Source organism: Paenibacillus sp. 7523-1 (assembly GCF_002276415.1).
GTDB lineage: Bacteria > Bacillota > Bacilli > Paenibacillales > Paenibacillaceae > Paenibacillus > Paenibacillus illinoisensis_A.
Genome location: NZ_NPBR01000029.1, coordinates 57672 through 115342, shown reverse-complemented (window position 1 = coordinate 115342; position 57671 = coordinate 57672). Strand labels below are relative to the sequence as shown.

Sequence of the window (57671 nt, the reverse complement as noted above, 5' to 3'; positions counted from 1 at the left end):
TCGAAGATGGTAAAATTACAGATGACAAACGTATTCGTGCAACACTGCCAACGATCAACTACTTGATCGAAAAAGGTGCGAAAGTCATTCTTGCGAGCCACATGGGTCGTCCAAATGGCGAAGTTGTGGAATCCTTGCGTTTGACTCCAGCGGCTGAGCGTTTGTCCGAGCTGCTTGGTAAAAAAGTGGTTAAAGCTGACGATTCCATCGGTGAAACCGTTAAAGCGCAAGTTGCTGAACTGAACAATGGTGACGTATTGTTGCTTGAAAACGTTCGTTTCCATGCAGGCGAAGAGAAAAACGATCCAGAACTCGCAAAACAATTTGCTGAACTGGCTGACGTTTTCGTTAACGATGCTTTCGGAGCAGCTCACAGAGCACATGCTTCAACAGAAGGTATCGCTCACTTGCTGCCAGCAGTATCCGGTCTGTTGATGGAGAAAGAACTTGACGTGCTCGGCAAAGCCATTTCCAACCCTGAGCGTCCTTTCACTGCAATCATTGGTGGATCCAAAGTTAAGGACAAAATCGATGTAATCGACAACCTGCTTAACATTGCAGACAACGTAATCATCGGTGGAGGATTGTCCTATACATTCATGAAGGCTCAAGGCCACGAAGTAGGCCAATCCCTGTTGGATGAGTCCAAACTGGATGTAGCTCTGGGCTTCATCGAAAAAGCGAAAAAACTGGGTAAAAACTTCTATCTGCCAGTAGATATCGTCATTTCTGATGATTTCAGCGCTAACGCAAACACAAAAGTGGTTGAAGTTGGCGACATCCCTGCAGATTGGGAAGGTATCGACATCGGTCCTAAAACACGTGAGATCTATGCTGACGTTGTTAAAAACTCCAAACTTGTTGTATGGAACGGACCAATGGGCGTATTCGAAATCGAGCCTTTCTCCCACGGTACTCGTGCAGTGGCGGAAGCTTGTGCAACAACCGATGCTTACACAGTAATTGGTGGTGGCGACTCCGCAGCAGCAGCTGAGAAGTTCAAACTGGCTGATAAAATGGACCACATCTCCACAGGTGGCGGTGCATCGCTGGAATTCATGGAAGGCAAAGTGCTTCCAGGCGTAGTTGCATTGAACGACAAGTAAGTTTTAAGTTATAGCATGAAGGAGTTGAAAACCATGAGAACACCGATTATCGCAGGTAACTGGAAAATGTTCAAAACGGTTTCCGAATCCAATGACTTCATTCAGGAAGTTAAAGGAAAAGCGGAAGTTGAAGGCGTAGAGACTGTAATCTGTGCACCGTTTACGAATCTGCCTACATTGGTAGAAGCTGTGAAAGGCACAAACATCAAAATTGGTGCTCAAAATCTTCACTTTGAAGACAACGGTGCATTCACTGGTGAAATCAGCGGCGTAATGCTGAAAGACCTGGGCGTGGATTATGTAATCATTGGTCACTCGGAGCGCCGTCAATATTTTGCGGAAACCGATGAGACTGTCAATAAAAAATTGCATGCAGCATTCCGTCACGGGTTGACTCCAATCTTCTGTCTTGGTGAGACACTTGAAGAGCGCGAAGCGAACCAAACAAAAGACGTATGCAAAGTGCAAACGGAAGCTGCTTTTGCAGGTTTGTCTGCAGATCAAGCGGCACAAGTGGTTATCGCTTATGAACCAATCTGGGCGATTGGTACAGGTAAATCCTCCACATCCCAAGATGCGAATGAAGTTATTGCTTACATCCGCAGCCTGGTGAAGGATCTGTACGACGAGAAGGTTGCAAGTGCAGTTCGTATTCAATACGGCGGCAGTGTTAAACCAGAGAACGTAACAGAATACCTCGGACAAAGCGACATCGACGGCGCGCTTGTTGGCGGTGCCAGCTTGCAGCCGGCTTCGTTCATCGCGCTTGTTGAGGGGGCGAAGTAATGACAGCTCCAAAACCTGTAGCACTGATCATCATGGATGGCTTTGGTCTTCGTAACACGGTGGAAGGCAACGCGGTAGCGCAAGCCAAAAAGCCGAACTACGATCGCTTCATGAGCCAATTCCCACACACAACTCTCACTGCTTGCGGTGAAGCTGTAGGTTTGCCAGAAGGGCAAATGGGGAACTCCGAGGTAGGTCACCTGAACATTGGTGCCGGCCGGATCGTATACCAGGATTTGACCCGTATCTCCAAATCAATTCGTGACGGAGAGTTCTTCGACAACGAAACACTTGTCAAAGCTGTGCGCGAAGCGAAACAAAACGGCAAAAAGCTTCACCTATACGGATTGTTGTCTGATGGCGGCGTACATAGTCACATCGACCACCTGTTTGCCATGCTGGATCTGGCCAAAAAAGAAGGAATGAATGACGTTTATATTCATGCCTTCCTGGATGGCCGTGACGTTATGCCGGATAGCGGTAAAGACTTCATGAAGAAGCTGATCGCCAAAATTGAGGAAGTCGGTGTAGGACAAATCGCTACGGTTCAAGGTCGCTACTACGCGATGGACCGTGACAAACGTTGGGAACGTGTTGAGAAATCATATCGTGCCATCGTTTATGGTGATGGACCAAAATACAACGACCCACTCAGAGCGGTTGAAGAATCGTATGAGAAGTCCGTATTTGACGAATTCGTTGAGCCAACGGTTATCGTTAAAGCGGATGGTGAGCCGGTAGGTTTGGTGGAAAGCGGCGATTCCGTTATCTTCCTGAACTTCCGTCCTGACCGTGCGATTCAGCTGTCGCAAGTATTCACGAACAAGGATTTCCGTGGTTTCGACCGCGGTCCGAAATTCCCAGAAGGCTTGCACTTTGTCTGCCTGACGTTGTTCAGTGAAACGGTTGAAGGTTATGTGGCTTACTCGCCTAAAAACCTCGACAATACACTGGGTGAAGTTCTGGTTCAGAATAACAAGAAACAGCTGCGTATTGCTGAAACCGAGAAATACCCGCACGTTACCTTCTTCTTCAGCGGTGGACGCGACGTTGAGCTTCCAGGCGAAACTCGCGTGCTGATCAACTCACCAAAAGTTGCAACGTACGATCTGCAACCGGAGATGAGTGCTTACGAAGTAGCGGATGCATGTGTTCGCGAGATTGAAGCGGACAAACATGATGCGATCATTCTGAACTTCGCCAACCCGGATATGGTTGGACACTCCGGCATGCTGGAGCCTACTATTAAGGCGGTTGAAGTGACAGATGAGTGCATGGGACGTGTTGTTGATGCAGTGCTTGCCAAAGGCGGCGTGGTACTCATCACAGCAGACCATGGTAACGCGGATATGGTATTCGATGAGCAAGGACGTCCGTTCACTGCTCATACAACGAACCCGGTTCCATTTATCGTTACAGACGCTAACGTAACCTTGCGTGAAGGTGGAATCCTGGCCGATATCGCGCCAACGATTCTGGACCTGATGCAATTGCCTAAACCGGAAGAAATGACAGGTACTTCTGTCATCGCTACCCGTAAATAATTCGTTTTAATAGGTTGTTGAATAAGACAAAGTGGAACCTGGAACGAAGCAGGCGGAACCAATCTGAAGAAGCAACGCGTTCGCCTTTATCACATGATTCCAACTTATGACGATAAGTTCAAAGGAATCAGGGGATAACAGCGATCGGAAGATGGTACTGCATGCGGAGTGGTCTGGTGAAACTCAATTATTCTGAACGTATTAAAAATAAATTCAAATTAAAAGGAGATTATCACTCATGACTATTATTTCTGACGTGTACGCTCGCGAAGTCCTCGACTCCCGCGGTAACCCTACAGTTGAAGTTGAAGTATACCTGGAGTCCGGCGCAATCGGACGCGCAATCGTTCCATCTGGTGCATCCACTGGTGCCCACGAAGCTGTTGAGCTTCGCGATGGTGACAAATCCCGCTACCTGGGTAAAGGCGTTCTGCAAGCTGTTAAGAACGTAAACGAAACAATCGCTCCAGAAGTAATCGGTATGGACGCTTTGGATCAACTGGGTATCGACAAAATGATGATCGCTTTGGATGGTACGCCAAACAAAGGTAAACTGGGTGCTAACGCAATCCTGGCTGTGTCCATGGCTGTAGCTCGCGCAGCTGCTGACGCTCTGGACCTGCCACTGTATGTTTACCTGGGCGGATTCAACGCTAAAGCACTGCCAGTACCAATGATGAACATCATCAACGGTGGTGAGCATGCTGACAACAACATCGACGTTCAAGAGTTCATGGTTCTTCCTGTTGGAGCACCAACGTTCAAAGAAGCTCTTCGCGTAGGCGCAGAAATCTTCCACAACCTGAAATCCGTACTGAGCTCCAAAGGCCTGAACACAGCTGTGGGTGACGAAGGTGGTTTCGCACCGAACCTTGGTTCGAACGAAGAAGCAATCACTACAATCATCGAAGCGATTGAAAAAGCTGGATACAAACCAGGTGTTGACGTATTCCTGGGTATGGACGTAGCTTCCACTGAGTTCTACAAAGATGGTAAGTACACGCTTGCTGGCGAAGGTAAATCTTACACTTCCGCTGAGTATGTTGACCTTCTGGCTTCATGGGTTGAGAAATACCCAATCATCACAATCGAAGACGGTATGTCCGAAGACGACTGGGATGGCTGGAAATTGCTCACAGAGAAACTGGGAGACAAAGTACAACTCGTTGGTGACGACTTGTTCGTAACGAACACTGAACGTCTGGAAAAAGGTATCAACGAAGGTATTGGTAACTCCATCCTGATCAAAGTTAACCAAATCGGTACACTCACTGAAACATTCGATGCAATCGAAATGGCTAAACGTGCAGGATACACAGCTGTAATCTCCCACCGTTCCGGTGAGTCCGAAGACAGCACAATCGCTGACATCGCGGTTGCAACAAATGCAGGACAAATCAAAACAGGTGCACCTTCCCGTACAGACCGTATCGCGAAGTACAACCAATTGCTCCGCATCGAGGATCAACTGGGCGAACTGGCTCAATACAATGGTCTTAAAGGATTCTACAACCTTAAAAAATAAGCTGTGTTCACAGCTTCTAGGGCAAGCCGGGTAACCGGCTTGTCTTTTTCATTTCTTCATAGCATAGACAGTATCATGGATAAGGTTGTAGATTGGGAATAGCTGTGGTACAATTAAAGTAACTGTTTTTATGGTGAGATGTTATGCCCACATGGGTAGGAGGTGGAAAGAATGGATATTGCTTTGAAATTGCTGCTCGTTGTTTTCTCGATCGGTCTAATCACTGTAGTATTGCTGCAGCACGGGAAAAGCGCTGGTTTGGCGGGTGCCATCTCCGGTGGTGCGGAACATCTTTTCGGTAAAACGAAAGCGCGCGGATTGGATCTTTTCCTGCAACGTGCAACCGTTGTACTGGGTGCAGGATTTATGATCTTGGCTATCGTTGTTACAGTCATTTCCAAGTAAGGAATGCTGCTGTATTGAATGGTAGATCAAGCATATATGAATGAACGACCTAAGATGATGAACCTTCGTTTCGAGAAGAAACGGAGGTTTTTTAATACATTGGCGCATGTCCAAAGATTCCCAACTGCATTTTTTTAACCCATGTAATCTTCGGTTCCCCACTTCCATTTCGTTTTCCTTCCCGTTACTTAGCCCAGTTGCCTATTTAGTGGTTCAATACGAACGACTCTGCTCCATACATTTCATATTTCATCTTTGAACGTAGTTCTTTAAGGAATTTGTTAACTTAAAATCCAATGAAAACGTGTACTCATGAGGTGAAGTGCTGCATTCAGTTGAGGTTTGGATTATTTTGCGGGGTACGGATGCGGTGGATTGAATTCGTGTATACTAGGGTATGAGATAGTGAGGGCATGTGTTACGTGGCATGAAAATTACAAAAATCCCGATACATAAAGACAGGATACAAACCAGATTACACTTTTACGTTTCCCGAGGTGAATATTAATGATAACAGAACAACAATTGCTCGACTTCATGCGGGAAACCGCTTATAAACCGATGACCTATCAGGAGCTGGAACAGCACTTCGAGATTGAAGATGCAGCTGATTTCAAAGCGTTTTTGATCATGCTGAATACACTGGAGGAATCCGGTAAGATTCTGCTTACCCGCAACAACAGGTACGGCATGCCTGAACGCATGAACCTGGTTCGCGGAAGGCTGCAGGCACATGCGAAGGGATTTGCTTTTCTCATCCCTGAGGATAAAGAGCATCCGGATGTCTACATCCATGCCAATGATATGAAGAGTGCGATGAACGGGGACACGGTCCTTGTTAAAGTGACGTCGCAGGGTCCATCCAATGGACGTTTGGAAGGCGAGATCGTCCGCATCGTTACACGTGCAGTTACCCAAGTGGTTGGTGTGTTCCAAAACCATGAGGTTTACGGCTTCGTCATTCCGGACGATAAGCGGATTAACCGTGATATTTTCATTCCGCGCACGAATTCTGCCGGGGCTGTAGATGGACAAAAGGTCGTTGCCAAAATCGTGAGCTACCCGGAAGGTCGCGCTGCAGCAGAAGGCGAAATTATTGAGATTCTTGGACATAAGGATGATCCAGGCATTGATATATTGTCCGTCATTCGCAAGCATCAGCTGCCGGAAGCATTCCCGGATGAAGTGGTGGAAGAAGCAGAACAAGCTCCGGAATCCATTACGGACGAAGAGATTGTGCAGCAAGGCCGCCGTGACTTGCGTGGATTAAACATCGTAACCATCGATGGCGAAGACGCCAAGGATCTGGACGATGCCGTCAATGTGGAGAAGCTGCCGAACGGGAATTACCGTCTGGGTGTTCATATTGCGGATGTCGGCTACTATGTACGCGAGAACTCCAAACTGGATCAGGAAGCATACAACCGCGGATGCAGCGTGTACTTGGTAGACCGTGTCATTCCGATGCTGCCGCATCGTCTATCGAACGGGATCTGCAGTTTGAATCCACAGGTGGATCGCCTTACGCTTTCCTGTGAAATGGAGTTCAACGACCAGATGAAGGTTGTGAACCACGACATCTTCACGAGTGTGATCAAAACCAAAGAGCGTATGACGTATGCCAACGTTCGTAAAATTCTTGAAGGCGAAGAGCCGGAATTGCTGGAGCGTTACAAGGATCTGGTGGATGACTTCTATCTGATGAAAGAAATTGCCCTTAAGCTTCGCGCCATGCGTATGCGCAGGGGTGCGGTTGACTTTGATTTTGAAGAATCCAAAATCATTGTGGATGAAGAAGGCAAACCGGTCGATATCGTGAAACGCGAGCGTTCCATTGCAGAACAAATTATTGAAGAATTCATGCTTGCAGCCAATGAGACCGTGGCAGAGCACTTCCACTGGTTGAAGGTTCCGTTTATCTACCGTGTGCATGAAGATCCCGATCAGGAAAAATTGCAAAACTTCCTCGCTTTTGCAGCGAACTTCGGACACCATGTAAAAGGACGCGGTAACGCGATCCACCCTCGTGCACTTCAATCCCTGCTCGAGGATATCAATGGAACGAAGGAACAGACGGTGATCAGTACAATGATGCTGCGTTCCATGAAGCAGGCGAAGTATGATGCGGAGATGTCAGGACACTTTGGCCTCGCGGCTGAGTTCTACAGTCACTTCACGTCACCGATTCGTCGTTATCCCGATCTGGTCATTCACCGTGTCATTCGGGAAGTGATTGAGAACAAGGGTGCGCTGCCTGAGAATCGTCAGGAATACCTGGCGTCACGCATGTCCGACATTGCACAGCAATCGTCTGAGCGTGAACGTGTGGCGGTTGAAGCGGAGCGGGATACAGAGAAAATGAAGAAAGCTGAGTACATGCTCGATAAGGTCGGCGAAGAATTCGAAGGCATGATCAGCAGTGTAACCAGCTTCGGCATGTTCATTGAACTTGAGAATACGGTAGAAGGCTTGATCCGTCTGAGTGCCCTGACGGACGACTATTACCACTTTGATGATCAGCACATGGCTCTCATTGGTGAACGGACCTCGAAAGTGTTCCGTATCGGAGATGAAGTGAAAATCCGTGTTGCTCGCGTGAGCATGGAAGAGTACACGATTGACTTTGAAATGGTGGATATGAAGCCACGCAGCGAACGGCCAGGCGGTTTTGGTGGCGGCAACCGAGGCGGCAGAGGCGGACGTCCTGCTGGCGGTGGTGGCCGGAGTGGCGCCAAAGGCGGTTCTGGTGGATTCAGTGGCGCGCGCGGAGGCAAAGGCAGCGGCAACGGTAGCCGTGGTGGAAGAGCAACGGAAGAGAGCAGCAAGGGTGGACGTGGCAGCTTCAGTGGAAAAGGTGGCGGTAAACCGAAAGGTGAACGCCGCACTGGAGATGCCAGTGCACCAGCTGCTGCTCGCGGCAAAGGCACAGGAGCAGTAAGCTTTGGTTTTGGATCGGGTAAAGGTGGATACAGCTCTGGGCCGTCTAGTCAGGACAGCGGCACTGGCGGTCAAGGGACTGATCTGAACAACGGTAAAGGTCGTGGCGAAGGCAGCTTCAAATCCGGCAAAGGCGGGGGCAAAGGTGGCGGTGGACGCAAAAAGACGTCACCTAGCGGTATTTTTATCGGCGAAGCAGCTACACCTGGAGGTACGCAAGAAGGCGGAGCTCCGCGCCGTAAACGGAAAAAGAACAAAGGTGTATCCGCTAATGGAACTGCCGCTTTTGTACGGAAGAAGAAAAAGTAATATTCGTTTCGCACACTATGAAATGTGTGTAATGAGAAGGGGCGGCATATGCTGCCTCTTTCTTGATTTTAACAGCGGTCCTTGCTACAATTAAGGTCTGGCATAGGGTACCTGGGCTTCATTGGGTGCGCGGCTATAGAGCAAGGTACCGGCTTATTTTACGGAGAAGGAGTGAGGACATGGGCAAGAATGATGGACAGAGTAAAGTGCTTGCACAGAATAAAAAGGCTTCCCATGACTACTTCATTGAAGATACGTATGAAGCGGGCATGGTGCTTACCGGAACGGAGATCAAATCTCTTCGTAACGGCCGTGCGAATATTGGAGATGCGTTTGCCACCATTCGCAACGGTGAAATTCACATTCATAATATGCATATTAGTCCTTTTGAACAAGGGAACCGTAATAATCCCCTCGATCCAACACGTACGCGAAAATTGCTGATGCATAAAGTGCAGATTCACAAACTGCTCGGGCTGTCGAAGCAGGATGGATACAGCATTGTGCCGCTGAAGATCTATATCCGCAATGGATACGCGAAGTTGCTGCTTGGCTTGGGTAAAGGTAAGAAACAGTATGATAAACGTGAGACTGCGGCTAAGCGGGATGCACAACGCGATATTCAACGGGCAATGCGCGAGAAGCAAAAGATTGCTCGCTGAGTTGAATTATTGTAGTGTTGCGACGCGTAACAAGTTAACACTAGATGCGAATGAACTGAGGATCTCAAGTTTGGCCCAGGATTGGGCGGAGCTTGGGATTTTTATTGAAGTGAGAATTGCTGTTTAAGCATTTGGGGAGAGCCTTGAGAAGGTAAACCTGCAAGCACAGGATGCATAAGATAGAGTTAGGTGTGAAGTTGCTGAGCGAACGGATTCAGTTGATGCATTAAATGTAGCTGCTGTCTGCGTAGTCTGTGCAAATAGTGGGTAAAATAAAGGAGATACAAATGTTCGCGATCTCAAGCTGGTAAACTTTACTTCGTCCGAGGGACGCGGTATAATATGTAGACGATTGAGCCTCAGATGGCGCATTGGTTAATCTTGCACAGATGCTCAGCCTGTTGGTACGACTTCCAGTAATCTGTACTATATCTGCATTCGGTCCTGTGATATGATTATTCATGTAGCAGACAGGAATGCCGAGTTTGAAAGAGCATCTTTTTACCTTGGAGGAAAAAGATGTGCAGCACCTTTGCTCCGTATTCACGGATTAATCCTGGAGCCCTTCTTATATGAGGGGGCGTTTATGGATTCGACGGGGATAGTTCGAGCATGGGTAGCGGGTAGTGGGGACGCGTCCGCTTCATCAACGCTAAAGCCTATTAAACGGCAAACAACAAAACAACTACGCTTTCGCAGCCTAAGAAACTGTGTGCGTGCTTCTAACCTGCATCGCCCATGTGACAGGATTAGGGGCTAACAAGTAGTGGGATACGCTGTCACATCTCCGCCTGGGGTGTGCTGAAGAAGACAATCAGGCTGACCCAACGTATAGCCGGTTACGGGGCGATACTCGGGTGACATCAAAACTGTGACTACACCCGTAGAAGCTTATGTGTCGTTATCTTCGGACAGGGGTTCGACTCCCCTCGCCTCCATTAGTAGTCTTAGTAAGACCGCCTGAAAAGGCGGTTTTTTTGCATTATATGGTTTATAGTCAGAATGCATTTCTGTGACTGAGTCTGAACGGTGTGTAATATTGCATCGGGGAAATTGGGGCTATATTTCAATGCACTTAGTTTGTTGGAGTAGGTAAGCATGATTTTATATGTTGAAGTGTTGGATATGTAGGGTTTTGAATCAGCAGATCTTACATTCGTTAATGTGTAAGTTTAAGGTTCGAGATAACGAAGAATTTATATACATTAGAAAGACAGACAGTATAAGAGAAAAATGCCTGTGGGTTTTCAACTTAGATCTAGACTAAAAGAAATCTGCCCGTATTGATCTAACTATGCATGAGAAAAATATTATGTAATAATATAATAGGATCCAGAATATTTTCAAGAGTGCTTGCTAATACTGGATCCTATGTAGAGGAGTGAAAAAAGTGATTTTTCATAAATCTGATTTTGAAGTACTGAATGTCTCAAACTTACCTTCAAGTGAAGAAAGAATGAGACTTCTAATCGATTTGTTCGGTGAACAATACTACTCAAATGATGAACTGGTAGAACATGAATTTAATAATATATTTGATTACTCAAAAGAAACATTTAGGAAAATGATTAATCATAGTTCAATGGTAGGAATACTTGATAGAAGTAATAATGTATATCGCTTATCTTCTACCTCACAAAGTTTTTTTTATGATCGAATTGACTTTGCTGATTTTATGTATGAGCTGATTCTTAGAAATCCGGATATGCATAAGACCATGAATATAATTCTTTATTTGCTGAAAATTTTTAATCCATCCTTAAAACTGAAGACTTTGTATACGATATTTTCTCTGGTTGGAAAGAAACGTATTGATTCGAGTGCTCAATCTTCAGTAGGTAGAAATCTAAGAGCTTATTTCTCAATCCTTATTATGTTGGGACTAGTAAAAAGAGAAAAAGACGAACTTGTTCTAAATGAATCACCATTTCTTACTCATTTTGTAACCAAAGATATTGTTGGAATAGAAGAATTATTTAGTAGTGAAGTAATCAATATAAAAAACGTCACAAAATACTTGTGGAATTTTTTTGATAAACCTACTGCTGATGACATCCTAAGTTGCGTAGCATCTTATGAAATAGATAGATATATCTGGACAAAAAGTAGTTTATATAAAAATCAAGGAGAAATAGAAAATCTGTATGGTGAGTATATCATGACGCTTATTATTAAGAGAGGAAGATTTAAATGAGTGAAAATGAAAATGTGATTGACACCTTAAAAAGGGCATTAAATCGCACAGTACCAATCGCTGACCCAAGCTATATTATAGGAGAAGATTATTCGATAGATGAATTTAATTCTTGGGTAGATAATATACAGAGCTTTGAAAATGGAATTATTGGTGCGGTAGTCTTAGGACAAGTGGGAAATGGTAAAACGCACTTTCTTAGGTATATGAGACGAGAGTATATTGAAAAATTCGTAGGTATTTATGTGCCGGATATGTTTGTTGGAGGTCCTCTAGTTAATGCTTTAAATAGTATTTATAGATCGTTATTTTTAGGTTCAGGAAATGAGTCGTTGAAGGACTACCTTATTTATTGGAAAGCGTACATCGATAATGCCGAAACAAAAATTCCTGAAGAAATTCCGAATGAGTTAATTAGGTACCTATTGGCATGTAATAACCTAGAAGAAATGGAATTGGTATTAGATTACTTCTCTAATAAGAATTTATTTCCTGATCAACTAAAGTATTTAAGAACAAAATTTGGTGCCAAGAAAAACTTTATCAATAATGAGAATGATTTTTCTCAATATATTGGAGATGCACTAGAGTTTATTCAGCTCATTACAAATAAATCAATTTTGTTATTCTTTGATGAGGTTGATAAGGTATATTCTTCTGAGACAAATACTGTAACAATAACAAGAGTAGGAACAAAGATTTTGTCCGCATATCGTAGTTTGTTTGACAGTTTGAATCGAAGGGGAATATCTGGTGTTATCACTGTTGGTGCAACTCCAGAAGCGTGGGATGTTTTATCTAATCAAACAGCATTTGAACGAAGGTTTAAGGATCGTACGATTGTTTTAAAGGTTCCAAAAACAAGAGAAGACAGCACTCGTTTTTGTATAAGCCGTCTTGAGGAAATAAATTATAAGCTTCAACCTGGTGATCAAGCATTAATAGAGTCGTTAATTAATCAGATTGAGGAGAACAAATTAAAAACATGGGCCGATGTTATCTCCAATGTAAAGTCATCGAATGGAGTAAAGGATCATGTTGAAAACGAGTCGGATCCATCTCAGATGATTATAAGTGTATTGAAGAGCTCTATTTCCCCTATGACTTGGCATGAAATACTTGAAGAAAATGATAATTTAAAAGATATTTATCCCAAAACAGCACCTATATCATTACTATTTAGACTTGAAAAAGAAGGTGAAATAAAAATAAATGCTACTAAGCCAAGATCTTACGAAATACCTTCTATAAAGAGAGTAGAAAATAATGGATAATAATTTAACTGAGCCTAACTATTATGGTTCACAAGCAATTAGAGCTAAAATCGCAAGGAGAATCGGTGATCAATCAATTGAAGAATGTGTTGGTGAGAAGTATGCGAGGGATGTTAAAGAATGCCTAGATATTTTGGATATTGATTATCCAGTCACTGCAGTTGGTATTTTAGGAAGAGCATTAGAGAATTGTACTAAAGAGTATTGTTTGAAGAAAATCAATAGTATAAGAAAATTGTCAGTCAATAATGCTAATTTGTCTATCGCCACAATTAGAAAATGGTTATATGAAACTAATCAAAAGGATAGATTAAGCTTTCTTAATCAAAGAGAAATTACTAAAAACGGGAATAAACTGAAGTTAAAAAAGAAGGATATCACTGATGCTGTCTACACATATCTTATGGATATCAAGGATTTGAGAAATGATGCTTTCCATGGCTGTGATGATGATGAGAAATACTTAGAATTGGAGACTAAATCATATATTCTCATTGAACTTGGTTTTGTTTATCTAGTATCTTTAGTCAAAGAAATGAATAATAGGTAGTTTTCTTAGTATTGTCTGCTATGTCTCTAGCGTATCAAGAATGATATCAAAACAGTGACTACACCCTTCGCAGAAACTTATATGTCGTTATCTTCGACAAGGATCCCTTCGCCTCCGTTAGTAACACCAGTGAAAACACCCATCAGGGTGTTTTTTAATCTATACAAGTTTGTTTGCTAGCTTTGCTAATAATAAAGGTGAGTTTATATTAAGATAGAAATTCATTTATAGTTATGTATTCTTGGCAGAGTTATCGTCAGATTCTAAAAAGAACCTTTTTTTAATGTGATTAGAGTATTAGTTAATTTGATTATATCACTGGGACCTTAGCATGAATATGTTATAATCATAGTGTATGTTTCATTGATTTTGTAAGTTCATAAGAACTGGTGGCTAAAAGTTATATAAAATCTTCCAGTTGATTTAGGTTAATATTTTTTGAAGAGGAGAAGGAAAATAATGAATGGAATCGAACGAATACAACCGAATGATTTTTCTAAAGCTATTGGAGCGTATTCTCATGGGATTAAATTACCCTTACCCGGTGTTGATTTGATTTTTTTAACAGGTCAGATTGCAATGGACTCAGAAGGTAATGCAATAGCTTCGGATAGCCCGAAACACCAGACAGAATTTATATTTGAAAATATAAAGAAGTTATTACGGGAGGCTGATGCGGAGATTGCCAATGTTATCAAGGTAACGATATATGTTACTGATATGAATTACTTTTCACAGGTATCAGAAGTTAGAAATAAATTTTTAAGTGAGTGTAAACCTGTAAGTACACTAGTGGAAGTCAATAGACTTGCAAAAGATGGTTGTGATGTTGAAATTGAGGTTATTGCAGCTGTTACTAAATAACTCAATTTTATAGCTTATTAAATATCCACACAAACCTTCTTTATATAGCTGTATAACCAGAAAAATGTCCATGGAGTTGACAAAAAAACAGGATTTATTCTTTTGCCTTAGCATTTCTAAAAAATGATAAGGTGCTGTTTGGAGGCTCCTAATCCTCAATCTGATATGCAAAAAGGTTACTTTTCGACGCTTGCACGAAAATAGATTGGTTTAACCGGAGGCAGTATGATGTGATACGCATCAGCTAAGCGTGATCGTAATGTAGTCTTTGAAGAATTTATTTGTGAAATAATCAAGTGCATGCACTAAATAGGAGAAATGATTCATTATAATGTGGGAATTGAGGGTTTAACCGGATAAGAAATCGCCAATACACCAAGATTGGTTTTAATACGAAACAAAAGTTAAACAATCTATGTGTACCTGCGTCCTTGAGGAATTTTCAAAACGAACTGTAGTAAAAAGTTCAGTGAAAGAGACTGTGAGCTATAGGGTCACATTCATGTATGCTTAAGTTAAATTTTTTCCTGCCCTAGCAATTCAAGCGAAACGTTTAGATTGCAAATTTAGTGAATTGTATTTATTAAAATATTTTATTATCTATGGGGTTTGAAATGCTTAATACAATTATAAAATTAGTTAATAATTTTTTTGCTAGATTATTTGGCGTTGTAACAATACTCTTTACTATACTTACTATCTTTAAAGAATTTAATGTTTTAAAACTAGAACGGTTCGGAATTTACGGTATTTTATCCTTAATCTTGATTTCAGTAGTTATTGCTGTATTAACTATCCCTTTTAAAATAAACTCTGAACGCGGGAAACGAACTCAAGCAGCTATTGAGATGAAAAAGAAGATTAATCAACGAGTAGGTACTCTTTTTAGTAGTAGAACTGATAATCATGAGGTAATTGACAAGACTCACCATTTTTATGAAGTGTACCGTCAAGACTTATTAGATTATAGTCAGAGAGATTACCATTCCATTAGGGTACTTAAAGGTTTTAATAAATCTAAAGAATTAAGTGACGGATTAATATACTCTGAATCTACAGAGTATAAAGTTGCTTTTAATCAGATTGAGATAAAAGCGATTGATTTAAAAACTAATAATGAACTGGTTGTGGAATGCCTTGATGATGAGGGGAAAAAATTAAATACTCATGTATTTAAAATTAATTTTAGGCATTCTATCAAGCCGGCTGAAGAGTTTGAAATTGGATATTATATTAAATTTCCTGAAGAATTAGGGATACTAAATGACTCTAGTGAAATAATGAGCATATCATTATCTAGAATTACTAGAGGAGTAGATGTTCTGAATTTTAATCTTTGTTTGAACTTTAAGCCAAGATCAGTTAAGTTGTATTCTTTTGATATTAATAAGGGGGCGGCTCTAATAAATAGTGAATGTACAGTAGAGGAATACATAGCTAGATCTAGAATAGAAGAAATGTTTGAGATCAAATGGAGCAGTAAGCCATATGTTATTAACATGCATTATAAGAAACCGGACAGGCAAGTATATATAATTGAATATCTAAAATAATTGATAGGAGTTTTACTATGAGTAAAAAGCTTGCGTTAGTTACAGGAGGTTCGACCGGTATAGGATTAGGCATAATGAAAAAATTTCTTTCATCTGGTGAATGGAATGTTGTTTCAATTTCACGGAGTGGAAAGAAAATTGAATATGCTAAAGAAGAATTAAAGGATTTTGATGAAAATTACGAATTTATTACAGGGGATATTCTTAACGAAAGTTCACTTCAAGAAATCTTAAATGTACTATCTAATAAATATTATAGTATTGATTCGTTAGTCAATTGTGCAGGAATTATATATCCTGGTGGAATTGAAGGTCTATCTTTAGATGATTGGAAAAAGTCAATAGATGTAAATTTAACAGGGGCTTTTTCGACTACCCAAATCTTTTTGGAAATGTTAAAGGCTTCAAATATTCCGTCAGTAATCAATATTTCGTCTATTTCATCAACACTTGGAGGGAGTTCAATTGCATACTCTGTTAGTAAAGCAGGAATGGATATGCTAACAAAAACTCTAGCTAAGGAACTTTCAGAGTATAAGATAAGGGTCAATTCTGTGAATCCAGGGGTTGTAAAAAGTGGGTTCCAAGTTGCAAATGGGATTGTAAAAAGTGAAGATTATGAAGATTTTTTGGAGAGTGCTAGTAAATCGTACCCCTTTGGTGTTGGTCGGACAGAAGATATTGCAAATATGGTATTTTATTTAGCAAGTGAGGAAGCGGAATGGATAACAGGAAGCATCTTCACTGTGGACGGTGGAAGATCAATAAATATATAATCTAAGTTAAGGAATGGTTGGGTGAAAACTGTGACTACACCCGTAGAAGCTTAATGTGTCGTTATCTTCGGACAGGGGATCGACTCCTCTCGCCGCCATTAGAGCGAAACAACAAGAAAGCCATCAACCAGAGACTCTGGTTGGTGACTTTTCGGTTTTTTATGAAGCATTAGTTGATATCGGACTAATGATGAGCTGTCAATTTCCTCATAGTTCCTTGATAACCTCTACATATCGATCAAACTCGGTTTGACTCATTTGGTCACTCATCTGCAAAAGGATATTATCTTGGGCATAGGCATGCGAATTAGGCATTAGCGTTGATTTTCCGGGTTCCTCGTAAAAATCCTTCAGTTTCTCAAGATCCGTTTTATTCTCAAACAAAAATAGATAACCACCCTCACCTTCACCCAAGGCCGGAACTAGAAAGGGTTGCTCGTCTATAAGCCCTAGGTTAGCCAATACATGATCTTCACTGAAAGACCCCGTTGGAGCTTCAATCTCAAGTCCAGCCTCTCGGAACTTGGTGACAATATCATCAAGACTAATCGCAGACTCACTCTCACTCGAAGAACAAGCTGCAGTTATACATAGAATTAGGCCCAATAAGAAAACCAGACCAATATATTTCCTCAAGTCATTCACCCTCCTGTAAAAATATGAAGTAAGTATAGTCTACCATAATTGGATTTTATTATTTAGAAAATGCATTGCATATGTCCATATCTACTCTGGATTCTTAACTCCAACAAACTAGCATACCTTTTATAACGTGCCTCTTTTCTTGAATTTTGCTTCGTACCAGAGAGTCATTTATAATGAAAAGCTAAACTAGACTGCGTCAGGAGGAAACAATGGATTTTATCAAAAGACAACTAGACGGAACGGGCATGAGTGAACAAACCATTGGCATTCTTTCAAACATCATCATGGTTATTTTTATTGCGGTGGTCTCCATCCTGGCAAATTATATTGCCAAAAAAATCGTGCTGAAGACGGTTCATCATATCGTCAATAACAATCGGTACAAATGGGGCCATATCATTGTGGAGAAAAAGCTGTTCCACAAGCTGTCGCATCTCGTGCCAGCCATTATTATCTATTATTCTGCTTATGTCTTTCCATCCTATCAGGCCCTGATCGAAAAGGCTGCAATGACCTACATGATTGTCATCATGATTACGGTCTTCAATGCCTTACTTAATGTATTTGATGACATCTATCGCACGTATGAAGTCTCCAAGATCAGGCCGATCAAAGGATATATCCAGGTCGCCAAGATTATTCTTTTCATCATCGGGGGCATTATCGTCATCTCAAGCCTTATTGGTCAGAATCCGTTGATCATTCTCAGTGGACTTGGTGCGTTATCGGCTGTGCTGATGCTGGTCTTCAAGGACTCCATACTGGGCCTCGTGGCAGGCGTTCAATTGTCATCGAATGACATGGTGCGTGTTGGCGACTGGATTGAAATGCCTAAGTATAATGCTGACGGTGATGTCATTGACATTACACTCAATACAGTTAAGGTAAGAAATTTTGATAAAACGATCACGATGATTCCAAGCTATGCCCTGATATCGGACTCGTTCAGAAACTGGCGAGGCATGCAGGTATCGGGCGGCAGAAGGATTAAGCGAAGCGTCTATATTGATACAAGCAGTATCACCTTTTGCACCGAAGACATGATTGAGGAATTCCGGAAGATCCACTATCTTACCGATTATATCGCTACGCGAATCAATGAAATTAACGAGTACAATATGGAGCATCAGATTAATACGGAGAGCAAAGTAAACGGCAGACAGCTCACGAATGTGGGGGTATTCCGGGAATATATCCATCAGTATCTGAAAAATCATCCGAAGATTCATCAGGATATGACGTTGATCGTGAGACAGCTAGCACCGGGAGACAACGGACTTCCGCTCGAGATCTATGCATTCAGCAATGATATCACCTGGGGAGTGTATGAATCGGTGCAGGCCGATATCTTTGACCACATCTTTGCTGTGGCGCCGACGTTTGGTCTTCGTGCTTTCCAAAACCCAACGGGTCACGATATCGTTCAGCTTAAGGAAAGCCCGCAATTTTCGCGTGGCTACTAAAATATAAATACCAAAGGATACTGAGTTCAGCTCATATGCATTAATGAAGGCCTGCACCGTCTGGAAAGAATTGATTCAATCGTGCATGGAGGGGTAGAATAAACGAGAGGGACTAACTAATTTTCCATTCGTTTCGTATACCTTTTTAGCAAAGGAGAGTCTTCAGATGAATCATCAAATTCCGGAATATACGTTGAATGATGGCTTGAAAGTACCGGCAATTGGGTTTGGTACCTATAGCTTAAAGGGTGCAGAGGGCGTTAAATCCATCGTATCTGCGCTGGATGTGGGTTACCGATTGATTGATACGGCCTATAACTATGAGAATGAGGCGACGGTCGGAAAGGCCATCAAGCAGAGCTCGATTGCGAGAGAAGAACTGCTGATCTCTTCCAAACTGCCTGGGCGTTATCATGATTATAATAAGGCAATCGTAGCCATCGAGGAATCCTTATACAGAGCAGATCTAGATTACTATGACCTATATCTGATTCACTGGCCGAATCCGAAGCAGGGTAAGTATGTAGAAGCCTGGCAGGCACTCATTGAGGCGAAGAAACGTGGATATATCCGCTCTATCGGAGTTAGTAACTTCCTGCCTGAACATAATGAGCGTCTGATTAAGGAGACTGGGGTAGCCCCAAGTCTGAACCAGATCGAGCTGCATCCGTTTTTTGACCAGGCTGAGCAGCGGAAGAAGGATTCGGAGCATGGCATTGTCAATGAATCCTGGAGTCCTATTGGCCGCGGTAATGACGCCGTGCAGGATGTGGTGAAGGATGAGAAGATCCTCCGCATAGCAGAAGCTCATGGCAAAACGGGAACACAGGTCATTTTGCGCTGGCATACCCAGCTGGGTTCCATTCCAATTCCGAAAGCAGGCTCCCTTCAACACCAGAAGGAAAATATCGATATCTTCGATTTTGAGCTGAGCGAGCAGGAGATGGAAGTGATCTCGTCGTTCAATCGTCAAGATGGACGGTTATGGGGACAGGACCCGAGCGAATACGAAGAATTTTAAAAAGTTATAACGAAGACGCGCTTCTTCCCGTAAGGTGAAGTGAACGTGTTTGTAGGCATATTGCCTCCTATTCTGCAGAAATGCAGATAGGAGGCTTTTTGGTGTGTACTGATGTATTTGTTGATCCGACTAAAGTATCCCCTTTCAGGAAAGTGGGCCGTTCATATTTCGGTTTGCCATCAATGCTGGAATATGATCTTGATCTTTTGCCTGCATGTGCAAATCCTGCTCTGGATAAGGGATTATCAAATTTTGGATATCTCGGCAAGAATGGAGGATAGCCATAATAGCGGTCAGGCAGTACCTTTATGAAGAGAGCTCCACATCAAGGGTCAGACATCTTACACGAACACACATGGGGGGACGTGAAGCGATGAAACGGTCATGGAGAAAGCGGCTAGCGGTTGGAATCTGTCTGATGATGGGATTAACTGTCCTTGCAGGCTGCGCAGGAGACAATGGAAACGCTGGCGGGGCAGAGGGAGATGGCCCTACACCAATATCGATCTGGATGTCGATGAACACGAATGCTTCCATTACGCTCAAGAGTATGAATGAAATTACGGCGATTAAGGAATGGGAGAAGAAGACCAACACCAAAATCGAATTCCAGCACCCTGCGGTGGGTGCCGAGACCGAACAGTTCAATGTCATGATTGCCTCGAATCAGCTGCCTGATGCCATGTTTGTAAATGGAGATTACGCCAAGCTGTTCAATGATGGTACCATCATTCGTCTTAACGAGCTCATTGATGAATACGCTCCCAATTTGAAAAAGATTTTGGATGAGAATCCCGAAGTCGCTAAACAGTTAAAAGCAGACAACGGCGATATCTATGCCATTCCGCATCTACGCTTGGGGGAATACAAAACCTTCGGCGGTACTTTCATCCGTCAGGATTGGCTCGATGAGCTAAAGCTGGAGAAACCGGAAACGCTGGAAGAATGGGAAACCGTACTTAAAGCGTTCAAAGAGAGAAAAGGCGTGTCCGCGCCTCTGTTGTTCGGTGCACCGCCTAAAATGACAACGATGGGGCCCGCAGCACCGACCTATCTGGAAGCCTATGGGATAACCAACAATGTATTTATGAGAGATGGCAAAGTAGTCTACGGACCAATTGAGCCGGAATACAAGGAATTCCTGACGATGTTCCATCGCTGGTATCAGGAAGGGCTGATCGATCCCGACTTTGCCACCAATGATCAAAAAACATATGACGCCAAAATTTTGAGTAGTCAGGCAGGTGCCTTTTTCACCTTCATCGGTGGAGGTGTAGGCCGCTATCTGCCCGCTCTGCAGGAAACCGACCCGAACGCCAATCTGACAGCCGTGCAATATCCGGTGCAGAATAAGGGCGATGAACCGATGTTTACCGGACGTTCCTGGGAGTGGAGCAGCAGCGGCATCGTAATCACCAATAGCAACAAACATCCGGAGGAAACGGTCAAAGCGCTGGATTACTTCTTCAGTGAAGAAGGGCATATGCTGAAAAATTTTGGTGTGGAGGGCCTGACGTATACGATGAAGGACGGTTACCCGACCTATACCGATGAGATTTTGAAAAATCCGGATGGATTGTCGGTTGCCCAAGCGATGGCGAAACATTTTATAGCCAACTATCCCTTCGTGGGTGAAGATGATGACCGGTACAATGAGCAGTACTATCAGCTCCAGCAGCAGAAGGATGCCGCGATTCTCTTCTCCAAATACAGCGAGAATACACTGAAGGTGGGCCTTCCTCCAACCAGTCTGACAACAGAAGAATCCACGGAATACAGCAAAATCATGAGCGATATTGGAACGTATCGGGATGAAATGTTCGTCAAGTTTGTCATTGGGGTCGAGCCGATCGAGAACTTTGACAAGTACATCGATCAGATCAACAAGTTTAACGTCGAGCGGGCCATTGAAATTCAGCAGGCTGCGCTGGACCGCTATAACGCCAGATAACGAAGAAGCTGTCTGTGGGGAAGCCCCTTTTTACCTCACGGATGCTCTCCTTCGAATTTATAAGGAAGGGGATGGAAAGGTGTCGCACAAGCTCTCCTTGTTATGGCTCAATTACAAAAAGAATAAAGCGATCTATTGGATGGCTCTACCCGTCGTTTTGTATTTTCTCATCTTCAAATATCTGCCGATGTATGGAGCAATCATTGCATTCAAGGATTACTCGGTGGGCAAGGGCATATGGGGCAGTGATTGGGTGGGACTGCAGCACTTCCGCGATTTCTTTCAGAGTTACTATTTCTGGCGGATTTTGAAAAATACCCTGGTGCTGAGCTTCTATCAACTATTGTTCGGATTCCCAGCACCGATTCTTCTTGCCCTTCTTCTCAATGAGCTTCGCAATGAAATATTTAAGCGCACCGTGCAGACGGTCTCATACATTCCGCACTTTATTTCCATCGTGGTCATCTGCGGCATGATTGTGGATTTCTCATCCCGGGATGGGCTGTTTAACACCATTATTGAATACTTTGGCGGCCAGAGCAGTGCTCTTCTCAGTGATCCGGCCAATTTCCGCACCATTTATACCGCTTCATCCATCTGGCAGGAGCTTGGCTTCTCCAGCATCATTTATCTGGCTGCACTCAGTGGAATCAATCCCGAACTCTATGATGCTGCGAATGTCGATGGGGCAAGTCGCCTTCGCCAAGTCTGGCATATTACGTTGCCCGGCATCATTCCGATGATTCTTATTCTGCTGATTCTCCGTATTGGTGGATTGATGGAGATCGGTTTCGAAAAAATCATTCTGCTATACAACCCGAACGTCTATGACACGGCGGATGTCATCTCGACATTTGTGTACCGTAAAGGGATTAGCGAAAGTGCCGAATTCAGCTATACAACCGCGGTAGGCTTATTCCAATCGGTCATTAACTTTACATTGCTCATTGGTGCCAATCGCCTGTCCAAGGCGATATCCAATACCAAGCTATTCTAGTCAGGAATGAGGTGAAGGAGGGGAGTTCAGATGAGAATAAAACGATCACTCGGGGAGCGGCTGTTTGGTGGTGCCAACGCCATCCTGATGACGGGCCTGATTATTGTTACCTTGTATCCGCTGCTGCATGTGCTGAACGCATCGTTCAGTGATTCCGGTCAGCTAATGGCCCACAGAGGTCTGCTGCTCTTTCCGAAAGGACTGACACTGGAGAGCTACAAGCTGGTTCTCAGCAACCCGAACATTCTGTCCGGGTACCGAAACACCATATTCATCGTCGTGGTGGGTACGGCACTGAATCTGTTATTCACCATTCTGGGAGCGTATACCTTGTCTCGCAAAAGCTTCATGCTTCGCAACCCGATCATGCTGGCGATCGTGTTTACGATGTTTTTTAACGGGGGAATCATTCCATCGTATCTATTGATCAACAACACGCTTCATATGGGGAACAGCCTGTGGGCACTGATTATACCTGGGCTGATCAGCAGTTATAATCTCATTATTATGCGGACTTCGTTTCAGGAAATCTCGGAAAGCCTGCTGGAATCGGCACGTATGGACGGGGCGGGAGAGATGTTAATCCTCTGGCGGATCGTAGTGCCGTTATCCATGCCTGTGATTGCAGTGATGATTCTCTTTTATGGAGTTAGCCATTGGAATTCTTGGTTCGGTGCCATCCTGTACATCCGGGATCGAAATCTGTTTCCGCTTCAGCTGGTCCTGCGCGAAATCCTCATCCAGAACAGCACGGACTCCATGACGACTGGGGCATCAGCCGTGGACAAAGAGGCGATCGGGGAAAGTGTAAAATATGCAACGGTCATGGTTGCCACGCTTCCGATTTTGTTTATCTATCCTTTTCTGCAGAAATACTTTGTCAAAGGTGTTATGATCGGAGCAATCAAGGAATAAATCAGTCGTAGGCCATGCCAAACCACCAAGTGAGGAGGAGACTCATGAAGAAGAAAAGCATCCTGTTGTCCTGGAGCATTTCTTACATGGTCATTCTGCTCATCCCGATTGTGATCGGTGCTGCTGTATTTGCCGAGTCCCGCATCTTGCTTGAGGAAGAAGTGAATCGCTCCAACATGGTGCTGCTCTCCCAGGTGCAGGAGACGATCGATAACCAGATTGGGGATATTGGCAGCATCAGCAATCAACTCATGGCCGACTCTCAGTTAACGAGCTTCATTAATCATGCGTCTGAACAGGATGGCCGGTGGCGATTAATGGGACTTGAGCTAATCAAAAATCTGAAGTCTACACGCGTCGGAAACGGCCTAATTAGCGAACTATATATTTATATTAAAGACGCCGATGTTGCCTTGTCCTCTTCTTCTCTTATTCAGAAGACCTATCTGTATGACATGTTCTACAAAGGCACGGATGTATCCGAGGAGGCGTGGACCGGACTTATGCACGATACCGGCACCAGCAGGTTCAGGAAAATGGCGGTTCGGAGTGAAGATCGGCGCATTGAAGACACGCTTGTTTACCTGCAGCCGTTCCCCATCCAGAGTGCTGCGGACAGTCCTGCAACCTTTGTGGTGAATCTTGACCCGAATCGGTTTCAACAGGCGATTGATAATGTCCGTTTGGAAAAAGAGAGCACGGTATTCATCCTGGACGATGAGGGGAACACGTTGTTTTCTACAGGAGGTTCTGAAACCCCTTACAAAATAAATGGAGATCTGAATTACGGGCAAGATTCGGGAGTCAGAACCGAGACGATCGAGTGGAATGGTGAATCCGTCACCATGTCCCAGATCTCTTCCAAGGTCCAGGATTGGAATTATGTATCGATTATACCTACCCGGATCTATGCCAAGAAACTAACGGTCATTCGCAATATCACGATGGGAGGCGTGGCAGCTGGACTTCTGCTGGGCGGGGTAGCGGCCTGGTGGTTCACCAGGAGGAACTATCGTCCGCTGGGACGGATCATGAACATTATCTCCGATAAGGTCAAATGGAAACTGGAGCAGCCGGACGATGAATATGGCATTCTGCAATCGGTGTTGGTCCGTGCATGGGAAGAGCAGGATCAATTCGCGAGCAGGCTCAAGGACCAGCAAAACGTTGTAAGGAGCAATGTGCTTGCCAAGCTGATGAAGGGCAGGGTTCAGGCAGGTGAAGAATTTGCCTCAACGCTGGAACGGCTTGGTATTCACTTCGAGACTCCATCGTTTGCCGTACTGCTCCTTCACATTGAGAATGTGGATGGGTTGTTCCGGACAAAAGTACGCGAGCAGGACCAGGAGGAGAAAGAACAATTTGTGCAGCTCATTCTGACCAATGTGCTTGAGGAAATGATAGGCCCCATTGGCCAAGTGTTCTCGGCAGATATTGATGGAAGGATTGCATTTCTCATCAACATTCGGGCAGATGAGGAGAATACCGGAAACCGGCTGATCAGCGCCATTGAGGAAGCCCAGCGTTTTATCGGATCACGGTTTTGTGTGTACTTTTCGGTGGGGGTAAGCGATGTTCATCACGGCATTGCAGCGATTGGAGACAGCTTTCAGGAATCGGAAGAGGCACTGGAATATCGGCTGATATTGGGGATCGGACAAATCATTGACCAAAACCGGATTCGCAGGCCGAAGGAGGAATTATATTATCCTCTCGATCTGGAGAGACAGCTCATTAATTATATCGCGACAGGCAATTATGCCCGTTCAACCGAAGTGATGAACGAAATTCTCATGACCAATTTTACAGGAGAGCCCTTGTCTGTTGAACTGGCACGCTGCCTGATGTTTGAGTTAATCGGTACCATTCTGAAAGCCACGGAACAGATCAAGTCAGATGACCAGAACGAGATGACGCATCGTAATGATCTGATTCGGCAATTGCTTGCATGCGAGACGTTTGAGGAGATTGAAGCCGAGCTGCTGCGAATTCTGGAGACCGTCTGTCAGATGGTGAATGAACGCAAGCGCTCCCGCAACGAAGAGCTGAAAGACCAGCTGATCGAATTCATTGTAGAGAACTATGCAGACGTTAATCTGGGTTTGACCCATTTGTCGGAACGCTTTCGCTTCCATCCAACCTATGTCTCCAAGTACTTTAAGGAGCAGACTGGAATCAACGTGATCGATTACATCAACCAATATCGCATCGAACAATCCAAGAAAATTCTGCAGGCAGAGGAAGGGACCATTCAGGACGTATCCGAGCGCGTAGGGTTTCTCAACAGCAATTCATTCATTCGTGTCTTTAAAAAGTATGAGGGCATTACGCCTGGTCAATATAAGCAAAATAGCAGACTTGTCCAACATGAAGGATGAATAAAATAGATTCATAGAGGAGGACTTGTTCCATGTGGAAAAATGCCATTGAAGATGCACTCCAAGTCACGAGAAGCAACATTGACCGATTTGGGGGGCGATTTCCCCATGTAAGTAACGGGGATGAGCATTATGTGCTGAATGATAATACGGAGTGGACGGCTGGTTTCTGGTCAGGCATCCTTTGGTTATGCTCGGAATACACGCAGGACCCGCTGTATCGCGAGGCAGCTGTTAAGACCGTTGATAACTTTCGGGGGCGGATGGAACGGAAAAGCATTTTTGACCATCATGACATAGGTTTTCTCTACTCGTTGTCCTCCAAGGCCCAATGGATCGTGGAACGTGACCCTGCTGCACGTGACCTCACGCTGGAGGCTGCAGATATGTTGATGAAGCGCTGGCGTGAAGAGTCAGGGCTGATCCAGGCTTGGGGACGCAAGGGCGATGTGAACAACGGAGGTCGTATTATTATCGATTGCCTGCTTAATCTTCCATTATTGTTATGGGCGTATGAACAGACCCATAACGAAGAATATCGGCGCGTCGCCAAGCTCCATGCGGAGAAAAGCCGGCGTTTTCTGGTTCGTGGAGACGATTCCAGCTATCATACCTTTTATTTTGATCAGGCTACTGGCGGAGCCATTCGTGGAGGGACCCATCAGGGCTATAATGATGGCTCAACATGGACCCGCGGTCAGGCATGGGGGATATATGGCTTTGCGTTATGCAGCCGATATCTGCAAAATGCAGAGATGTTCGAGACAGCGAGGCGTCTAGCCCGTTACTTTATTACTCATGTGCCTGAGGATCATGTAGCCTATTGGGATTTCGATGCACCACAGACCTCCGAAACCAAGCGTGACAGCTCTGCATCCGCTATTGCTGCGTGCGGGATTCTGGAGATCGCCGAGAGATTGGATCCAACAGATCCGGAGCGTCAGTTCTTCCTGGACGCGGTGCAGAATTCAATGGCGTCCCTGGTACAGAATTACTCCACTAACGGGTCCGAAACCGAAGAAGGCTTACTCAAGCATGGTTCCTACTCCGTAAGAGGTGGGGATTCACCGGATGACTATGTCATCTGGGGCGATTATTTCTATCTCGAGGCATTGATGCGTTTGGAACGAGGCATTCCTGGATATTGGTATGACCGGAGATCGAATGGTAGGCAATAATGCAGCAGGGTGTACAAAAGAAAAAGCAGCGATTCTTCCCGACGGGGGAGAGTCGCTGCTTTATTTTGCTTCAATAGTGGAATTCGTTTTGGATACGTTCGGTTACATTTGCGTTTTTGGAGCAAGCTCAATTGCCGAGCGAATGGCTGCCAGCATGCTTTTGTCATCGGCGATGTTTTTACCAGCGATATCGAAGGCGGTACCGTGGTCAACGGAAGTGCGGATGATGCCGCCTTTCAAGCCAACGGTGATATTCACGCCTTCTTCGATGCCCATAACTTTAATCGGAGCATGTCCCTGATCGTGGTAGCAAGCAACTACGATATCGAAGTCACCGCGGCCTGCACGGAAGAACAATGTATCCGCAGGGAGAGGACCAACCACGTTAATGCCTTCCTGCTGCGCACGCTCGATACCTGGCTGCAGTTTTTCTTCTTCTTCACCATTACCGAACAATCCGTTCTCACCTGCGTGTGGGTTAATACCGCATACCGCTACACGTGGATTCTCGAAGCCTGCTTTTTTGAGTGTATCGTGAGCAAGCTTAACTACCGTGTAGGTTCTTTCGGGATTGATGCTGGCAATCGCATCGATCAAGCCCATGTGTGTTGTCAGGTGAATAACCCGCAGGTTAGGCGTCGTAAGCATCATGGAGAAATCCTGTGTCTCCGTCAGATCGGCCAGAATTTCGGTATGTCCCGGATACAGGTGTCCACCTTGGTGCAAGGCCTCCTTGTTCAGTGGGGCAGTGCAGATCGAGTTGATCTGCTGTTTTTTGGCTAGGTCAATGGACTTGGCCAGGAATTGAAAGGCTGCATCTCCCGCTATAGGAGACACCTTTCCATATTCGAGATCGGCAGGGATTAGATCCAGATCAATGACATCCACGGTGCCGAATTCATATTTGGCTTCTGAAGGCTCCTGAATGGCATTGACGTTCAAGCTTGATCCAATAACGGGCAGAACGCGTTTCAATATTTTTGCATCACCAATAACGAGTGGGTTGCAGTTGTCGTAGACCTCCTGATGGCCTAGTGCCTTCATAATAATCTCGGGTCCGATACCTGCTGCATCGCCCATTGTAATTCCAACTGTGGGTTTCATACTGGAATCCCTCCTTTTAATTTTTCAATCGCATGGATGAAGACTTCTGGTGTGCCGAAGCCTCCTGCTTTGGTAATGACATGTAAGTCTTCTATTCCGATAAACTTGGATATTGGAACACCAATCTCAAGTTCGTCCAGCAGCTCGAAGCCGCTAATATTCCACTTCATGCAAATTTGCTTGGCGGTGTCCCCACCGGTCATGGATACACCCTTGAAATTGCCCTCTTCAAGCAATCTGGCACAAATCTCGCCCATGGCCCGCACGATTTCGTTGCTGACCTCGGTATGATCCAGACCGCGGGCTTCACCCGTTGCACGTGCCAGTTCAATGTCAACCTGCTCTGCCGTGGAATACAAGACAACGTCATTGCCTGCAAGAGACTTGGCTTTTACTTCTTTATACACACGCTCCATTTCCTCTGTCCGATCTGCTGCGGCGGATACGGCTTTGAAGGAGTGGAATGCAACGGAAGAAACGCTGGTCTGTCCCAGCAATTTCTTCAACTGAGCACGTGAGTTTTTGTTTACACTGCCTACGACAGTTAGAATAGGTCCAGAATTTCCCGGTATAGTCAACTCCGTTGATTTACCCTCCAAACTGAAATGTCCGGGAAGATAGTTGGCAATTCCTGCAGAGCCTGCCCATGCAAAGGTATATTCCATTGTACTGGTCATTTGCAGGATTTGCTCCAGATGCAGTTCCTCCGTCGAATCCACAAGTACGTATGGAATGCCATTTTCTTTAAACTGGGTTAACTTCTTCTGGATATGCTCCTTGCCTGCTTCCAGATCCGATACGCTGATCTCACCTACTTCATACTTCGTCTGAAGCTTCAGCAGTTCCGGAAGATACGAAACAGTCACAGGTGTTTTGGGATCGTTCGCGATCTCGGTGTCAGCCAGTGGAATTCCGTTCAGGTAATGTACCCCGCTCAGGATCGTACGATTATTCTTCGGATAACCTGGTGCAATCATCATGAAATCCGGTTTAATCACGTCATACAGCGCATCAATCTCAATTCCAATGTTACCACGCATGGTGGAATCCATTTTTTTGAAAATGGTATCGAATCCATTTCTCGTCAGAAACTCGGCTGCATTACGAACGCGCTGGTAAGCTTCATCCGAGGCAATGGAACGGCTGTCCGTGTCGAAAACAACAGCATCGTAATGACGAATATTATTCTCGTCCATGTTAAATAATACACTGGTTTTCAAGCCATGACGGGCAAGCTGAACCCCGCTGTCATTGGCACCAGTCAGATCATCTGCAATAATGGCTAATTTCATGCTGTTCTCGCCTCCTTGAGAAAAAAGTGAATTCATGTCCGCTCAGGATAAGTTCGTTGCTTTATGTGGTCGGTCTTTGATTGTATTTCTCGACGCCGCCTGATTTCTCCAGCCTTTTGGATAGGAAACCGATGAAGATCGGCAATAGAATAGCGGTGGTTACGACACTTGCCGCAATTTGTACGGTAGCAATTTCAGCAATAGGGGCAAAGGAAGCATTGGCCGCTACGATAGCAGCAGGTGTACCTACAGCGTTACCCGCTGTGGAACCTTCCGAAGCTCCGACAATAGGGTTCCAGCCGATGGCTTTGAAGAGCAGGTAGCCAACGCCGCCAGTGATCAATACTGTAATTACACCCAGCATGATGCCGCTTAGTCCACCTTGAATGATAGACGAGAAGTTGATTCCCATACCGAGTGAAAAGGCGAAGAATGGAACGAGCTTGTCACTGCCTTTATGCAGCCATTCAGCCAAGTTGCGATCCAGATTACCAATAACCACACCGACGATCAGTGGAAGCAGTACCGCTACAAAAGCCATCGGGGAGAACATGCCATTGGCGAAGCCCATCGCACCGAAAATAGAGAGTGCAACCATGGTAAGAAAAGGTCCGTCGCTCAGTGCGAGGAATGGATAAGCTGCCTTGTCATCCTCTTTGCCGTATTGTCCGGCCAGGGCGATGTACAGTCCGCCGTTGGAATTCGTCATCGCAGCAATAATGGCAAGCGGTGCCAGACCAAGGAATAATCCATTGGAATCTGCGAAGAAAATGGCGATCAAACCTAATATTGCACCAACAGCCCACTTGAACACAAGCAGTGTAACACCTTTACCGACAGATGAACCGGCTGTCTTGAACGTGATTTGTGTTCCGGCAATCAAGAGGAACAGGGCGATCAGCGTGCTTGAACTGTTAACGAACAGGGCTTCGGTAAATCCACCAATCCGCAAGGCATTGGGGAAGAATGTGTTAATCGTTGCACCAAGTAACAGCGGGACAACCATCATACCGCCAGGAATACGATCTAATGTCGCTTTAATGTTCATAGTAGTAGCTCCTTATTTAAGTAATCGTTTTTATGAAGCGCTTGCAGGGACTATCTTAACGCAGATTGTTTATTTTAGCAACAATAATTTGCTGTAAATTTTAAGTAATCACTCAAGTGTTTAATAATGCAACACATCGAGCAGTAAAAAAAGCACAAACTTAAAGATTATTCTTTAAGTTTGCGCCAAAGTGTGGCCCGGTTAATCCCCAGGCGATCTGCAGCCTTGGATTGATTATTGTTTTCTTCCTGCAGAACGTGTTGAATAATTTCCTTCTCGATCTCTTTCAGCGTACCGTTCAACCTCATCGTGTTTGTTGCGGAATGCTGATTAAGCAGGCGGGACAACGTATCTGTTGAGATCACATAATCCTGCTCATTCAGGGCAGCCTGTTTGATAAGATGCTTCAGCTGGCTGACTGTCATCTGTGGAACCTGCTCCTGGATTAACTGTAGAGCATCCTCTTTGATCTTCACCGCAGCGGTTCCATACTTATGATAATAGTCGGTAAGGAACTGCTGGATCAGTGGTGCCAGATCCTCCAGCCTGTCCGCAAGACTTGGCATCATCATGGTACTCAGCTCGATATCAAGCGTCCAATACGGATTCAAGGGTTCTTCTCCCAGAATGAATACACCAATCTGCCTGCTTAGACAGGTTTGAATAAATGAGGTCACCTCTTCATCATGGAGCCGTTGTTCGATATGATTCAGCTCCACGTTGCGGACTTTGGAGAGCGGTATTTTATGCAAATGACCGGCAGGTACCTGCGATAGGTTTATTTGCAGCAAAAGTCCACCGCCTGAGTACATCTGATGCATGTGTTTTACGAGAAATGATTTGCCTGAATCTGCATGTCCGAGCAGATAGATGGGTTCGTGATTTTCATATAAAGCCCGAATGTTCTTCAACATCACCTGCATGGCTGGTGATTCGGCAACAATGGGCTCGATGGTTATATCCGTGTAGGTGGTTATGCCGAATTGTGCAAACTGGTAGGGCTGTCCTTTTTCAAGCGTGTAGACTTTATAACCCTTATTATTCAGCGTTGTTTCATGGGCCGTTACCGTCAGCTGATAATCGTCGACCATGAACATATGTTGAACCTGGGATTGCTCAAACTCCAGATTGGTATTTATCAAATGAATAAAATTTTCCGTCAGTGGGTTCTGCTCGAAATCGGTCAGGTTTTCAAATACAATATCGTTCCGTTCATCTAAAATAAGCAGATTGGGGTGCTCTTGTGTGACCAGGTTGTTCAAAATGACGGAGATGGCTTGATTCTTGCTCAGATAGCGAAACACCAGCTGGGCATCTTCAAGCGCGCGCATAATGGCTTCCTTGCCAGACTGGATCAATAACCCTTCGAGCCCATAGGTTCTGGCGGTATCTACGGTGATAACATCCCCGACAATCTGACGGTACCCGGATGCTTTCAGCTCCAGCAGCAGCCTGGCGACATCTTCGGAACTGCGAATCGTGTATACCTTGAGGGGCAGGTCCATCAGATCAATAATGGACTGTGCACCTGATGTGATATTGGAAAAGCCAACGATGGCCGTTTTGCCGTTAAACTGGCTGGCCAGAGTCAAGGAACGAATCATGTCATATCCCGAGAGCTGCACATCAATGACGGGAATGGTGACGGCTTCCTTGATCAACTGTGCAGTACCCCCACGGCTAATAATAATTTCGGCCCCGTTTCGTTCGGCTTGTGAGGCCAGTTCGGCCCCCTTTGCCAAGTCTCCCACATCGCATTGAATTGATAATTGAGGAAACCGGGGAATGCACTCTTGTATAATGGTAGTCATGGATTCGTAAGGAGCAATGATATGAACTCGTGTACGCATAATGTTCCTGCCTTTTATAGAAATCTCATTTAATGGTTCCCTTATTATAGCCAACTTACGAGAGATTGGCATCTTTGGCGTAGGACAGCTTCAGAGTGCAGGAGGGTAGAGAAGGATTGCCATGCTGTTTGCTAGCAATGCGACCTGTGATAATTATCACGGAAGATCGGAATCCATTTTTTCAAAATGAATACATAAGCATCAACGATGGCAAGGGAAGAAAGGAGCGTCATGCGATGTCAGCATTTCGTGAAGCGGTAGAGCCGGATCATATCATTCAATGCGTGGTTAATGAGTTTACGTGCAGAGTGCTCTGGAGCGAAGGTCGTCCATGTCTGGAGTATCAGCATGAAGAGGATCTGAAGCATATTACGGCATATGTTGAGGCAAACTTTGGTGTAGAACTGCTGGATGTATTCTTTACCACGGTAGAGAGTCTTCCCGCCTGATCCGGATAGCCATACCATTAAAAATGGATAGTGCAGCGTAAGAGCAACCATCAGCAGGAGCTGATGGTTTTTCATTTGGGAAATGCCGGCCAATCCAGGGAAATGAAACCTCGTTCTTGGAATTCATGTATTATAGGGTATATGTAAACTTTTCGGAGGAGGAACACAGGAATGGGAATCTTATCGAGGTTTAGGGACGTGATGAAGGCCAATGTGAACAGCTTGCTGGCTCGGGCGGAAGATCCGGAGAAGACCGTGAATGAATATATGCGGAGTCTGAGCAGTGATCTGGGACAGGTGAAAGCGGAGACGGCGGCCGTTCTGTCGGAGGAGAGCAGGGCGAAGCGGGCTTTGGATGAATGCAGCGCCGAGATGAAGAAATTGCAGCGGTATGCAGAGAAGTCGGCAGAATCAGGCGATGAAGATAAGGCTCGGAGTTTTCTGGAGAAGAAAGTGAAGCAGACGGAGAAATGGAACGAATTACAGGCAGCGTATGAGCGTGCCTCCGCAAAAGCCAAAATGATGAAGCATATGAATGATAAATTGGTAGCAGATCTGGGACAATTGGAAGCCAGACATACCGAGCTGAAAGGCAGAATGGCAGAGGCGAAGGCCCAGCAGCAGGCCAATGAACGGAATGCTTCAGTAGGGAAAGCAAATGCGGCTTTTCAGGCGATGGAAGAGAAGGCCAATCTGGCTTTGAATGAAGCAGAGGCACTTGCTGAGCTCCGGGCAGGGAAGCAGGAAGATGATCTGGATGAACTTATTGCGCAGCTGGAGAAAGAAATGAACGCGAAAGCGGGTAATAGTGACAATACAGTTCCCAGTGCGGAGGAAGAACTCGCAGCAATTCAGGAGAAGCTGAAGAATAATTAGGATGGATACGTTTATATTTCGTTAATATTGAGGTGAGCAGATGCCAGTTATTGAATACAAGTGTCCCAACTGTGGCAGTGGTATGGTTTTTGACAGCGCGACAGGTTCATTATCCTGCCCGAGCTGTGGGAGACAGGACAACATTGAGCAAATCCCTGATCCGCTCAAGAAACAGGTGTTCACGGAAAATGAAGTGAAGCAATATCACTGTAACAGCTGCGGCGCGGATATCGTCACGGAACCGGAGACAAGTGCAACCACTTGCAGCTTCTGCGGGGCAGCTGTTGTGCTGAGCGATCGGCTGACGGGTGATCTGGCACCCGGCATGGTTATTCCCTTTTCCATCAGCAAGGAGCAGGCGAAGCAGGCATTCAAAAAGTGGTGCCGGAACGGCCTGCTGACCCCGAGCGGATTCATGAGCGCAGACCGGATTCAGAATATTACGGGGATGTATGTGCCGTTCTGGTTATATGAGTTACATAACAAAATCGAAGTTCACGGCCGCGGAACCAAGGTGAGAACCTACACGCAAGGCGACTACCATTATACGGAAACACAGCATTTTGATATCTACCGGAAAATCCGGCTCAACTATGTGAATCTGCCCATTGATGCTTCGGAGAAAATGAAGGATGAGCTGATGGATAAGCTGGAGCCGTTTCCCTATAACCAGCTGAAGGAGTTCAAGACCCCGTATCTTGCGGGATACATTGCAGAGAAATACAGCTATACCGATGAAGAGTTATATCCGCGGGCCAAGGAGAAGACCCGATCTTATATTGATTCATATATCGCTTCAACTGTATCCGGTTATAACAGTGTAAGTTACACGGACAAACAAATTGATACGACACTTAAAAATGCAGACTATGTGCTGCTTCCCGTATGGATGGTCTATTATGACTTCAATCGTGCCCAATATACCTTTGCCATGAATGGCCAAACGGGAAAAGTGGTCGGCAAACCGCCCATTAGCAAAGCCAAAGTGGCCGGATGGTTCGCTGGCGTTTCCGCCGTGTCCTTATTATCCTTGAAACTGATCTCCTGGATGATGGGAGGTGGGTTCCTTTGAAACAGGTCAAACAGCTTGCAATGGCGACCACCCTGGTAATGATGGCATTTGGTCTGGTCTTCTCCTTTTTGACTGTTCAGACCGCCTCGGCAGCAGAGAGTAAAAATCTCATCTATGATGAGGCCAATCTGCTGAGTGAGCAGGAGAAAAGTGAATTGAACGCACTGGCGAATGAGTATGGAGCCGAGAGGCAGACGGATTTTATTATTTTTACTTCCAATAATGAAGTGCACAAGAGTGAAGAATTGTTAACGGAGGATTTCTACGACGAGCGAGCGCCCGGTTACGATAAGGCTCACGGAAACACGGTCATTTTGACACTCGATATGTACAATCGACAAATGTATTTGGCTGGTTTTTACAAAGGAGAAGAGTATATCGACAACGGGAGGGCTGATAAAATTACAGCCAAAATAGCCCCGGATGTAACCGATGGGAATTATAGACTGGCTTTTGAGAAGTATCTGGACATGTCCTATGAATACATGGGAATTAAACCGGGTGTGAACCCGGATAACATTCTATTCAAAACCTGGTTTCAGCTCGCTGCATCCGTGGCGATCGGAGGAATCGTAGTTGGGGTGATGGCCTACCGTTCAGGAGGAAGAGTCACCGTCAATCGAGCAACATATGAGGATTCCAGTTCCTCCAGTGTAATTGATCGTCAGGATCGGTATATCCGCACAACGGTCACCAAACAAAAAATAGAAAGAAACAATAACAACGGCGGCGGAGGCGGCGGTGGTGGAGGTACCACCCGAGGCGGCCACTCACATAGCGGAAGCAGCAGATCGTTTTAACATTTGTTTTAGTACCACATAGAAGGGATGGGAACGAGTATGGGATTTTTCAAAAATCAATTTTCGAATGTAGTGGAATGGGAAGAATTCAGAGATGATATGATTTTCTGGAAGTGGAGCAACCGGGAGATCAAGAAGGGCAGTAAGCTGATTATCCGTTCGGGTCAGGATGCGATCTTTTTGAACAACGGCAAGGTTGAGGGAATCTTTGAAGATGAGGGCTCATTTAATATCGATTCTGAGATCATTCCGTTTCTGTCTACATTAAAAGGGTTTAAATTCGGGTTCAACAGCGGCATGCGGGTCGAAGTGCTGTTTGTGAATACAAAGGAATTTACCGTTCGGTGGGGAACGCAAAGTCCTGTACTGATTCCCACACCGCAGCTCCCCGGCGGGATGCCGATTCGGGCTAACGGTACGTTCAACTTCAAGGTGAGTGACTACGTCACGCTCATTGATAAAATTGCTGGCATCAAACAGAGCTATCTGGTCGAGGATGTCAAAATCCGCATGACTTCTGTACTGGATCAGCTGCTTATGAAGTGGATCAGCCGTGAAGGCAAGGATATGTTCAACCTGCAGGCGAACGCGTCGGAGATTGCAAAAGGTATACAAGAAGACCTGGATATGCAAATGATGGACATCGGAATCGGCATTACCGGATTCCAGGTGATGAGTTTCAATTACCCGCAGGAGATTCAGGATATGATCACGAAGACTGCTTCGCATGAGATGATCGGTAACCTACAGAAATACCAGCAGGTTAGCATGACGGATGGCATCGCATCAGGCAAGGTGAAAGGCGGCGGCGCCGCATCGGATATGGCGGGCATGATGATGGGCATGAATATGGCTAACGAAATGATGAAGAACATGAACCAGAATCAAGGCCAGAATCAAAATAACAATAACAACAGTTCAGGCCAAAATACGGATCAACCATCCGCGCCCAAGGAAGGATCTTCTTCCGAGGGGGCCAAGAAGCCGAACTTCTGTCCGAACTGTGGTGCCAAAAATGAAGGTGCCAACTTCTGTCCGAACTGTGGTCAAAAGCTGGTTTAACATAGCGGAATTGAAGAAGGGCTCACATCGGAGTGGAAACTCCGTATGGAGCCTTTTTTTCTTTTACTATTTAATTTTGATAAAAGTGTTGACAATACCCCAAAAATAACTTATCTTTAATTTAAGATATTTAATTCAAAGGAAAATGACACCAAAGAATAATATCTGAATCCAATTACAAGGAGAGAGATCAAGATGATGATTCCAACATTGACCAGAATAAATGAACTTTCCAGAAAAGCTAAAGAGGCAGAACTGACAGAGATGGAGAAAGCGGAACAAATTCGTCTGCGCCAGGAATACCTGCAAATCTTTCGCGGTTCGATCAATGATATTCTGCTGAATGTCACCATCTATGATCCGAACGGCGATGACGTTACTCCGGACAAATTGAAACAGGAGCAAGCAAGCCAAAACAACAACTAAATTCAATCGGTCATATATCTTAAAATAAAGATAATACAAATTACAATAAATAAAAAAACTAAAACCAACATATCCAAGGAGGAATTTATAATGACACTTCAAACTGCAGGTATCCACCATATTACGGCTTTTGCGGGAGATCCACAGGCCAATGTCGACTTTTACGCTGGGGTTTTGGGACTTCGTCTCGTAAAAAAAACAATCAACTTCGATGCACCAGACGTGTACCATCTGTACTTCGGGGATGAAAAAGGCAGCCCGGGCACCATTATTACCTTCTTCCCATCTGCCGGATCACCTCGAGGCAAAATTGGCGGCGGCCAAGTCGGCATTACCTCTTATGTCATTCCTCCTGGGACTATTGGCTTCTGGCAGGATCGGCTGGAACGGTATAACATTGAGGTAACGAAAACAAGTCGCTTCAATGAAGAGCTTCTTCAATTCGAAGACAGCGAAGGCTTGCGGCTTGAGCTTGTTGAACGGGAAGAGGGTGCTGCCAGCACATGGGAGCATGAAGGAATTCCGGCAAACAAAGCGATCAAAGGCTTTGGCGGTGCTGTATTGTTCAGTGTGAATCCACAGAGAACAATGGATGCACTGGAGAACATTCTGGGATTCGTCAGAGTGGATGAAAATGAAGAGTATGCCCGTTTCCGTTCCAGCGGAGATATCGGTAACGTCGTGGACGTTCCGGTTACCCGCATACCTCTGGGTGTAGGCGGCTCAGGAACAGTACACCACATTGCGTGGCGTGCCAAAGATTTTGAAGAGCATGAGGCATGGAGAGGGGCCGTATACCAATATGGCTACCAACCAACCCCGGTCCGCGACCGCCAATATTTCAATGCCATCTACTTCAGAGAAGCAGGCGGAATCCTGTTTGAAATTGCAACAGATCCACCGGGATTTGCCAAAGATGAACCTGCTGATGCACTCGGAGAAAAATTGATGCTGCCAGAGTGGTTCGAACAATACCGTGAACAGATCGAAGGCAATTTGCAGCCGATTGTGGTAAGAACGTTGGAACCTGCCGCAACAGCTGCTAAGTAATGGACAATATAAACCATAGCGGCCAGAACGATGTTCCGGCCGCGAATGGATTAACTTTTACATAAGACAAATGAAGACTTGAACCCAAAGGAGCATCGAAGGATGATGGAGAAAAAGGTTACCTGGCTGGAGCTGTTTTACGATCTGCTCTTCGTCGCAGCCGTATCCAAAGCAGGACATGTCCTGCTGCATGCCGAACACGGCGTTATTACGTTTGAATATCTAATGAAATTTGTATTGATCTTCATCCCCGTCTGGTGGGCATGGGTGGGACAGACCCTATTCATTAATCGATACGGTCAGGATGTCCTCAGCCATCGCATCTTTCTCATCCTTCAGCTTCTGTCGGTTCTCGTGATGACGGCAAGTCTTTCGACCCATTTTGATCAGTATTACCTGTCATTCTTCGTAGGGTATATCGGTTCGAGGGCGTTTACCGCGATTCAGTATCTTACGGTTCACAAGTCCAAAAGCCCACATCAACAACAGGCGGCCCGCTATCTGGGGATCTGCTTTATCATCGGTATTCTAATCTCCTCCGGTTCCCTGTTCTTCGATTCATGGGTGCGCTACGTCGTGCTGTATGCGGGGATTGCGGTAGATATCGTGCTTCCGCTGATTGGACGCAAAAATCTGGTAAAGGTACCGATTCAGACGCATCACCTGCTCGAGCGCTTTGCACTCTTTACACTCATCCTGCTCGGTGAGTCGGTAGTTAGTATTATTGCTGTACTGCAGGCCGATCACTGGGATCTGAGATCCATCCTGTTTGCTGCCTTTACTTCCATATTCGTCATTGCGATGTGGTGGCAGTATTTCGATAACGTGGAGAAAAAGGTCAGCAAGGAAATTCAGACGGCCGGGCAAGCGATCATCTATGGCCATCTGTTCATCTACATTTCAATGAGCATGATCGCTGCTTCAATTCAGCTGCTGTACCTGAATGAGCTTAATTATGTATTCATGCTGGGATTTGGCTTCGGATCTGTACTGCTCTACTTCTTGTCGACCTCGCTCGTATTTCATCGTTACCGACATGCACACTCAAGACTTCGTCCGTTTCATCTGGTAACGATGGTTGGCGTGCTGGCTGCATTTGTCATTGTGGATCTGATCTATCAGGTTCCGAACTACGTTATCGTGGGTGAAGATATGTTATTCTTCCTTCTATATGCGAAGCTGACGACTTGAATAGCAATTTGAAACGAATTTATAAGTCACGGACGGATTGCGTTCGTGGCTTTTTGGTTTAATTTTTCTAAAATGTCATGTCGACAATGTGAAAAAGCGGTTTCGTGAGTTATTTTCTTCTATAGAATCTGTTAATATGGGACTATGTACAAGTGAATCTACCAAATCACTGAATAGGGATAGCGATTCATGGATTATGGGGAGAACAATCAGGAGGGAAATCATTGAGTACACATCAAATCGGGGTTCCATTGGAAGGGTTTGCAGAATTTAGCCGCACGGTTGCCGCAGAAGGCGCGGTACTATTGAGAAACGAAGGTCAGGTACTTCCTCTTCGTGACAACGAAAACGTTTCAGTTTTTGGCCGGATTCAAGTTAACTACTATCGCAGCGGCACAGGTTCAGGCGGAAGCGTGCATGTAGCATATACAACGAACCTGCTGGATGGGCTTCGCAGCAAGAAGAACATCACCGTTAATGAAGAACTGGCAGCAGTCTATGAAAAGTGGATTGAGGAAAATCCATTTGATGATGGCGGTAAAGTATGGGCTGCTGAACCTTGGAACCAGAAGGAAATGCCTCTGACAGATGAATTGGTTGCACAGGCAAGAAGCAAGTCTGGCAAAGCCATCGTGGTAATTGGACGTACTGCTGGGGAAGATCAGGATAATGCTGATGCACCAGGCAGCTACCAGCTGACCGAAGATGAGAAAGCCATGCTGAAGCAGGTTACAGCGCATTTTGAACATACCATTGTGGTGCTGAATGTCTCCAATATTATTGATATGAGCTGGTTGAACGAAACGTATGTACATCCGATTCAGGGCGTCATCTACTCCTGGCATGGTGGTATGGAGGGTGGTAACGCGATTGCCGATGTACTGGCGGGTGACGTTACACCGAGCGGTAAACTGACGGATACGATTGCGTATTCCATCGAAGATTATCCTTCAACAAGCAACTATGGCAACGAGTTCAAGAACCTGTATCAGGAAGATATTTATGTGGGTTATCGTTATTTCGAAACGTTTCGACCTGAAAAGGTGCAATTTGAATTCGGTTACGGCCTGTCTTATACGACGTTTGCCATTCAACCGCAAGATGCTCGCACGATTTCCAGAGAAGGCCAAACCTTCATTGAAGTCCGTGTAAACGTGACCAACTCGGGTACAACATATGCGGGCAAAGAGGTTGTACAGGTGTACTACGAAGCACCACAAGGCAAGCTCGGACAACCTGTGAAAGCTCTGGCTGCCTTCGGCAAAACAGGACTGCTCCAGCCTGGAGAATCGGAATTGCTGACGGTAAGCTTCCCGGTACATACTATGGCATCCTACGATGATGCAGGCGTCACAGGATATGCATCTGCTTACGTTCTCGAAGAAGGCACGTATCGTTTGCACGTTGGTACCAGTGTAAAACAAGCAGACCACATCGAAATTGACGGTCAGGATGGGTACATCGTAGAAACGATTCAATTGGTGGAACAGCTGCAAGAGGCGATGGCCCCAACCGAAGATTTCACGCGGATGAAGCCAGGTGTTCGCAAGGCAGATGGGTCATACGAACTTATCTATGTGGACGTGCCGAAGCGTCAGGTTTCCATGGCAGACCGGATTGAGAAGAATCTGCCACAAACGCTGGAGCAAACGGGTAACCAAGGTTACAAATTGAGCGATGTCAAAAACGGAAAAGTCAGTCTGGAAGCCTTCATCGCCCAATTGAGCGATCAGGATCTGGCTGCGATCGTACGAGGCGAGGGTATGAGCAGTCCGCTTGTTACCTCGGGTACAGCATCCGCATTCGGTGGTGTCAGCGACAGCCTGTTTAACTACGGCATTCCTGTAGCCTGCACAGCGGATGGCCCATCCGGCATTCGTATGGATAGTGGGGAGAAAGCTACACAAGTTTCGATCGGTACGCTGCTGGCAGCGACATGGAACACGGATCTCGTTGAAGAGCTGTACGTCATGGAGGGCCAGGAGCTGTTAAGAAATCAGGTGGATACCCTGCTCGGACCTGGACTCAATATTCGCCGCAGCCCGCTCAACGGTCGTAACTTCGAGTACTTCTCCGAAGACCCGCTGATCTCGGGTGTGTTTGCGGCAGCATGCACCAAAGGTATTATGAAGGGCGGATCCAACGCGACCCTGAAGCACTTTGCCTGCAACAATCAGGAGAAACACCGCAGCAAGGTCGATGCCGTAGTCTCGGAGCGTGCGCTGCGTGAGATTTACCTGAAAGGGTTCGAAATTGCCGTGAAACAAGGTGGCGCCAATTCTATCATGACCTCTTACAACCCGATTAACGGACACTGGGCTGCATCCAACTACGATCTGAACACAACGATTCTGCGTGGAGAATGGGATTTCGACGGGATCGTTATGACAGACTGGTGGGCCATTATGAACGATGTGGTCGAAGGCGGAGAGGCTGACCGCAAATATACAAACTGGATGATCCGTGCGCAGAACGATCTGTACATGGTTGTGCCGAACTATGGCGCAGAGATCAACGGCTGGGATGATAACACGATTGAGTCCTTGGCAAATGGAACCCTTACACGCGGAGAGCTCCAGCGCTCGGCGATCAATATTTGCAAGTTCATCATGAATGCACCGGTTTCCTCGAGAAAACACGAAATCGTGGAGAACGTGGCTTCCTTCCAGGCCAATGCATCCCTTGCTGCAGACCAGGCCCAGGCTCTGGCTGAGAATGCACAGGTGAAGCCTGCTGTAAGCGAGCCAGTCTATATGAAAGTGGATGAGGCAGGCCAATATCGGATTATCGTACAGATCATGTCCCCTGAGCCGGAACTGGCCCAAAGCGCATGTAATGTGCTTTTGAATGACCAGTTGATGACGACCATTCAGACCAATGGTACCGAAGGCAAATGGATCAGACAGAAGCTTGTAAAAGTAGAGCTGGAAGCAGGGCTGTATGAGTTGAAGCTGGACTTCACCAAACCGGGTCTGCAGATCGACTGGATTGAATTCAAACAGGTCTAGTACAGGCATACAGGCATCCTGTGATGGGCATGTTGTTACTGGACAGGCTGACTGTTATGATGTTGTTAGGAGATCCTGAAATTCTGAACAATCTGGTCAGGAGTGTTGCGAAGGATGAGAAGGTATAATTTTTGGAGTCCAATCCTGCTGATTGCAGTGGCATTGATTGTAAGAAGCCTGGTAACCAACCTGGGTATGCTGTTCGGCATGTCGCAGGAATCAGCAAGTAGTATCGCCATGATTGCCATGGTGATTGCCGCACTTATTATGTTTAATCGAATGACGAAGGCTCGTCGCAAAAAATAAAAAAAGCCAAGATGGCCGAAAAGGAAATCAAGGCAAGATAGACACCCTCCGGGGTGTCTTTTTTTATATTGACGCGCTGAACCTAACGTTTTAGACTAAACCTAAATCATAATAACGATATTTAAATAACGAAAATAACAAAACAAGTAATGGATTAAATTTGCACAATGACATGGGAACGCAAAGGACAGAAAAAAACTGAAGAGGCGTAAAGCTCCCCCTACCTGGGATGTTAACCTTCAAAGAGTGAGGAATAAGGACCGCAAATGCACAAGTGATGAGGCTTTGACGGTCCTTATGTCATGGGACGTGGACGGAACTGGTTCGGTGAGAGTCCGGTACCCCGTCTGAATTGCCTCGAGAAGTGGCTGACAGAGTGATAGCCAAGTTCATCTGCGATATCCTCAATGGTCTTATTGGTACTGACGAGCAGTTGTTTGGCATGGTTAAGCTTCTTCTCCGTGACATATTGCCGCGGGGAGATGCCGTATATTTCTTTGAATATTTTGGTGCACTGGCTACGGCTCAGGTTCAGCTCTTCGGCCATCTGTGTGATGGAACCTTCACTCGAAATGATATTCTGCAGCTGCTCTTCGATGCGATGTGCAGTATCAGCCTTATGCATGGTTACCTCCGGTATGACGTCCGGGATATAATCAGCTTCTCCGGATTGCAGCAGGATGATCTCCTGAATGATCAGGAGGATGTAGGCTTGCAGTGCCATTTTCTGAACCGAAGTCAGGGTGATTCTGGTTTCTGAGCCATTTGGAGCTGATAGGGAAGTGGAGGACAGACTGTGCTTCATCTCCCGTTCAATCTTGGCTACATAGGCAGGCAGTTCAGTGGCAGCTGCCTTGCTGTGGGGAATCAGGCGATATTCCTGCTGGCTCAGCGTTCTTCGCAGTTCGGAATCATCAATGTCGAAGTGAATATTAAAAAAGTCAAAGCGTGAATGATGGATCGGTTCCATGTCGCCTGTGGGCTCGTTGGAATGGGCGTTCTCCATCTGGTGTCTGGCACCTGCACGGATGAAGAACCAGTCTCCTGGTCCAAGCAGAATTTCATCCGCACCGATCAGCATTCTGCCTTCTCCAGATTGGCAGTACAGAACTTCATATAAATGATGATGGTGCTTTGGATAGACCCAGCCGGGTGATTTCCTGCCAAAATGACATCCCGTAACCTGCAGTGTGCTTGTCATATTGGGAAAGATCACATCCGTATCCATGGAATCACCGCCTTGAACTTGTTGTCACAGATTATACCACTCGGCAAGTAGGCACAAAAGGTCAAAAAACCGGACGCTTTGTGAATGGTGAGAAGCCTCCAGGACTTATATATTGGAAGGAACGAAGGGAGTCATCCAATGAAGAGACAGCCCATACTGGAAGTGATTGCAGTAGATGCAGCAGACGCCAGGGCAGCCGAGCAGGGTGGAGCAGATCGAATTGAACTGGTCTCTGCCATGTCTGAAGGAGGCCTTACCCCCAGCGTTGGCATTATCGAGCAAGTGGTGTCCCAAGTTACCATTCCGGTATATGTCATGATTCGTCCGCATAGCCGCTCGTTCTGCTATAGCGCCGAGGACATCCGTGTTATGACTCAGGAGGTACGCATGGCTAGAGAACTTGGAGCATCTGGCATTGTGGTCGGTGCCTTGTCGGAAGGCGGAGAGGTTGATCTTGCAGCCATGGCGTCATGTCTATCCGAAGCACAGGAACTTGGTGTTACATTTCATCGAGCCATAGATGTGAGCGCAAGTCTGTCAGGAACACTCCATTCCATCAGCACGCTGGGACAGGTAGAACGTGTACTGACATCTGGAGGAAAACGGGCAGCACCTGAAGCCATTTCTGAATTGAAACAGCTCCATGAACTGAGTCAGGCGTTGGATATAACGGTAATGGCTGGCTCAGGGGTAACCTTGGACAGGATTAGGGATTTGGTAAGGCAAACGGGTATCACGGAATTACATATGGGTTCAGGTGTCCGATACGAAGGCAGTTTTCATAAGCCCATTCATCCGCAGATGGTTGAAGAAGCCAAACGACATCTGTTAAGTGCATTCCAATCCACGAATGACGGGAGTGATACACGATGAGTCATAGACTGCAAGCAACCGATTGGGTCAAGGCAGCAGCACAAGTCAGGCCTTCCAAGCGCCAGCTGGAGTGGCAGGAGATGGAGTTCTACGCCTTTATTCATTTTACGGTAAATACATTCACGGATCGCGAATGGGGGACTGGCGAAGAAAGCCCAGCAATCTTCAATCCTTCGGAACTCAACGCAGAGCAATGGGTAGAGACGTGTAAGGCGGCAGGTATGAAGGGATTGATCCTGACATGCAAGCATCATGACGGGTTTTGTCTGTGGCCAAGTCAGTTTACCGAGCATACAGTCGCAGCTAGTCCGTGGAGAAGCGGCACAGGTGATCTGGTAAAAGAAGTGGCCGATGCCTGCCGTGAGGGCGGATTGAAATTTGGCATTTATTTGTCCCCTTGGGATCGTCATGAGGCATCATACGGGGATTCAGAGAGGTATAACCAGTTTTTCCTCCATCAGCTGCGCGAGCTGCTCACCAAATATGGCGATATCTTCTGTGTGTGGTTTGACGGAGCATGCGGCGAAGGTGCGAATGGCAAAAGGCAGGTCTACGACTGGGACGCATACTATGCGCTTATTCGGGAACTCCAGCCGGAAGCTGTGATCTCGGTATGCGGCCCGGATGTCCGCTGGTGCGGCAACGAGGCTGGTCATACACGAGATTCGGAATGGAGTGTTGTGCCGGCACATATGCAGGATAATGAGAAGATTCAGGAGCAATCCCAGCAGGTGGATGATGGGGAGTTTGCCAGAAGGATCAATACGCAGGACAGTGATTTGGGAAGCAGAGAGGTCATACGTGACCTGGGTGACCAACTGATCTGGTACCCTGCCGAGGTGAATACATCCATTCGTCCAGGTTGGTTCTATCATGCAAGCGAGGATCGTCAAGTCAAAACGCTGGAGGAGCTGCTGACCGTCTACTACGGCGCAGTAGGGGGCAATGCCAGTTTTCTGCTCAACCTGCCGCCGGATACGCGTGGCCTTATTCACGAACGGGATGTGGAACGGCTGCAGGAGTTGGGAAATGTCCTGCGTACCACGTTTCAGGAAAACCTGGCATTGCATGCAAAGGCTGAAGCATCGGAGACGATGGATGAACAACATGAAGTCTCGCAAGTGCTGAGTGAACAGCTGGATACGTATTGGTGTCCGCGCGAAGGAACGGAGCAGGCGTGGGTTGAGGTGGATTTGCTAACGGAGACAGCGTTTGACCGGGTTGTGCTGATGGAACATATCCAGATAGGTCAACGGATTGAGCATTTTACACTGGAGGTTAGCAGGCCAGACGGTACCTGGGATGAGATATATACCGGAACGGTTGTAGGGTACAAGCGAATTTGTCGCTTTCCGAGAGTCAGATCGAGAAGGGTTCGACTAACCATTCATCAATCCAGGTGGTACCCGACGTTGTCCAGGCTGGGTGTATATCTGAGCGAGGGGGGAGAGGTGTAGCATGGCGGTTTTGACCTATCAAGGTTCACAATTCATGTATGATAACAAGCCTGTTCAAATTTGTTCTGGAGCCATCCATTATTTCAGGGTAGTGCCCGAATATTGGGAAGATCGACTATTGAAGCTGAAAGCTTGCGGATTTAATACCGTGGAGACATACGTGCCGTGGAATTTCCATGAACCACAGCCGGGACAGTATCGTTTTGAAGGCATGGCGGATCTGGAGCGATTTATTCAAATTGCAGGAGATGTGGGTCTGTATGTGATTGTCCGTCCGAGTCCTTATATATGTGCCGAATGGGAATTCGGGGGATTGCCTTCCTGGCTGCTGGCTGATGATGCTATCCGTCTTCGATGTAATGATGAGCAGTTTCTGGCGAATGTGGATCGGTATTATGATGTGCTTTTGCCCAAATTGCAACCGTTCCTCAGCACCCGAGGCGGACCAATCATCGCGATGCAGATTGAAAACGAATACGGCAGCTTCGGAAATGATGCGAGTTATCTGAAATATTTGCGTGATGGCATGGTACGGCGTGGTATCGATGTACTGCTCTTTACCTCGGACGGACCGACGGACCACATGCTGCAGGCTGGATCAGTGCCGGGGCACCTGGCTACAGTCAATTTTGGCTCAGGGACGCAAGGGGCTTTTGCCAAGCTGCGCACTTATCAAGCCGAAGAACCATTGATGTGTATGGAATACTGGAACGGTTGGTTTGATCATTGGGGAGAGTCACATCATACTCGTGATGCAGAAGATGTAGCTGGTGTATTCGAAGAGATGCTGCGAGAAGGAGCCTCAGTTAACTTTTATATGTTCCATGGCGGAACAAACTTCGGATTCTACAACGGGGCGAACTGTCAGCAAAAGAATCAATATGAGCCTACCATTACAAGTTATGATTACGATTCTCTGCTCAGTGAATCAGGGGAGCCGACAGCAAAATTCCATGCAGTACGTGATCTTATTGCCCGGTACAGCGGCCGCGATATGGGAGATCTTGTGCTGCCTGAATCAAAGGGTACCTTTGCCTACGGGCAAGTGAAGTTGACGGAACAGGCCGAACTGTTGAGACAGGTGGACCGGATCTCGGTCCCGGTTCAGCGAACCAATCCGGAACCGATGGAAAAGCTCGGTCAGGATTATGGATTTATTTTGTACCAAACCCGAATTTCCGGGCCCAGAGAGCGGCAAGAGCTGGTGGTTCAAGAGGTGCATGACCGTGCGCTGGTGTTTGTGGATGGTCAATTCCAGGGCGTGCTGGAACGCGGGAACGATGCTTTGTCAGTATCCTTTGAAGTGCCAGAAGAGGGTGCAGACATTACGATCCTTGTTGAAAACATGGGGCGAATCAACTATGGACCTTACCTGAGAGATCCCAAGGGCATTACAGAGGGAGTGCGTCATGGCTTTCAATTTTTATTCGATTGGACAATTTATTGTCTGCCGCTGACGGAGCTATCAGGATTGCAATTCGGCGAATTCTCTTCTGATATTGAGGGTCCGGCATTTTACCGGGGGAACTTTCAAGTCAACGAAGCGCAGGATACCTTTCTGCGACTGGACCATTGGACCAAGGGCGTCGTTTATGTAAACGGCTTCAATCTGGGGCGATATTGGGATAAGGGGCCGCAAAAAACCTTGTACGTCCCTGCGCCGCTGCTGCGCCAAGGTGTTAATGAAATCATCGTGTTTGAGCTGCATAAGACGACCGATCCGGCAGTAACTTTTGTTAATAAGGCAGATTTGGGCTAGGAAAAGGAAAAAAGCATAGCAAACGATTATTGGGAATTGTCGAGCCATCCGGAAAAAGGTATACGTTGGGTATGGTCATCGACTACAAGAGAGGATGAGGTGAAGTATGAAAGTTGGACTCAGTACCTACAGTCTGCAACAGGCACTTGATCGCAAGGAATTGACTGTGCCGGGTGCCATCCGATTTATTGCCGAGCAGGGCGGCGAGCATGTGGAGATTGTACCGATGGGATTCAGTCTGATCGACAATCCGGAGTTGATTGATGAAATTAAACAGACTGCAGAAGAGGTCGGAATCGACATTTCCAATTATGCGATTGGTGCAAACTTCGCTGTACAGGAGGACGGCGATGCACTGGAGCAAGAGATACAGAATGTGATGAGGCATGTGGATGTCGCTGCTGCACTGGGTGTTAAGCTTATGCGTCATGATGTAGCTTTTCGTCCAGCCGAAGAAGGGACTGTAGCGCAGTTTGAGAAGGACCTGCCGATACTGGTGCAGGCCTGTCAGCGAATCGCCGATTATGCGGCAGGCTTCGGAATTACAACGAGTGTAGAGAATCACGGTTATTATGTGCAGTCCAGCGAGCGGATTCAGCGACTGCTGCATGAAACGGCACGGGAAAATTTCAAGACCACGCTGGATGTCGGCAATTTCCTCTGTGTGGATGAAGATCCGGTGAGTGCCGTGAAAAATAACATTCCATACGCGTCAATTGTGCACGCCAAGGACTTCTACTGGAGATCTTCGTACCGCAATCCCGGTGAAGGATGGTTCCAAACCTCGCACGGCAATTACCTGCGCGGTGCCATTGTAGGCCATGGCGATATCGACATGCCTGAGGTGTTTCGTGTATTGAAGCAATCCGGGTATGACGGATATATTTCGGTTGAATTCGAAGGCATGGAAAATTGCCAAACCGCCTCACGCATTGCGATGGATAACGTTCGCCGCCTATGGGAAGAGGCATAGGGCTGAGTACTTGTTTTAAATAAAAGTATAAATAGTTACGTATGGATCTAACGGAAAGTTAGTTCAGTTAGGAAAAGTAGTGGAGGGGGCGAAATCGATTCTGTAGAAGCGTAGCGTGCGCCTTTATCACCGGATTTCCCCTTTGCAAAAAGGGAATTGAAGAAATCTGGGGATAAGAGCGATCGGAAGAACGATTCGTAACCGTAACGTCTACTCCGCTGGACGTCAATTATTTTATTTATGGAGGGTCAGCACTATGTCCAAATTGAAAGTCGCCGTCATCGGTGCCGGGTCAATATCCGATTGCCACCTGCAAGCCTATGCCAGTAATCCAGACGTTGAAATATACGCCATATGCGACCTGAATGAAGCACGTGCCGCAGACATGGCGAAGAAATATGATGCAACTCATGTATTTACCGATTACAAGGAACTGCTGGCCTTGCCCGAGATTCATTCCGTCAGCATCTGTACATGGAACGATTCACACGCAGAGATCAGCATTGCCGCACTGGACGCGGGTAAAAACGTGCTGTGTGAGAAGCCGCTATGCCAAACCGTAGAAGATGCACTCGAAGTAGAGAAAGCCGTTCATCGCAGCGGCAAGCTGCTGCAGGTCGGTTTTGTACGCCGCTATAGCGACAATGCACAGATTCTGAAGAAGTTCATCGATGCGGGTGAGCTGGGCGAGATCTATTATGCCAAAGCATCCAGCTTGCGTCGCCTCGGTAACCCGGGCGGCTGGTTCTCGGATATTAATCGCTCCGGCGGCGGTCCGCTGATTGATATTGGTGTGCATGTCATCGATATTTGTTGGTACCTGATGGGCAGACCAAAGGTGAAATCCGTTTCTGCCAACGTGTCCAATCGACTCGGCAATCGTGCCCATATCAAGAATCTGTCCTTTTACAAAGCAGCAGACTATGACGCTGAGCAGAACACTGTCGAGGATATGGCGAATGCCCTGATTCGTTTCGAAAATGGGGCAAGTCTGCTTGTGGATGTCAGCTTCACACTTCATGCCAAAGCGGATGAAACCTCGGTCAAACTGTACGGCGACAAGGGTGGTGCAGAACTGGAGCCGGAAATCTCGATCATTGGCGAGAAATTCAATACCATTTTGAACATGACCCCGCAGGTCGATTTCAAATCCTTCGATTTTATGGGCTCGTTCCGTAATGAAATCAATCATTTTATCGACAGCACACAGGGCCGGAAGGAAACGCTTAGTCCGGTAGAGGACGGCGTGGAAGTGATGAAAATGCTCTGTGCCATTTACGAGTCAGCACGCGAGGGACGCGAAATTTCACTGTAATAATGCCCTTATTTGTTGAACTGAACGTTTAAGCCAAAACGGAGAGGGCAGAACCAATCTGGAGAAGCGAAGCGTTCGCGTTTATCCCCGGATTTTCCCTTTGGGAAAAGGGAATCCAAAAAATCCGGGGATGACAGCGATCGAAAGATGGTTCTGACCGCGCAGTGGCCCAGGGTAAAGCTATTTATTCAGCTTATGACATCTAATCCAAAGGAGATGAACGGGATGAGCGAAACCAAAGACGCGGTGCTGGAACAGGAAGAACAGGTCGTTGAAGCCGGGGTACACCATTTTAGCAAAGAGGAAGAATGGGTCAAACCGGAAGATCCGCTGCTGCTTGAACGGCTGGAGTGGTTCAAGGACCAGAAGCTGGGGCTGATGATGCACTGGGGTCCCTATTCCCAGCTTGGACTCGTGGAGTCCTGGGCACTGAGCGATGAGGATGGCGATTGGTCGCGCGATGACATCGACTGGACGGACGACATGGAGCATTTCAAGCGAGAGTATTTCGATCTGAACAAAACCTTTAATCCGATCCGCTTCCAACCCGAAGAATGGGCACAGATGGCAGCAGACAATGGCTTCAAATATTTCCTGTTCACGACGAAGCACCACGACGGTTTCTGCATGTGGGACACCCATACGACCGATTATCGGATCACGGGCAAGGATACTCCTTTTCATACTCATAAATATGCGGACATCTGTAGAGTACTCTTTGACGCATTCCGGGCCAAAGGGCTGGGGATCTCGGCGTATTTCTCCAAAGCGGACTGGCATACCCCGTATTATTGGGCACCGGGAATGGAGCGCGGAAGCCACATGTGGCGCGGACCATCGTACGATCCCCACAAGTATCCGTGGCTGTGGGAGAAATTCGTGGAGTTCACACATGAACAGATCATGGAGCTGTTGACGAATTACGGGCGGATCGAATGTCTGTGGCTGGATGCCGGTTGGGTGCGAGAGGGTCGCTACGGCCAGGATATCCGGCTGGGAGAAGTTGTGGAGCGGGCTCGTCAGACAACCCAGCCATGGCTTCTATCAGCAGACCGCACGGTGGGTGGACCATATGAGAATATTGTTACCCCTGAGCAGACCATCCCGGAACACCCGATGAATATCCCTTGGGAGAGCTGCATTACGGTAGGTAATTCCTTCGCCTTCGGATTTGATGACCAGTATAAATCGGGGAGACAGCTGGCGCATATTTTGCTGGAAGTAGTGTCCAAGGGCGGGAACCTGGCGCTGAATGTTGGACCGCAGCCGGATGGTCGTCTTCCCAAAGGGGCAGTGAGGGGCATCAAGGCACTTGGTGAATGGCTCAACACCCACGGTGAAGGAATCTATGGAACCCGGATCTGCGGACCTTATTTTACGAAGGATTGGGCCTTTACGCAGAAGCAAGAGATCAACACGGTGTACGCCTTCCGTTTATACAGAAACGAGAACGAAGCAGTAGAAGCACAAGTCATCATCCCTTATATGGAGAAAGTAGAGCGAGTCGAACTCATTGGCACCAATGACGCAATTTCGTATCAACAGACGGAAAATGGACTTGTTGTTGATCTGCCACCATCGGCTGTTTCTGGGGCAGCACCGATCACGCATACGTTCAAATTGTTAACACGTGGGTAGATGGCATGTGAATTCCGGGGGAGCAATCAGGGCCTCCGGGATTTTTGTATTTAAGCATATGGAGGTGGAATTCCTGATAATAAAGGCGCAAAAATGCTTGTGCCGCAAGGGTTTATGGAATATGGAGAGGTGGGAGAAAATTACGAATTGATCAAAAAACAAGGTTCCATGTACTATCGAATTAAGAAAGCGCTACCTGATACTATTACTAACACAGTTAGCGCAAAAACATCAAATGGATCGAAAAATAGGATGTTTAAGTGAAATGAATGTAATGTATTATTACACTTGAGGTGTAGAAGGAGTGACGCAAATGAGTCGAGCTACGGAAAGCATACCCGCCAGCCTGGAACTCCAGCAAAGGAATCAGGTGGAGCCCAAAAGGCAGCATCCATTCATCAAAAGCCTCAAGAAGCATTGGGAGCTCTATCTGCTCGTTCTGCCTCCCGTGTTGTATCTGTTGATCTTCAAGTACATCCCCATGGTTGGGGTCCAGATCGCCTTTAAGGATTTTAGTGTAGTCAAAGGAATCTGGGGAAGCCCTTGGGTCGGATTCAAACACTTCGAAGCATTCTTTGAATCCCCCAACTTCTGGCTCCTGATCAAAAATACGATCGGCATCAGCTTCTACTCCCTGATCGCCGGATTCCCCATTCCGATCCTGCTTGCGCTGGCGCTGAATGAAATCCGAACGGGTTACTTTAAGAAGACCGTCCAGATGGTCACTTACGCTCCGCATTTTATCTCCACGGTTGTGATGGTATCCATTATTATTCTGATGCTGTCCCCGCATGTGGGCGTGGTAGACAAGCTGTTCACGCTGCTCGGCTTCCCGATGACCAACTTCATGGGCATTCCGGAATACTTCAAATCGATCTATGTCTGGTCCGGTGTATGGCAGGGTATGGGATATTCATCCATCATATACATCGCCGCTCTTGCTGGTGTTGATCCATCGCTGTATGAGGCAGCAAAGATGGACGGGGCTTCAAGGCTTCGAAAAATATGGCATATCGACCTTCCAACACTCGTTCCAGTCACCGTTATCATGCTGATTCTGAGTTTGGGCAGCATTATGGGTGTCGGCTTTGAAAAAATATATCTGATGCAGAATCCGCTCAACACAAGCGCATCGGAGGTCATCTCCACGTATGTGTACAAGGTTGGTCTGATCGGTGCAAATTTCAGCTTCTCCTCGGCAGTAGGGTTGTTCAACTCCATTATCAATCTGATCCTGCTGATCATCGTCAACGGCATTTCCCGCAAAGTATCCCAGAACAGCTTGTGGTAAAGGAGGAGCTCATCCATGTTCAACCTGTTTAATCGCAACCGGATCAAGGATCCGCTCGGTGACCGCATCTTCATGGCACTCAACTATATCTTTCTGTTTGCCATACTGTTAACGGTATTTTACCCCCTCTTGTATATCATCAGTTCTTCATTCAGCTCTTCACGAGCCGTTACATCTGGTCAGGTGTGGCTGTTCCCGGTGGACTTTAACATCAAGGCGTACATCTCCATTTTTAAAAGCCAGCAGCTCATGCTCGGTTTCTACAACACGATCATCTACACCGTGGTCGGCACATTCATTAACGTGGCCCTGACCGTCATGCTGGCTTATCCCTTGTCACGCAAGTCGTTCTATGGACGAGGAGCGATTATCATTTTCATGATGATTACGATGTTCTTCGATGGCGGTTTGATTCCAACCTACCTCCTGATGAAGGATCTGCACCTGCTCGATACACGCTGGGCGATGTGGCTGCCAGGGGCGCTCGCGGTGTTCCAGGTCATCGTAGCGAGAACCTTCTTCCAGTCTTCCATCCCGGAAGAGCTCGGAGAGGCGGCGGAAATGGACGGCTGCCGAGATATCCGGTATCTGATCAGTGTCGTTCTTCCGTTGTCGAAGCCCATCCTGGCTGTTATGACACTCATGTATGCCGTAGGTCACTGGAATGCGTATTTTGATGCTCTGATCTATCTGCGTTCCGAAAAGCTGTTCCCGCTGCAATACGTTCTGCGCAATCTGCTCATCCTGAATGCTGCTGATCCGGCGATGCTCGCCAATACCAGTCAACAGATGCGGGATCAGGGCTTCGAGCAGGTATTGAAATATGCACTTATCGTTGTCGCAAGTATTCCAATTTTGATCATGTATCCGTTTGTACAGAAGCATTTTGTCAAAGGGGTCATGGTTGGTTCCCTCAAGGGATAGTTCACAGAAATGATGCCCGGCTGGCCTCTTGAAAGGAGGTGGAAGGAACACGCCGGCTTCCGGGATCGGTTTTATACAAGTGCAGTAAACGAGTTGTATGCCGTTTTGAACAAAAAGGAGGAGTCAGATTGAGAAAATCTTGGATTTCGATGTTGTTTCTGGTCTTTGCTTCAATGGCTTTGTTGTCCGCATGCGGTTCATCCGAAGAATCGGGTGCAAGTAGCGACGGTAGCGGCGAGAGCGGTGGCCCTGTAACGATGACTTTCTTTGCCCCGCAAGGCAAAGCGTCCATGGAAGAGAATGAGTTCACCCAATTTATCGAAGACAAGTTCGACGTTACCCTGAAATGGGATCTGGCCCCGACAGACGCATTGCAGGACCGCAGACAATTGCTGCTCGCCAGTGGTGATTATCCCGAAGTGTTCCTTCACGGCAAGTTCACCACCTCAGATCTTCAGAACTATGGAAAACAAGGCGTGTTCCTTCCACTGCAGGATCTGATTAAGGAATATGGCCCGAATCTGACCAAGATCATGGAAGAGAAGCCATATTTCAAAGAGGCCATTACAGCTCCGGACGGCAACATCTATGCCCTGCCGATTTTCAACGAATGTTACCACTGTACGTACGCACAGAAATACTGGATCAACACGGAATGGCTCGATAACCTAGGCCTGAAAATGCCAACAACGACGGATGAACTGTACACGGTGTTGAAGGCGTTCAAGGAGCAGGACCCCAACGGTAACGGCAAGGCTGATGAGATTCCTCTCACTGGCGCGCCGAACAAGTACGTATGGAACGGCAACATTGATGCCTACCTGATGAACAGCTTTATTTACAACGATAACGATAAGTACCTGATCGTGAACGATGGCAAGGTTGATTTTGCAGCAAACAAGGATGAGTGGAGAAAAGGGCTGGAGTACATGAACAAGCTGTATGCGGAAGGCCTGATTGATCCGGCTTCCTTCACGCAAAACGATCAGGCGATCGGACAGCTGGGGAATAAGGAAGGCGACGAAGTGGTCGGCTCCATTACGACAGCACTGGTCAGCTATCTCGTGAACACCTATGACAAAGATATTACACGTCACCAGCATTGGGAGATCGTTCCCCCATTGAAAGGACCGGATGGCGTACAGACAACAGGTGCTACACAGAGCGTAGGGGAGTTTGAGTTTGCCATCACGAATAAAGCAACAGAAGCACAGCAGATTGCGGCGATCAAAATTGTGGATTACATGTTCAGTGAAGAAGGTGCCCTGTACGCGGAATATGGCCCGACCGAAGGCAAAGGGTGGAAGAAGGCTGATGCAGATGAGAAAAACATTAATGGTGAGCCTGCCAAGTACAGCTACTACAACCTGCCTGAACGTGACCCGAACGTTGTCGTTAATGAAAGCTGGTCGCAGATCGGAGCACATGACTTGTCCAATACGTTCCGTAACCTGTTTGCCGAAGGTCAAAATCCATTAGAGGCAGAAGGCTATGGTACAAGACTGGCTCAAGCGACCAATGTGTATGAACCATATGCACCAAAAGAAGTATATCCGGCAAATGTATTTATTCGTCCGGAGGATACCGAATCGGCAGCACAACTTACCACGGCCATCAAGGATTATGTGCAGACCAATATGGCACAGTTCATTATCGGCAGCAAAAGCATCGATAAGGAATGGGATTCATATGTCAAAGGCTTCGATGGACTGGGACTCAGCAATTACCTTGAGATCTACCAGCGTGCAATTGAGAAGGATCAATAATAGTTGAGGAATTCAAAATCGAGACTGTCCCGAAGTCACCCGTGACCGGGACAGTTTTATCCTTTGACAACCCCACTTCCTCCGATATAATACGGATTATTTATAGGTAGTTAACGACCAGAGCGAGTGGTTGTCGTCACATGTATAAACAGTGGTGGGGGGACCTTGGGGATGAACAACAATTGGTTTAGACGTTTGCTGCTTTCGTATCTGCCTGTGTTCTTTATTGTGACTACGATTCTATTTATTATCTTCTTCCAGATTTTCAATGAACAGAACCGCAAGGAAGCGCTAAAGGCCAATGAATTTCTGGCTTCACAAGTGACGCAGTATTTGGATAATTCCCTGCGCTCGATCGATTTCAAGGTGCTGCGCGAGATTTTGACCAATCCGAATCTGAAAAATTATTACGCGGTAACCGGAAGTGATGATGTCTATGCCGGCATTCAGGCAGTTCAGGTTATCGACGAATTGAAAATAGAATATCCGCTGATCGACTCTATTTATATGGTCCGTTACAGGGATGACAAGGTATTCAGCAATGGCAAGCCCGTGCCCATCGAGGAGTTCCCGGATGCGGCATTTATAGAAGACAGCCGGGCTGCAGAAACGCAGAAATGGGTCGGCGGAAGAACCTTCAGGGCCTTTCCCACAGAGGAAGGGAAACAGGTCATTACACTGATCCGCGGAGTCGGCAATGGGAGTGGCCTGATTGTGGTGAATGTTGATCTGCAGACGCTGCAGAAGTCCATTATGCAGATGTATGATCCGGAGTTCACCTTCGTCAACATATTCAACCGGTCGGGCGGCAATCTGTGGGACAGCGGTGTGACAGAGGAGCATGCAGCCAAAGCCTCTTCCGGCGAAGTTTTCTCTGAGTTTACTTCAAGCTATAGCGGTTGGAAGGTACAAACGGGACTGAACAACGGCAAAGTCATCAAATTTGCCCTGAAATTCTACAATATTTGGTTTGTGTTTGCCGTGGCTGTTGTTCTGATTGGTGTGGTGTGGGTGATCTATGTAACTCGCAGGAATTACAAGCCGATTCAGCAGATCGTCACGTTAATTGAGACGGTTGCTTCACAGAAACAGCCAGGCATGGGCCATTCCAAGGAGAACGAATTCCGATTTATCCAGGCCACGCTGGAACAAATGATTGACCAGACGAAGCAGTATCAGGAGGAGTATGAAGAGAATCTGATCTTGAAGAAGAAATACTTCTTTCAGGAACTGCTGGAGGGAACGAAGGAGTTTACCGCCGATGAACTCTCTGCTGAGATGAACAGGTTTAGCCTGCCGCAATTGGATGACAGATGGACCGTAATGGTCGTTGAGATCGACCGCTATTCCCGCTTTATTGAAGAATATCACGTGCAGGACCAGTCCCTTCTGAAATTTGTATTGTCCAGCATTCTGCAGGAGAGCGCCCGCAAGGAAGATACGGAGGTATGGGCTGAGTGGATCTCGGACCATCGCCTGTATGCCATCTTATGGTTGCCGGACACACCGCAGCCGGAAGAGAGTGAACGCAGACTGTTGGAAGGCTATCTGGATCAGGTCGAGCAGTATCTGAACTTCACGGTAACCATTGGAATTGGACGGGTGGCTGTTGATCTGCGTGGTCTCAGAGCATCCTTCAAGGAAGCGGTCCATGCGCTCGATTACAAAGCGGTACTGGGTGTGAACCGGATTATTCCGTATGGTGATGTACCAGGCTCAACCAATGATGTGTATGAGTTCTTGAAGACCATATCGCTGTTGGTGCAGGCCATGCGGCTGTCTGATGACGATTGGGGTAAGCATTTTGACAAACTGTTTAAGCAGATTCATGCCTCGATGCTATCCCGTCAGGAAATTATGAACACGATCCAGCTGCTGTT

Annotated in this window: 47 protein-coding genes and 1 other RNA gene (2 of these 48 cut by a window edge); 41 read left to right on the top strand and 7 right to left on the bottom strand. The window is 46.4% G+C overall.

Going from position 1 to position 57671, the window contains the following annotated elements; translation table 11 throughout:
- The 7 genes from CHH60_RS27135 to smpB all read left to right on the top strand — a co-directional run.
- Window positions 1–1106, top strand: the 3' portion of a protein-coding gene (locus tag CHH60_RS27135) for a phosphoglycerate kinase (protein WP_095362034.1). Its footprint begins 76 nt before the window's first position; the window shows 1106 of its 1182 coding nt (coding positions 77–1182); the start codon falls outside the window, past its left edge; it ends in the stop codon at window positions 1104–1106.
- Between the two features lie 33 nt (window positions 1107–1139).
- Window positions 1140–1892 (top strand): triose-phosphate isomerase, encoded by a 753-nt coding sequence (gene tpiA / locus CHH60_RS27130; protein ID WP_095293028.1) that lies wholly within the window; start codon window positions 1140–1142, stop codon window positions 1890–1892.
- Entirely contained in the window at window positions 1892–3436 is a 1545-nt protein-coding gene (gene gpmI / locus CHH60_RS27125; RefSeq protein ID WP_095362033.1) for a 2,3-bisphosphoglycerate-independent phosphoglycerate mutase, read from the top strand. The genes tpiA and gpmI overlap by 1 nt, the downstream gene beginning before the upstream one ends.
- A gap of 238 nt (window positions 3437–3674) precedes the next feature.
- A complete protein-coding gene (gene eno, locus CHH60_RS27120) occupies window positions 3675–4961 on the top strand; it encodes a phosphopyruvate hydratase (protein WP_095293032.1) in 1287 nt (428 codons plus the stop codon).
- A gap of 171 nt (window positions 4962–5132) precedes the next feature.
- Window positions 5133–5366, top strand: a complete 234-nt coding sequence (gene secG, locus CHH60_RS27115; RefSeq protein WP_095362032.1) for a preprotein translocase subunit SecG — start codon at window positions 5133–5135, stop codon at window positions 5364–5366.
- A 507-nt stretch (window positions 5367–5873) separates the two neighbouring features.
- The gene (gene rnr, locus CHH60_RS27110) at window positions 5874–8612 is read left to right on the top strand and encodes a ribonuclease R (protein WP_095362031.1); all 2739 of its coding nucleotides are present in this window, start codon (window positions 5874–5876) and stop codon (window positions 8610–8612) included.
- A 179-nt stretch (window positions 8613–8791) separates the two neighbouring features.
- A complete protein-coding gene (gene smpB, locus CHH60_RS27105; protein ID WP_095362030.1) occupies window positions 8792–9274 on the top strand; it encodes an SsrA-binding protein SmpB in 483 nt (160 codons plus the stop codon).
- Window positions 9275–9500: 226 nt separating this feature from the next.
- Here smpB and CHH60_RS30135 read toward each other — a convergent pair whose 3' ends face one another.
- Window positions 9501–9737: a hypothetical protein gene (locus CHH60_RS30135; RefSeq protein ID WP_217990010.1), complete on the bottom strand. Its 237-nt coding sequence runs from the start codon at window positions 9735–9737 to the stop codon at window positions 9501–9503.
- 113 nt (window positions 9738–9850) lie between these two features.
- On the opposite strand from CHH60_RS30135, the gene ssrA reads away from it, so the two are divergent.
- The 7 genes from ssrA to CHH60_RS27070 all read left to right on the top strand — a co-directional run bounded on the left by ssrA (window position 9851) and on the right by CHH60_RS27070 (window position 16485).
- Window positions 9851–10215, top strand: a transfer-messenger RNA (tmRNA) gene (gene ssrA, locus CHH60_RS27100).
- A gap of 449 nt (window positions 10216–10664) precedes the next feature.
- On the top strand, window positions 10665–11468 hold the full coding sequence (locus tag CHH60_RS27095; RefSeq protein ID WP_095362029.1) for a hypothetical protein: 804 nt from the start codon (window positions 10665–10667) through the stop codon (window positions 11466–11468).
- On the top strand, window positions 11465–12742 hold the full coding sequence (locus CHH60_RS27090) for a hypothetical protein (protein WP_095362028.1): 1278 nt from the start codon (window positions 11465–11467) through the stop codon (window positions 12740–12742). The genes CHH60_RS27095 and CHH60_RS27090 overlap by 4 nt, the downstream gene beginning before the upstream one ends.
- Window positions 12735–13292 carry a hypothetical protein gene (locus tag CHH60_RS27085; RefSeq protein ID WP_095362027.1) on the top strand — a complete coding sequence of 186 codons (558 nt, stop codon included), beginning with the start codon at window positions 12735–12737 and terminating at the stop codon, window positions 13290–13292. The genes CHH60_RS27090 and CHH60_RS27085 overlap by 8 nt, the downstream gene beginning before the upstream one ends.
- A gap of 459 nt (window positions 13293–13751) precedes the next feature.
- A complete protein-coding gene (locus CHH60_RS27080) occupies window positions 13752–14156 on the top strand; it encodes a RidA family protein (protein WP_095362026.1) in 405 nt (134 codons plus the stop codon).
- A 602-nt stretch (window positions 14157–14758) separates the two neighbouring features.
- Window positions 14759–15709, top strand: coding sequence for a hypothetical protein (locus CHH60_RS27075; protein ID WP_176476230.1), 951 nt, complete (start codon window positions 14759–14761; stop codon window positions 15707–15709).
- Between the two features lie 17 nt (window positions 15710–15726).
- Window positions 15727–16485, top strand: a complete 759-nt coding sequence (locus CHH60_RS27070) for an SDR family NAD(P)-dependent oxidoreductase (protein ID WP_095362024.1) — start codon at window positions 15727–15729, stop codon at window positions 16483–16485.
- A 207-nt stretch (window positions 16486–16692) separates the two neighbouring features.
- On the opposite strand, the gene CHH60_RS27065 is transcribed toward CHH60_RS27070, so the two are convergent.
- Complete coding sequence (locus tag CHH60_RS27065; protein ID WP_095362023.1) at window positions 16693–17121, bottom strand: stress protein; 429 nt, start codon at window positions 17119–17121, stop codon at window positions 16693–16695.
- A gap of 218 nt (window positions 17122–17339) precedes the next feature.
- On the opposite strand from CHH60_RS27065, the gene CHH60_RS27060 reads away from it, so the two are divergent.
- The 7 genes from CHH60_RS27060 (at window position 17340) to CHH60_RS27025 (ending at window position 27033) form a co-directional block, all read left to right on the top strand.
- The gene (locus CHH60_RS27060) at window positions 17340–18593 is read left to right on the top strand and encodes a mechanosensitive ion channel family protein (protein WP_095362022.1); all 1254 of its coding nucleotides are present in this window, start codon (window positions 17340–17342) and stop codon (window positions 18591–18593) included.
- Window positions 18594–18759: 166 nt separating this feature from the next.
- A complete protein-coding gene (locus CHH60_RS27055; RefSeq protein WP_095362021.1) occupies window positions 18760–19614 on the top strand; it encodes an aldo/keto reductase in 855 nt (284 codons plus the stop codon).
- A gap of 373 nt (window positions 19615–19987) precedes the next feature.
- On the top strand, window positions 19988–21565 hold the full coding sequence (locus CHH60_RS27045; RefSeq protein ID WP_176476229.1) for an extracellular solute-binding protein: 1578 nt from the start codon (window positions 19988–19990) through the stop codon (window positions 21563–21565).
- A gap of 139 nt (window positions 21566–21704) precedes the next feature.
- The gene (locus tag CHH60_RS27040; RefSeq protein WP_095362071.1) at window positions 21705–22562 is read left to right on the top strand and encodes an ABC transporter permease; all 858 of its coding nucleotides are present in this window, start codon (window positions 21705–21707) and stop codon (window positions 22560–22562) included.
- A 30-nt stretch (window positions 22563–22592) separates the two neighbouring features.
- A complete protein-coding gene (locus tag CHH60_RS27035; RefSeq protein WP_095362018.1) occupies window positions 22593–23477 on the top strand; it encodes a carbohydrate ABC transporter permease in 885 nt (294 codons plus the stop codon).
- A gap of 44 nt (window positions 23478–23521) precedes the next feature.
- Window positions 23522–25855, top strand: coding sequence for a helix-turn-helix domain-containing protein (locus CHH60_RS27030; protein WP_176476228.1), 2334 nt, complete (start codon window positions 23522–23524; stop codon window positions 25853–25855).
- Between the two features lie 32 nt (window positions 25856–25887).
- On the top strand, window positions 25888–27033 hold the full coding sequence (locus CHH60_RS27025) for a glycoside hydrolase family 88 protein (protein WP_095362016.1): 1146 nt from the start codon (window positions 25888–25890) through the stop codon (window positions 27031–27033).
- 102 nt (window positions 27034–27135) lie between these two features.
- Here CHH60_RS27025 and pdxA read toward each other — a convergent pair whose 3' ends face one another.
- From pdxA to CHH60_RS27005, 4 genes are all read right to left on the bottom strand, one after another.
- Entirely contained in the window at window positions 27136–28137 is a 1002-nt protein-coding gene (pdxA, locus tag CHH60_RS27020; protein WP_095362015.1) for a 4-hydroxythreonine-4-phosphate dehydrogenase PdxA, read from the bottom strand.
- Window positions 28134–29429, bottom strand: coding sequence for a four-carbon acid sugar kinase family protein (locus CHH60_RS27015; protein WP_095362014.1), 1296 nt, complete (start codon window positions 29427–29429; stop codon window positions 28134–28136). The genes pdxA and CHH60_RS27015 overlap by 4 nt, the downstream gene beginning before the upstream one ends.
- A gap of 61 nt (window positions 29430–29490) precedes the next feature.
- The gene (locus CHH60_RS27010) at window positions 29491–30477 is read right to left on the bottom strand and encodes a 2-keto-3-deoxygluconate permease (RefSeq protein ID WP_095362013.1); all 987 of its coding nucleotides are present in this window, start codon (window positions 30475–30477) and stop codon (window positions 29491–29493) included.
- Window positions 30478–30644: 167 nt separating this feature from the next.
- Entirely contained in the window at window positions 30645–32288 is a 1644-nt protein-coding gene (locus tag CHH60_RS27005; RefSeq protein WP_255248104.1) for a sigma-54-dependent Fis family transcriptional regulator, read from the bottom strand.
- A 275-nt stretch (window positions 32289–32563) separates the two neighbouring features.
- Between CHH60_RS27005 and CHH60_RS27000 the strand changes: the two genes are divergently transcribed.
- The 10 genes from CHH60_RS27000 (at window position 32564) to CHH60_RS26955 (ending at window position 42567) form a co-directional block, all read left to right on the top strand.
- Window positions 32564–32776, top strand: a complete 213-nt coding sequence (locus tag CHH60_RS27000) for a hypothetical protein (RefSeq protein ID WP_095362070.1) — start codon at window positions 32564–32566, stop codon at window positions 32774–32776.
- Between the two features lie 171 nt (window positions 32777–32947).
- Window positions 32948–33652 (top strand): PspA/IM30 family protein, encoded by a 705-nt coding sequence (locus CHH60_RS26995; protein ID WP_095362011.1) that lies wholly within the window; start codon window positions 32948–32950, stop codon window positions 33650–33652.
- Between the two features lie 40 nt (window positions 33653–33692).
- The gene (locus CHH60_RS26990) at window positions 33693–34724 is read left to right on the top strand and encodes a TFIIB-type zinc ribbon-containing protein (RefSeq protein ID WP_095362010.1); all 1032 of its coding nucleotides are present in this window, start codon (window positions 33693–33695) and stop codon (window positions 34722–34724) included.
- Between the two features lie 38 nt (window positions 34725–34762).
- Window positions 34763–35524, top strand: coding sequence for a TPM domain-containing protein (locus tag CHH60_RS26985; RefSeq protein ID WP_095362069.1), 762 nt, complete (start codon window positions 34763–34765; stop codon window positions 35522–35524).
- Window positions 35525–35563: 39 nt separating this feature from the next.
- Entirely contained in the window at window positions 35564–36586 is a 1023-nt protein-coding gene (locus CHH60_RS26980) for an SPFH domain-containing protein (RefSeq protein ID WP_095362009.1), read from the top strand.
- A 198-nt stretch (window positions 36587–36784) separates the two neighbouring features.
- The gene (locus CHH60_RS26975; RefSeq protein WP_095293145.1) at window positions 36785–37012 is read left to right on the top strand and encodes a DUF896 domain-containing protein; all 228 of its coding nucleotides are present in this window, start codon (window positions 36785–36787) and stop codon (window positions 37010–37012) included.
- Window positions 37013–37102: 90 nt separating this feature from the next.
- Entirely contained in the window at window positions 37103–38062 is a 960-nt protein-coding gene (locus CHH60_RS26970; RefSeq protein ID WP_095362008.1) for a ring-cleaving dioxygenase, read from the top strand.
- A gap of 102 nt (window positions 38063–38164) precedes the next feature.
- Window positions 38165–39253, top strand: coding sequence for a low temperature requirement protein A (locus tag CHH60_RS26965; protein WP_095362007.1), 1089 nt, complete (start codon window positions 38165–38167; stop codon window positions 39251–39253).
- Between the two features lie 224 nt (window positions 39254–39477).
- Entirely contained in the window at window positions 39478–42261 is a 2784-nt protein-coding gene (locus CHH60_RS26960) for a glycoside hydrolase family 3 C-terminal domain-containing protein (RefSeq protein WP_095362006.1), read from the top strand.
- A gap of 114 nt (window positions 42262–42375) precedes the next feature.
- Window positions 42376–42567, top strand: a complete 192-nt coding sequence (locus CHH60_RS26955) for a hypothetical protein (protein WP_095362005.1) — start codon at window positions 42376–42378, stop codon at window positions 42565–42567.
- A 295-nt stretch (window positions 42568–42862) separates the two neighbouring features.
- Here the strand turns inward: CHH60_RS26955 and CHH60_RS26950 are convergent, their stop codons facing one another.
- Complete coding sequence (locus CHH60_RS26950; protein ID WP_095362004.1) at window positions 42863–43795, bottom strand: AraC family transcriptional regulator; 933 nt, start codon at window positions 43793–43795, stop codon at window positions 42863–42865.
- 138 nt (window positions 43796–43933) lie between these two features.
- On the opposite strand from CHH60_RS26950, the gene CHH60_RS26945 reads away from it, so the two are divergent.
- The 10 genes from CHH60_RS26945 to CHH60_RS26900 form a co-directional block, all read left to right on the top strand.
- Window positions 43934–44668: a copper homeostasis protein CutC gene (locus CHH60_RS26945; RefSeq protein ID WP_176476227.1), complete on the top strand. Its 735-nt coding sequence runs from the start codon at window positions 43934–43936 to the stop codon at window positions 44666–44668.
- Window positions 44665–46125, top strand: coding sequence for an alpha-L-fucosidase (locus CHH60_RS26940; protein WP_095362002.1), 1461 nt, complete (start codon window positions 44665–44667; stop codon window positions 46123–46125). The genes CHH60_RS26945 and CHH60_RS26940 overlap by 4 nt, the downstream gene beginning before the upstream one ends.
- 1 nt (window position 46126) lies before the next feature.
- A complete protein-coding gene (locus CHH60_RS26935) occupies window positions 46127–47884 on the top strand; it encodes a glycoside hydrolase family 35 protein (RefSeq protein ID WP_095362001.1) in 1758 nt (585 codons plus the stop codon).
- A 106-nt stretch (window positions 47885–47990) separates the two neighbouring features.
- Window positions 47991–48857: a sugar phosphate isomerase/epimerase family protein gene (locus CHH60_RS26930; RefSeq protein WP_095362000.1), complete on the top strand. Its 867-nt coding sequence runs from the start codon at window positions 47991–47993 to the stop codon at window positions 48855–48857.
- Between the two features lie 256 nt (window positions 48858–49113).
- Complete coding sequence (locus CHH60_RS26925; protein ID WP_095361999.1) at window positions 49114–50172, top strand: Gfo/Idh/MocA family protein; 1059 nt, start codon at window positions 49114–49116, stop codon at window positions 50170–50172.
- A 225-nt stretch (window positions 50173–50397) separates the two neighbouring features.
- The gene (locus tag CHH60_RS26920; RefSeq protein ID WP_095361998.1) at window positions 50398–51810 is read left to right on the top strand and encodes an alpha-L-fucosidase; all 1413 of its coding nucleotides are present in this window, start codon (window positions 50398–50400) and stop codon (window positions 51808–51810) included.
- 313 nt (window positions 51811–52123) lie between these two features.
- Complete coding sequence (locus CHH60_RS26915) at window positions 52124–53101, top strand: ABC transporter permease (RefSeq protein ID WP_095361997.1); 978 nt, start codon at window positions 52124–52126, stop codon at window positions 53099–53101.
- A 15-nt stretch (window positions 53102–53116) separates the two neighbouring features.
- On the top strand, window positions 53117–54025 hold the full coding sequence (locus tag CHH60_RS26910; protein ID WP_095361996.1) for a carbohydrate ABC transporter permease: 909 nt from the start codon (window positions 53117–53119) through the stop codon (window positions 54023–54025).
- Between the two features lie 128 nt (window positions 54026–54153).
- The gene (locus tag CHH60_RS26905; RefSeq protein ID WP_095361995.1) at window positions 54154–55791 is read left to right on the top strand and encodes an extracellular solute-binding protein; all 1638 of its coding nucleotides are present in this window, start codon (window positions 54154–54156) and stop codon (window positions 55789–55791) included.
- Window positions 55792–55962: 171 nt separating this feature from the next.
- Window positions 55963–57671, top strand: partial view of a helix-turn-helix domain-containing protein gene (locus CHH60_RS26900; RefSeq protein ID WP_095361994.1) — the 5' portion only. 505 nt of this gene lie beyond the right edge of the window; 1709 of the gene's 2214 nt are visible here — the first part of the coding sequence; it begins with the start codon at window positions 55963–55965; the stop codon falls past the right edge of the window.

What these genes read in the sequence shown, in the direction of transcription:
- tpiA (WP_095293028.1), top strand. Translation starts at nt 1,140, where the DNA reads ATGAGAACACCGATTATCGCAGGTAACTGGAAAATGTTCAAAACGGTT.
- gpmI (WP_095362033.1), top strand. Translation starts at nt 1,892, where the DNA reads ATGACAGCTCCAAAACCTGTAGCACTGATCATCATGGATGGCTTTGGT.
- eno (WP_095293032.1), top strand. Translation starts at nt 3,675, where the DNA reads ATGACTATTATTTCTGACGTGTACGCTCGCGAAGTCCTCGACTCCCGC.
- secG (WP_095362032.1), top strand. Translation starts at nt 5,133, where the DNA reads ATGGATATTGCTTTGAAATTGCTGCTCGTTGTTTTCTCGATCGGTCTA.
- rnr (WP_095362031.1), top strand. Translation starts at nt 5,874, where the DNA reads ATGATAACAGAACAACAATTGCTCGACTTCATGCGGGAAACCGCTTAT.
- smpB (WP_095362030.1), top strand. Translation starts at nt 8,792, where the DNA reads ATGGGCAAGAATGATGGACAGAGTAAAGTGCTTGCACAGAATAAAAAG.
- CHH60_RS30135 (WP_217990010.1), bottom strand. Translation starts at nt 9,737, where the DNA reads ATGAATAATCATATCACAGGACCGAATGCAGATATAGTACAGATTACT.
- CHH60_RS27090 (WP_095362028.1), top strand. Translation starts at nt 11,465, where the DNA reads ATGAGTGAAAATGAAAATGTGATTGACACCTTAAAAAGGGCATTAAAT.
- CHH60_RS27085 (WP_095362027.1), top strand. Translation starts at nt 12,735, where the DNA reads ATGGATAATAATTTAACTGAGCCTAACTATTATGGTTCACAAGCAATT.
- CHH60_RS27080 (WP_095362026.1), top strand. Translation starts at nt 13,752, where the DNA reads ATGAATGGAATCGAACGAATACAACCGAATGATTTTTCTAAAGCTATT.
- CHH60_RS27075 (WP_176476230.1), top strand. Translation starts at nt 14,759, where the DNA reads ATGGGGTTTGAAATGCTTAATACAATTATAAAATTAGTTAATAATTTT.
- CHH60_RS27070 (WP_095362024.1), top strand. Translation starts at nt 15,727, where the DNA reads ATGAGTAAAAAGCTTGCGTTAGTTACAGGAGGTTCGACCGGTATAGGA.
- CHH60_RS27060 (WP_095362022.1), top strand. Translation starts at nt 17,340, where the DNA reads ATGGATTTTATCAAAAGACAACTAGACGGAACGGGCATGAGTGAACAA.
- CHH60_RS27055 (WP_095362021.1), top strand. Translation starts at nt 18,760, where the DNA reads ATGAATCATCAAATTCCGGAATATACGTTGAATGATGGCTTGAAAGTA.
- CHH60_RS27045 (WP_176476229.1), top strand. Translation starts at nt 19,988, where the DNA reads ATGAAACGGTCATGGAGAAAGCGGCTAGCGGTTGGAATCTGTCTGATG.
- CHH60_RS27040 (WP_095362071.1), top strand. Translation starts at nt 21,705, where the DNA reads ATGGCTCTACCCGTCGTTTTGTATTTTCTCATCTTCAAATATCTGCCG.
- CHH60_RS27035 (WP_095362018.1), top strand. Translation starts at nt 22,593, where the DNA reads ATGAGAATAAAACGATCACTCGGGGAGCGGCTGTTTGGTGGTGCCAAC.
- CHH60_RS27030 (WP_176476228.1), top strand. Translation starts at nt 23,522, where the DNA reads ATGAAGAAGAAAAGCATCCTGTTGTCCTGGAGCATTTCTTACATGGTC.
- CHH60_RS27025 (WP_095362016.1), top strand. Translation starts at nt 25,888, where the DNA reads ATGTGGAAAAATGCCATTGAAGATGCACTCCAAGTCACGAGAAGCAAC.
- pdxA (WP_095362015.1), bottom strand. Translation starts at nt 28,137, where the DNA reads ATGAAACCCACAGTTGGAATTACAATGGGCGATGCAGCAGGTATCGGA.
- CHH60_RS27015 (WP_095362014.1), bottom strand. Translation starts at nt 29,429, where the DNA reads ATGAAATTAGCCATTATTGCAGATGATCTGACTGGTGCCAATGACAGC.
- CHH60_RS27010 (WP_095362013.1), bottom strand. Translation starts at nt 30,477, where the DNA reads ATGAACATTAAAGCGACATTAGATCGTATTCCTGGCGGTATGATGGTT.
- CHH60_RS27005 (WP_255248104.1), bottom strand. Translation starts at nt 32,288, where the DNA reads ATGACTACCATTATACAAGAGTGCATTCCCCGGTTTCCTCAATTATCA.
- CHH60_RS27000 (WP_095362070.1), top strand. Translation starts at nt 32,564, where the DNA reads ATGTCAGCATTTCGTGAAGCGGTAGAGCCGGATCATATCATTCAATGC.
- CHH60_RS26995 (WP_095362011.1), top strand. Translation starts at nt 32,948, where the DNA reads ATGGGAATCTTATCGAGGTTTAGGGACGTGATGAAGGCCAATGTGAAC.
- CHH60_RS26990 (WP_095362010.1), top strand. Translation starts at nt 33,693, where the DNA reads ATGCCAGTTATTGAATACAAGTGTCCCAACTGTGGCAGTGGTATGGTT.
- CHH60_RS26985 (WP_095362069.1), top strand. Translation starts at nt 34,763, where the DNA reads ATGATGGCATTTGGTCTGGTCTTCTCCTTTTTGACTGTTCAGACCGCC.
- CHH60_RS26980 (WP_095362009.1), top strand. Translation starts at nt 35,564, where the DNA reads ATGGGATTTTTCAAAAATCAATTTTCGAATGTAGTGGAATGGGAAGAA.
- CHH60_RS26975 (WP_095293145.1), top strand. Translation starts at nt 36,785, where the DNA reads ATGATTCCAACATTGACCAGAATAAATGAACTTTCCAGAAAAGCTAAA.
- CHH60_RS26970 (WP_095362008.1), top strand. Translation starts at nt 37,103, where the DNA reads ATGACACTTCAAACTGCAGGTATCCACCATATTACGGCTTTTGCGGGA.
- CHH60_RS26965 (WP_095362007.1), top strand. Translation starts at nt 38,165, where the DNA reads ATGATGGAGAAAAAGGTTACCTGGCTGGAGCTGTTTTACGATCTGCTC.
- CHH60_RS26955 (WP_095362005.1), top strand. Translation starts at nt 42,376, where the DNA reads ATGAGAAGGTATAATTTTTGGAGTCCAATCCTGCTGATTGCAGTGGCA.
- CHH60_RS26950 (WP_095362004.1), bottom strand. Translation starts at nt 43,795, where the DNA reads ATGGATACGGATGTGATCTTTCCCAATATGACAAGCACACTGCAGGTT.
- CHH60_RS26945 (WP_176476227.1), top strand. Translation starts at nt 43,934, where the DNA reads ATGAAGAGACAGCCCATACTGGAAGTGATTGCAGTAGATGCAGCAGAC.
- CHH60_RS26940 (WP_095362002.1), top strand. Translation starts at nt 44,665, where the DNA reads ATGAGTCATAGACTGCAAGCAACCGATTGGGTCAAGGCAGCAGCACAA.
- CHH60_RS26935 (WP_095362001.1), top strand. Translation starts at nt 46,127, where the DNA reads ATGGCGGTTTTGACCTATCAAGGTTCACAATTCATGTATGATAACAAG.
- CHH60_RS26930 (WP_095362000.1), top strand. Translation starts at nt 47,991, where the DNA reads ATGAAAGTTGGACTCAGTACCTACAGTCTGCAACAGGCACTTGATCGC.
- CHH60_RS26925 (WP_095361999.1), top strand. Translation starts at nt 49,114, where the DNA reads ATGTCCAAATTGAAAGTCGCCGTCATCGGTGCCGGGTCAATATCCGAT.
- CHH60_RS26920 (WP_095361998.1), top strand. Translation starts at nt 50,398, where the DNA reads ATGAGCGAAACCAAAGACGCGGTGCTGGAACAGGAAGAACAGGTCGTT.
- CHH60_RS26915 (WP_095361997.1), top strand. Translation starts at nt 52,124, where the DNA reads ATGAGTCGAGCTACGGAAAGCATACCCGCCAGCCTGGAACTCCAGCAA.
- CHH60_RS26910 (WP_095361996.1), top strand. Translation starts at nt 53,117, where the DNA reads ATGTTCAACCTGTTTAATCGCAACCGGATCAAGGATCCGCTCGGTGAC.